General features: G+C 70.0%; 53 protein-coding genes (2 of these 53 cut by a window edge). 22 read left to right on the forward strand and 31 right to left on the reverse strand.

Going from position 1 to position 55,052, the window contains the following annotated elements; translation table 11 throughout:
- Nucleotides 1–40 carry the final stretch of a DUF1272 domain-containing protein gene (locus AC1PZ7_RS00770; protein ID WP_482357617.1) on the forward strand. 212 nt of this gene lie to the left of the window's left edge, so only the last 40 of its 252 coding nucleotides appear in the window; its start codon lies off the left edge, out of view; it ends in the stop codon at nucleotides 38–40.
- Between the two features lie 6 nt (nucleotides 41–46).
- On the opposite strand, the gene AC1PZ7_RS00775 is transcribed toward AC1PZ7_RS00770, so the two are convergent.
- From AC1PZ7_RS00775 to AC1PZ7_RS00785, 3 genes are all read right to left on the reverse strand, one after another.
- Complete coding sequence (locus tag AC1PZ7_RS00775) at nucleotides 47–469, reverse strand: DUF1284 domain-containing protein (RefSeq protein WP_482357618.1); 423 nt, start codon at nucleotides 467–469, stop codon at nucleotides 47–49.
- 27 nt (nucleotides 470–496) lie between these two features.
- Nucleotides 497–742 carry an exodeoxyribonuclease VII small subunit gene (locus tag AC1PZ7_RS00780; protein WP_482357619.1) on the reverse strand — a complete coding sequence of 82 codons (246 nt, stop codon included), beginning with the start codon at nucleotides 740–742 and terminating at the stop codon, nucleotides 497–499.
- A gap of 61 nt (nucleotides 743–803) precedes the next feature.
- Nucleotides 804–1,733 carry a histone deacetylase family protein gene (locus AC1PZ7_RS00785; RefSeq protein WP_482357620.1) on the reverse strand — a complete coding sequence of 310 codons (930 nt, stop codon included), beginning with the start codon at nucleotides 1,731–1,733 and terminating at the stop codon, nucleotides 804–806.
- A 322-nt stretch (nucleotides 1,734–2,055) separates the two neighbouring features.
- Here AC1PZ7_RS00785 and AC1PZ7_RS00790 point away from each other — a divergent pair, with 322 nt between their 5' ends.
- Complete coding sequence (locus AC1PZ7_RS00790) at nucleotides 2,056–3,048, forward strand: L-threonylcarbamoyladenylate synthase (RefSeq protein ID WP_482357621.1); 993 nt, start codon at nucleotides 2,056–2,058, stop codon at nucleotides 3,046–3,048.
- Between the two features lie 207 nt (nucleotides 3,049–3,255).
- On the forward strand, nucleotides 3,256–4,536 hold the full coding sequence (locus tag AC1PZ7_RS00795; RefSeq protein ID WP_482357622.1) for a cell wall hydrolase: 1,281 nt from the start codon (nucleotides 3,256–3,258) through the stop codon (nucleotides 4,534–4,536).
- 101 nt (nucleotides 4,537–4,637) lie between these two features.
- On the opposite strand, the gene AC1PZ7_RS00800 is transcribed toward AC1PZ7_RS00795, so the two are convergent.
- The 7 genes from AC1PZ7_RS00800 to AC1PZ7_RS00830 form a co-directional block, all read right to left on the reverse strand.
- Nucleotides 4,638–4,868, reverse strand: coding sequence for a hypothetical protein (locus AC1PZ7_RS00800; RefSeq protein ID WP_482357623.1), 231 nt, complete (start codon nucleotides 4,866–4,868; stop codon nucleotides 4,638–4,640).
- 150 nt (nucleotides 4,869–5,018) lie between these two features.
- Complete coding sequence (locus AC1PZ7_RS00805) at nucleotides 5,019–5,501, reverse strand: F0F1 ATP synthase subunit B family protein (protein WP_482357624.1); 483 nt, start codon at nucleotides 5,499–5,501, stop codon at nucleotides 5,019–5,021.
- Nucleotides 5,502–5,511: 10 nt separating this feature from the next.
- The gene (locus tag AC1PZ7_RS00810) at nucleotides 5,512–6,120 is read right to left on the reverse strand and encodes a F0F1 ATP synthase subunit B (RefSeq protein ID WP_482357625.1); all 609 of its coding nucleotides are present in this window, start codon (nucleotides 6,118–6,120) and stop codon (nucleotides 5,512–5,514) included.
- An 83-nt stretch (nucleotides 6,121–6,203) separates the two neighbouring features.
- Entirely contained in the window at nucleotides 6,204–6,431 is a 228-nt protein-coding gene (locus AC1PZ7_RS00815; RefSeq protein ID WP_131833791.1) for a F0F1 ATP synthase subunit C, read from the reverse strand.
- A 66-nt stretch (nucleotides 6,432–6,497) separates the two neighbouring features.
- Nucleotides 6,498–7,247 carry a F0F1 ATP synthase subunit A gene (locus AC1PZ7_RS00820; RefSeq protein ID WP_482359535.1) on the reverse strand — a complete coding sequence of 250 codons (750 nt, stop codon included), beginning with the start codon at nucleotides 7,245–7,247 and terminating at the stop codon, nucleotides 6,498–6,500.
- 138 nt (nucleotides 7,248–7,385) lie between these two features.
- Complete coding sequence (locus tag AC1PZ7_RS00825; RefSeq protein ID WP_482357626.1) at nucleotides 7,386–7,769, reverse strand: AtpZ/AtpI family protein; 384 nt, start codon at nucleotides 7,767–7,769, stop codon at nucleotides 7,386–7,388.
- Nucleotides 7,770–8,061: 292 nt separating this feature from the next.
- Nucleotides 8,062–11,514 carry a chromosome segregation SMC family protein gene (locus AC1PZ7_RS00830; protein ID WP_482357627.1) on the reverse strand — a complete coding sequence of 1,151 codons (3,453 nt, stop codon included), beginning with the start codon at nucleotides 11,512–11,514 and terminating at the stop codon, nucleotides 8,062–8,064.
- Nucleotides 11,515–11,815: 301 nt separating this feature from the next.
- Here AC1PZ7_RS00830 and AC1PZ7_RS00835 point away from each other — a divergent pair, with 301 nt between their 5' ends.
- The 7 genes from AC1PZ7_RS00835 (at nucleotide 11,816) to AC1PZ7_RS00865 (ending at nucleotide 21,478) form a co-directional block, all read left to right on the forward strand.
- Complete coding sequence (locus AC1PZ7_RS00835; protein WP_482357628.1) at nucleotides 11,816–12,367, forward strand: Lrp/AsnC family transcriptional regulator; 552 nt, start codon at nucleotides 11,816–11,818, stop codon at nucleotides 12,365–12,367.
- A gap of 128 nt (nucleotides 12,368–12,495) precedes the next feature.
- Entirely contained in the window at nucleotides 12,496–13,488 is a 993-nt protein-coding gene (locus AC1PZ7_RS00840) for a DMT family transporter (protein ID WP_482357629.1), read from the forward strand.
- Nucleotides 13,489–13,666: 178 nt separating this feature from the next.
- Entirely contained in the window at nucleotides 13,667–16,147 is a 2,481-nt protein-coding gene (locus AC1PZ7_RS00845) for a M10 family metallopeptidase C-terminal domain-containing protein (RefSeq protein WP_482357630.1), read from the forward strand.
- Nucleotides 16,148–16,294: 147 nt separating this feature from the next.
- Nucleotides 16,295–18,064 carry a type I secretion system permease/ATPase gene (locus AC1PZ7_RS00850; RefSeq protein WP_482357631.1) on the forward strand — a complete coding sequence of 590 codons (1,770 nt, stop codon included), beginning with the start codon at nucleotides 16,295–16,297 and terminating at the stop codon, nucleotides 18,062–18,064.
- A gap of 26 nt (nucleotides 18,065–18,090) precedes the next feature.
- Nucleotides 18,091–19,437, forward strand: a complete 1,347-nt coding sequence (locus tag AC1PZ7_RS00855; protein WP_482357632.1) for an HlyD family type I secretion periplasmic adaptor subunit — start codon at nucleotides 18,091–18,093, stop codon at nucleotides 19,435–19,437.
- 83 nt (nucleotides 19,438–19,520) lie between these two features.
- Entirely contained in the window at nucleotides 19,521–20,174 is a 654-nt protein-coding gene (locus tag AC1PZ7_RS00860) for a methyltransferase family protein (RefSeq protein WP_482357633.1), read from the forward strand.
- 128 nt (nucleotides 20,175–20,302) lie between these two features.
- Nucleotides 20,303–21,478: a DNA methyltransferase gene (locus AC1PZ7_RS00865; RefSeq protein WP_482357634.1), complete on the forward strand. Its 1,176-nt coding sequence runs from the start codon at nucleotides 20,303–20,305 to the stop codon at nucleotides 21,476–21,478.
- Nucleotides 21,479–21,497: 19 nt separating this feature from the next.
- Here AC1PZ7_RS00865 and mutY read toward each other — a convergent pair whose 3' ends face one another.
- Nucleotides 21,498–22,571 carry an A/G-specific adenine glycosylase gene (gene mutY, locus AC1PZ7_RS00870; RefSeq protein WP_482357635.1) on the reverse strand — a complete coding sequence of 358 codons (1,074 nt, stop codon included), beginning with the start codon at nucleotides 22,569–22,571 and terminating at the stop codon, nucleotides 21,498–21,500.
- A 64-nt stretch (nucleotides 22,572–22,635) separates the two neighbouring features.
- On the opposite strand from mutY, the gene AC1PZ7_RS00875 reads away from it, so the two are divergent.
- Nucleotides 22,636–23,151: a DUF721 domain-containing protein gene (locus AC1PZ7_RS00875; protein WP_482357636.1), complete on the forward strand. Its 516-nt coding sequence runs from the start codon at nucleotides 22,636–22,638 to the stop codon at nucleotides 23,149–23,151.
- Between the two features lie 103 nt (nucleotides 23,152–23,254).
- Nucleotides 23,255–23,914 (forward strand): DsbA family protein, encoded by a 660-nt coding sequence (locus AC1PZ7_RS00880; protein ID WP_482357637.1) that lies wholly within the window; start codon nucleotides 23,255–23,257, stop codon nucleotides 23,912–23,914.
- Between the two features lie 192 nt (nucleotides 23,915–24,106).
- Here AC1PZ7_RS00880 and AC1PZ7_RS00885 read toward each other — a convergent pair whose 3' ends face one another.
- Together AC1PZ7_RS00885 and AC1PZ7_RS00890 are read right to left on the reverse strand one after the other, a co-directional pair.
- Nucleotides 24,107–24,631, reverse strand: coding sequence for a VOC family protein (locus AC1PZ7_RS00885; RefSeq protein WP_482357638.1), 525 nt, complete (start codon nucleotides 24,629–24,631; stop codon nucleotides 24,107–24,109).
- Nucleotides 24,628–25,743: a PA0069 family radical SAM protein gene (locus AC1PZ7_RS00890; RefSeq protein WP_482359536.1), complete on the reverse strand. Its 1,116-nt coding sequence runs from the start codon at nucleotides 25,741–25,743 to the stop codon at nucleotides 24,628–24,630. The genes AC1PZ7_RS00885 and AC1PZ7_RS00890 overlap by 4 nt, the downstream gene beginning before the upstream one ends.
- Nucleotides 25,744–26,039: 296 nt before the next feature.
- Between AC1PZ7_RS00890 and AC1PZ7_RS00895 the strand changes: the two genes are divergently transcribed.
- A complete protein-coding gene (locus AC1PZ7_RS00895; protein WP_482357639.1) occupies nucleotides 26,040–26,636 on the forward strand; it encodes a glycosyltransferase family protein in 597 nt (198 codons plus the stop codon).
- 2 nt (nucleotides 26,637–26,638) lie between these two features.
- On the opposite strand, the gene moaB is transcribed toward AC1PZ7_RS00895, so the two are convergent.
- From moaB to AC1PZ7_RS00915, 4 genes are all read right to left on the reverse strand, one after another.
- Nucleotides 26,639–27,211, reverse strand: coding sequence for a molybdenum cofactor biosynthesis protein B (gene moaB / locus AC1PZ7_RS00900; RefSeq protein WP_482357640.1), 573 nt, complete (start codon nucleotides 27,209–27,211; stop codon nucleotides 26,639–26,641).
- A gap of 36 nt (nucleotides 27,212–27,247) precedes the next feature.
- The gene (gene ypfJ / locus AC1PZ7_RS00905) at nucleotides 27,248–28,171 is read right to left on the reverse strand and encodes a KPN_02809 family neutral zinc metallopeptidase (protein ID WP_482357641.1); all 924 of its coding nucleotides are present in this window, start codon (nucleotides 28,169–28,171) and stop codon (nucleotides 27,248–27,250) included.
- A 95-nt stretch (nucleotides 28,172–28,266) separates the two neighbouring features.
- The gene (locus AC1PZ7_RS00910; RefSeq protein ID WP_482357642.1) at nucleotides 28,267–28,899 is read right to left on the reverse strand and encodes an alpha/beta hydrolase; all 633 of its coding nucleotides are present in this window, start codon (nucleotides 28,897–28,899) and stop codon (nucleotides 28,267–28,269) included.
- Between the two features lie 173 nt (nucleotides 28,900–29,072).
- Nucleotides 29,073–30,005, reverse strand: a complete 933-nt coding sequence (locus tag AC1PZ7_RS00915; RefSeq protein WP_482357643.1) for a ring-cleaving dioxygenase — start codon at nucleotides 30,003–30,005, stop codon at nucleotides 29,073–29,075.
- A 192-nt stretch (nucleotides 30,006–30,197) separates the two neighbouring features.
- Here AC1PZ7_RS00915 and AC1PZ7_RS00920 point away from each other — a divergent pair, with 192 nt between their 5' ends.
- A complete protein-coding gene (locus tag AC1PZ7_RS00920) occupies nucleotides 30,198–31,151 on the forward strand; it encodes a LysR family transcriptional regulator (protein ID WP_482357644.1) in 954 nt (317 codons plus the stop codon).
- On the opposite strand, the gene AC1PZ7_RS00925 is transcribed toward AC1PZ7_RS00920, so the two are convergent.
- Complete coding sequence (locus AC1PZ7_RS00925) at nucleotides 31,141–31,590, reverse strand: MarR family winged helix-turn-helix transcriptional regulator (protein ID WP_482357645.1); 450 nt, start codon at nucleotides 31,588–31,590, stop codon at nucleotides 31,141–31,143. The two genes, AC1PZ7_RS00920 and AC1PZ7_RS00925, sit on opposite strands and share 11 nt — an antisense overlap.
- Before the next feature lie 187 nt (nucleotides 31,591–31,777).
- Here AC1PZ7_RS00925 and AC1PZ7_RS00930 point away from each other — a divergent pair, with 187 nt between their 5' ends.
- Together AC1PZ7_RS00930 and AC1PZ7_RS00935 are read left to right on the forward strand one after the other, a co-directional pair.
- A complete protein-coding gene (locus AC1PZ7_RS00930) occupies nucleotides 31,778–32,800 on the forward strand; it encodes a sugar-binding transcriptional regulator (protein WP_482357646.1) in 1,023 nt (340 codons plus the stop codon).
- A gap of 124 nt (nucleotides 32,801–32,924) precedes the next feature.
- Nucleotides 32,925–34,259: an NAD(P)H-dependent oxidoreductase gene (locus AC1PZ7_RS00935; RefSeq protein WP_482357647.1), complete on the forward strand. Its 1,335-nt coding sequence runs from the start codon at nucleotides 32,925–32,927 to the stop codon at nucleotides 34,257–34,259.
- Nucleotides 34,260–34,388: 129 nt separating this feature from the next.
- Here AC1PZ7_RS00935 and AC1PZ7_RS00940 read toward each other — a convergent pair whose 3' ends face one another.
- The 7 genes from AC1PZ7_RS00940 to AC1PZ7_RS00970 all read right to left on the reverse strand — a co-directional run bounded on the left by AC1PZ7_RS00940 (nucleotide 34,389) and on the right by AC1PZ7_RS00970 (nucleotide 43,968).
- Entirely contained in the window at nucleotides 34,389–34,664 is a 276-nt protein-coding gene (locus AC1PZ7_RS00940) for a hypothetical protein (RefSeq protein ID WP_482357648.1), read from the reverse strand.
- Nucleotides 34,665–34,760: 96 nt separating this feature from the next.
- Nucleotides 34,761–38,114, reverse strand: a complete 3,354-nt coding sequence (locus tag AC1PZ7_RS00945) for an error-prone DNA polymerase (protein WP_482357649.1) — start codon at nucleotides 38,112–38,114, stop codon at nucleotides 34,761–34,763.
- 7 nt (nucleotides 38,115–38,121) lie between these two features.
- A complete protein-coding gene (locus tag AC1PZ7_RS00950) occupies nucleotides 38,122–39,507 on the reverse strand; it encodes a Y-family DNA polymerase (RefSeq protein ID WP_482359537.1) in 1,386 nt (461 codons plus the stop codon).
- Nucleotides 39,508–39,703: 196 nt separating this feature from the next.
- Nucleotides 39,704–40,579 carry an ImuA family protein gene (locus AC1PZ7_RS00955; RefSeq protein ID WP_482359538.1) on the reverse strand — a complete coding sequence of 292 codons (876 nt, stop codon included), beginning with the start codon at nucleotides 40,577–40,579 and terminating at the stop codon, nucleotides 39,704–39,706.
- A 53-nt stretch (nucleotides 40,580–40,632) separates the two neighbouring features.
- A complete protein-coding gene (locus AC1PZ7_RS00960) occupies nucleotides 40,633–41,130 on the reverse strand; it encodes a GtrA family protein (protein WP_482357650.1) in 498 nt (165 codons plus the stop codon).
- A 10-nt stretch (nucleotides 41,131–41,140) separates the two neighbouring features.
- Nucleotides 41,141–42,901, reverse strand: coding sequence for an ArnT family glycosyltransferase (locus AC1PZ7_RS00965; protein ID WP_482357651.1), 1,761 nt, complete (start codon nucleotides 42,899–42,901; stop codon nucleotides 41,141–41,143).
- The gene (locus AC1PZ7_RS00970; protein WP_482357652.1) at nucleotides 42,898–43,968 is read right to left on the reverse strand and encodes a glycosyltransferase family 2 protein; all 1,071 of its coding nucleotides are present in this window, start codon (nucleotides 43,966–43,968) and stop codon (nucleotides 42,898–42,900) included. Before AC1PZ7_RS00970 ends, AC1PZ7_RS00965 begins: the two co-directional genes overlap by 4 nt.
- Nucleotides 43,969–44,162: 194 nt before the next feature.
- Here AC1PZ7_RS00970 and AC1PZ7_RS00975 point away from each other — a divergent pair, with 194 nt between their 5' ends.
- The gene (locus AC1PZ7_RS00975) at nucleotides 44,163–45,002 is read left to right on the forward strand and encodes a ChbG/HpnK family deacetylase (protein ID WP_482357653.1); all 840 of its coding nucleotides are present in this window, start codon (nucleotides 44,163–44,165) and stop codon (nucleotides 45,000–45,002) included.
- Here the strand turns inward: AC1PZ7_RS00975 and AC1PZ7_RS00980 are convergent.
- Nucleotides 44,985–45,437: a DUF983 domain-containing protein gene (locus AC1PZ7_RS00980; protein ID WP_482357654.1), complete on the reverse strand. Its 453-nt coding sequence runs from the start codon at nucleotides 45,435–45,437 to the stop codon at nucleotides 44,985–44,987. The two genes, AC1PZ7_RS00975 and AC1PZ7_RS00980, sit on opposite strands and share 18 nt — an antisense overlap.
- A gap of 245 nt (nucleotides 45,438–45,682) precedes the next feature.
- Here AC1PZ7_RS00980 and AC1PZ7_RS00985 point away from each other — a divergent pair, with 245 nt between their 5' ends.
- Nucleotides 45,683–45,889 carry a hypothetical protein gene (locus AC1PZ7_RS00985; protein WP_482357655.1) on the forward strand — a complete coding sequence of 69 codons (207 nt, stop codon included), beginning with the start codon at nucleotides 45,683–45,685 and terminating at the stop codon, nucleotides 45,887–45,889.
- A 26-nt stretch (nucleotides 45,890–45,915) separates the two neighbouring features.
- Here AC1PZ7_RS00985 and AC1PZ7_RS00990 read toward each other — a convergent pair whose 3' ends face one another.
- Nucleotides 45,916–46,578, reverse strand: coding sequence for an exopolysaccharide biosynthesis protein (locus tag AC1PZ7_RS00990; protein ID WP_482357656.1), 663 nt, complete (start codon nucleotides 46,576–46,578; stop codon nucleotides 45,916–45,918).
- A gap of 391 nt (nucleotides 46,579–46,969) precedes the next feature.
- On the opposite strand from AC1PZ7_RS00990, the gene AC1PZ7_RS00995 reads away from it, so the two are divergent.
- Nucleotides 46,970–48,271 (forward strand): Hsp70 family protein, encoded by a 1,302-nt coding sequence (locus AC1PZ7_RS00995; RefSeq protein ID WP_482357657.1) that lies wholly within the window; start codon nucleotides 46,970–46,972, stop codon nucleotides 48,269–48,271.
- Here AC1PZ7_RS00995 and AC1PZ7_RS01000 read toward each other — a convergent pair.
- A complete protein-coding gene (locus AC1PZ7_RS01000; protein ID WP_482357658.1) occupies nucleotides 48,234–49,619 on the reverse strand; it encodes an aldehyde dehydrogenase family protein in 1,386 nt (461 codons plus the stop codon). The genes AC1PZ7_RS00995 and AC1PZ7_RS01000 overlap by 38 nt on opposite strands.
- Before the next feature lie 264 nt (nucleotides 49,620–49,883).
- Between AC1PZ7_RS01000 and AC1PZ7_RS01005 the strand changes: the two genes are divergently transcribed.
- A complete protein-coding gene (locus AC1PZ7_RS01005) occupies nucleotides 49,884–51,365 on the forward strand; it encodes a sensor domain-containing diguanylate cyclase (RefSeq protein WP_482357659.1) in 1,482 nt (493 codons plus the stop codon).
- A gap of 13 nt (nucleotides 51,366–51,378) precedes the next feature.
- On the opposite strand, the gene AC1PZ7_RS01010 is transcribed toward AC1PZ7_RS01005, so the two are convergent.
- Nucleotides 51,379–51,804, reverse strand: a complete 426-nt coding sequence (locus AC1PZ7_RS01010) for a VOC family protein (RefSeq protein WP_482357660.1) — start codon at nucleotides 51,802–51,804, stop codon at nucleotides 51,379–51,381.
- A gap of 163 nt (nucleotides 51,805–51,967) precedes the next feature.
- Between AC1PZ7_RS01010 and AC1PZ7_RS01015 the strand changes: the two genes are divergently transcribed.
- Nucleotides 51,968–52,741, forward strand: a complete 774-nt coding sequence (locus tag AC1PZ7_RS01015) for a ferredoxin--NADP reductase (RefSeq protein WP_482357661.1) — start codon at nucleotides 51,968–51,970, stop codon at nucleotides 52,739–52,741.
- Nucleotides 52,742–52,757: 16 nt separating this feature from the next.
- Here the strand turns inward: AC1PZ7_RS01015 and AC1PZ7_RS01020 are convergent, their stop codons facing one another.
- Nucleotides 52,758–53,069, reverse strand: coding sequence for a hypothetical protein (locus tag AC1PZ7_RS01020; RefSeq protein ID WP_482357662.1), 312 nt, complete (start codon nucleotides 53,067–53,069; stop codon nucleotides 52,758–52,760).
- Between the two features lie 143 nt (nucleotides 53,070–53,212).
- Here AC1PZ7_RS01020 and AC1PZ7_RS01025 point away from each other — a divergent pair, with 143 nt between their 5' ends.
- Nucleotides 53,213–53,701, forward strand: coding sequence for a GNAT family N-acetyltransferase (locus tag AC1PZ7_RS01025; RefSeq protein WP_482357663.1), 489 nt, complete (start codon nucleotides 53,213–53,215; stop codon nucleotides 53,699–53,701).
- Nucleotides 53,702–53,757: 56 nt separating this feature from the next.
- Here AC1PZ7_RS01025 and ahcY read toward each other — a convergent pair whose 3' ends face one another.
- On the reverse strand, nucleotides 53,758–55,052 hold the 3' portion of the coding sequence (gene ahcY, locus AC1PZ7_RS01030; RefSeq protein ID WP_482357664.1) for an adenosylhomocysteinase. 112 nt of this gene lie beyond the right edge of the window; only the last 1,295 of its 1,407 coding nucleotides appear in the window; the start codon falls outside the window, past its right edge; the stop codon is at nucleotides 53,758–53,760.

Here is a 55,052-nt window from a genome sequence, read left to right on the forward strand (position 1 = left end):
GGTGTTCAATCCGGACTGCCGTGGCCGCCGGGCGGGCTGAGCGCGGCTAGCCGTCGAGCCGCGTCCCGGCGAAGGCACCCGCCGCCACGTCCGAACACAGCCCCGACCACTGGCAGCCTGCGCAGGCGGTGCGCAGGGTCCCCGCGGCGAAGGCCCCGCGCATCTGTGCCACCCGGGCCGAAGACAGGGCGAGGCGGCGACCGGGTCCGACCGGCCGTCCGAGCAGCCGGGCGATGTCGGCGAGCGCCTGCGCGTCGCGCTGCGCGACGCTGGCGTTGAAGCAGTGATGCTCGGCCTCGGCCAGCATGGGGCCGCAAATGTCGTCGGGCCCATCCACCAGCTCGACGTCCTCGCCGGCATTGAGACGGGCCACGATGCGGCGGTAATTGGCGGTGAAGGCGGACGTGTAGCCCTTGCCGACAAAGGTCAGCAGGCACAGCAGATGGTGGCCGCGCAGCCTTATCGTCATGCGGCGCTCGCCGGGCCCGAGAGAGGGCTATTCCGCGTCGAGCGGCTGCGCGCCGGCGGGACGGCCATCGGCGCCGAGGGTGATCTTCTCGACCCGCGCCTCGGCATCGTTCAGCAGCGCGTCGCAGCGGGCCTTCAGCGCCTCGCCGCGCGCATAGAGCGTGATGGACTCTTCCAGCGGAACACTGCCGCCCTCGAGCTTGGAGACGATCGCCTCAAGCTCCGCAAGCGCCTTCTCGAAGCTCAGCGCATTCACGTCCGCCATATCGGTCATCGCGTCCTCCACCATGAATCGCGCTCCTTATACAGCGTGGAGCGGGCGCGCGCTCCCAAGATCAGCCGCGCATCAGCGCCATGACATGGGCGGAGGCCGAACGGGCCAGTCCTTCGAGGTCGTAGCCCCCCTCCAGCACCGAGACGATCTTGCCGCCGCAATGCTTGTCGGCGAGGTCCATGAGCTTCTTGGTCACCCAGGTATAGTCGTCTTCCAGCAGGTTGATGTTGCCGAGCGGGTCGCGCGTATGGGCGTCGAAGCCGGCGGAGATGATCAGCAGTTCCGGCCCGAAGGCCTCCAGGCGCGGCAGGATGCGGCTCTCGAAGGCGGCGCGGAAATGCTCGCCATCGTCGCCCGAGCGCAGCGGCGCGTTGACGATGTTGTCGGTGGTGCCGCGCTCGCCGACCGCGCCGGTGCCGGGAAACAGCGGCATCTGGTGGGTGGAGGCGTACATGACGCTCGGGTCCGAGAAGAAGATCTCCTGCGTGCCGTTGCCGTGATGCACGTCGAAATCGACGATGGCGACGCGGCCGATGCCGTGCACCTTCTGGGCGTGGCGGGCGGCGATGGCGACGTTGTTGAACAGGCAGAAGCCCATCGGCGTGCGGGTCTCGGCATGGTGACCGGGCGGGCGCATGGAGACGAAGGCGTTGTCCACCCTGCCCGCCAGCACCTCGTCGACGCCGAGCACGGCGCCGCCGACGCCGCGCCAGATCGCTTCGCCCGTGCCCGGCGACATCACCGTGTCGCCGTCGATGCGCACCATGCCCTCCTCCGGCATGGCCTCTTCCAGCGCCGCGACGAAATCCTCCGGATGCACCCGCACGATGTCCTCGCGCGCCGCCACCGGCGCCTGCTCGCGCGCCAGCGTGGCGAACTGCTCGCCCTCGAAGACCCGGTTGAGCACCCGCACCCGGTCCGGCCGCTCGGGATGGCCGGCGGGCGTGAGGTGGTCGAGGCAGGCGTCATGGGCGATCAGCAGGGTGGTCATGGCGTTCCTTTGGCGTTCCTTTGGCGACCCTTGGTCGTTCCGATCATTCGTTCTTGCAGCCGGCCGACCTGTCATCCAGGTCTGCCGCGTCGGGTTCCGCCGGCCAGTGGTGGACGATATGCCACGTCGCCGCCAGGGGCCAGCCGGGCGACGGCGGAATTTTCCGGCGCCGCACCCGCCGGCGGAACGGAGCGATCGCGGGCCGCACTAGGGCGCTGCCGTTGACCCACCCGGCGGGACGTCCTATCCGAGCGCGCCTGAGCGCGAGATGCAAGGGCACCAACCAGAGATGAGCGACGCGGTGACACCTCCGCCGGAAGCTATGACGCGAACGACCCGGCTGCGGGCGGCCGATGCCGCCGGCATCGCCGAGGCCGCGCGCGTGCTCATCGGCGGCGGGCTGGTCGCGCTGCCGACCGAGACGGTCTACGGCCTCGGCTGCGACGCCACCGATCCGCGCGCGGTCGCCAGCCTCTACGCGGCCAAGGGCCGGCCGCGCTTCAACCCGCTCATCGCCCATGTGCCCGACATCGCCGCGGCGCGGCGCGTGGGCGTGCTGACGCCGGCAGCCGAGGCGCTGGCCAGCCGTTTCTGGCCGGGACCGCTGACGCTGGTCGTGCCGGCCTTCGCGGACGCCACCTGTGCCCTCGCCCGCGCCGGGCTCGCCAGCGTGGCGATCCGCGTGCCAGCCCATCCCGTGGCGCAGGCGGTGCTGCGCGCGGCCGGACGGCCGATCGCCGCGCCGAGCGCCAACCGCTCCGGCCATGTCTCCCCGACCAGCGCCCAGCATGTACTGGCCGATCTCGACGGGCGCATCGACCTGATCCTCGATGCCGGCCCCTGCGCGGTCGGGGTGGAATCGACCATTCTCGACTGCACCGGCTCCGTGCCGGTGCTGCTGCGGCCGGGCGGCCTGCCGCGCGAGGCGATCGAGGCGGCGCTGGGAGCTCCGCTGGCGGGCCCTGTCGCGCATCCGCTCGGGGAGCCGGCTGCCGAGACCTCCCCGCTGGCGCCCGGCATGCTGGCCTCGCACTACGCCCCTTCAGTGCCGGTGCGGCTCGACGCGCGCGACGTGAAGCCGGGCGAGGCGCTGCTGACCTTCGCCGGCGCGCGGCCGCCCGGCGCCGAACAGGCGGTCGCCACGCGCGATCTCAGCCCGGCCGGCGAACTGGTGGAGGCGGCGGCCACTCTGTTCGCCTGTCTGCGCGAACTCGACCGCGCCGGGGCGCGCGCCATCGCCGTGGTGCCCTTGCCCCGCCACGGGCTGGGCGAGGCCATCGCCGACCGCCTGCGCCGCGCCGCCGCGCCGCGCTGAGCCTTCCGGCGCCGCAATCACGCGCCGCCAGGCCTTTGACGGTACGGCATTAACGCTCGCGCAAGGTTAATGGGCGACAATAGTGGAGCTGGGGCGTGCAGCGTCTTGCCTGTCACCGACAGGCCACGCCGTGGCGAGTGGTGTTGCGTCGTGTTGCGTAGGCGTCGGATCGACATGCGGGTCTCAACGCGCGTTCGAAGCTGGGGGATGAGGGGCGGCCTTCTGCTGGCCATGCTGGCCGGCGGCAGCAGCACCATCGGCTTCCAGGACATTCTCGCCCGCCTGGCACATCAGCCCGGCGTCGCCGAGCGCGCCCGGCTCTCCATTCTCGGCGGCCCGCCGCATCTGCTGAAGGCCTCGACCTTCGCCTGGCCCTCGGCCGCCTCGCTGCTCTCCGGCTCCGCCATCGCCGCCCCGCCGCCCGCCGGGCTCGCCATCGACATCAATCGCGCCGGCAAAGCCGACCGTCTCGCCGGCACGGAGCCGCTCGACGTCGACCCGCTGGCCGCCTCCGGCGTCGCCACGCCGGCGAGCCTTGCCGGCAGCGGCACCGGAACGCCGGCCGGCGGCATGGGAACGGGGACCGGCACCGGGGCGCCGGACGACGTCGCCGGCATCGGCACCGACCCCAATGAGGACGCAGACGAGGACGCGGACGGGGGCGACGACACCGACATGGAGGCCCGCGAGGCGACCGGTCTCTATTCCGTGCCGGCGGGCGACCCGACCGGCGACCCCTCCCAGCTCGAGGACGCCGGCCCGGCGATCGGGCTCGGCGCCGACGAGAACGACATCGTCGTGCCCGGCGACGGCGCGCTGGCGGCGATGAGCGACGACGAGGCGGCACGCCCGGCCTACCAGATCGACGCCAGCCTGCCGCTCTACCGGCAAAGCCTCTTCATCTTCGGGATGGACGAGAGCGCGCTGCCGCCGCAGCCCTTCCTGCATCAGGACAGGTCATCGGCAGGCGCGGCCGGCGACAGCGGCACCACCGACGCCGCCAAATCGGCGGATGGCGCCACGCGCCGCGTGGCGCGCGGGCCGAGCCCGGCCGAGCGGCTGGGCCTTGCCGGCAAGCGGCGCGAGCGGGCCGAGAAGTGCCTCGCCGAGGCGGTCTATTTCGAGAGCCGGGGCGAGCCCGAGCGCGGCCAGATCGCCGTCGCGCAGGTGGTGATGAACCGCGTCTTCTCCGGCTACTACCCCTCCGACATCTGCCGCGCGGTCTATCAGAACGCGCACCGCCGGCTCGCCTGCCAGTTCACCTTCGCCTGCGACAACATCAAGGACGTCGTCACCGAGCCGCGGCTGTGGAAGCAGGCGAAGGAGATCGCCGCCGACATGCTCGACGGGCTGATCTGGGACGACAAGGTCGGCCGGGCGACGCATTACCACGCGCGCTCCGTCCGCCCGAACTGGATCCGCGAGATGCGCAAGCTCGACCGCATCGGCGAGCACACCTTCTACCGCCCCCGCCGCTGGACGAGCTGAGCGGGCGGCCGGGGGTCAGCACCGGTTCCGTGGGGGCCGACCGGCCTTCGCGGCAGGGACCAGCCCCCTTCGCTGCCCCCCTTTCGCATCCTTGAGACCGACTATCGCGACGCGCGCGGGCCCGCGCAAAAGGGGCATTCCCTCGTGTCCGCCTGGCCGAGCCGCCGCGCCAGGGTCAGCGCCTCCGCACGGCTGGCTGCCGCGTGCCACCGGCCGTTGCGCTGCGATGCGCCGGCCTGCGTCCCACGGCCGTCATTGCACATGCCGCAGTCCGCGCGATGCACGCGCGCCCGCTTGTGGGTCCAGTTCTCATACACCCAGAAGTCGGCCATGACGGCTCCAGGAAACCCGGTGCACGAGACCCGGTGCAAGAAACCCGATGCACGAGACCCGGTGCACGAGCCCCGATGACGGGCGTCATCGTCGCAAACGAAAAAGCCCGGCACGAGGCCGGGCTTTCGCAATCCTGAATGCCGAAGGGCTCAGTTGAGCTTGGACTTCACCTCGGCGACCGCCTCGTTCAGCACGCGGTCGGCGGTGTCGCCGACGACATGGGCGGCGAGCAGCACCTCGGAGGCCTTCACCGCCGCGTCGGCGGCGGCGGCCTTCACCTCGGCGAGCGCCTGCGCCTCGGCCTGGGCGATCTTCTGCTCGGCCATCTTGGTGCGGCGGACGATGAGGTCCTCCAGCTTCTGCTTCGCTTCGGCGGCGAGGCGCTCGGCCTCGGCCTTGGCGGTGGTGACGATCGCCTCGGCCTCTTCCTCGGCCTCGCGCTGGCGGCGCTTGTACTCGGCGACGAGCTTCTGCGCCTCTTCCTTCAGCCGGCGGGCCTCTTCCAGCTCCTGACGGATCCGGTCGCCGCGCGCGTCCAGCTTGGAGACGATGCCGGAGAAGGCACCCGCCCTGGCCAGCAGGCCCATGAAGATGACGAAGGCGACGGCGACCCAGAAAGTATCGCTACCCATGGTGCGCTCCTCAGCTCTTGATGGCGGTGTCGACCGCCTCCTCGACCGCCTTCGGGGCGGGCGAAGCGCCAATCAGCGTCTTGACGATGGCGTCGGCCGCCTCGACCGCGATGCCGCGGACGTTGGACATCGCCGCCGTCTTGGTCGCTGCGATCTGCACTTCCGCCGCCGCCAGCTTGACCGAAAGATCGGCCTCGAGCGACTTGCGGCTCGCCTCGGCGCTGGCCGAGAGCTTGTCGCGCGTTTCGGTGGCGATGCCGTGCGCCTTGTTGCGGGCGCTGGCCAGCGCCTTCTCATAGGCGACGGCGGCCGCCTCGCTCTCCGCCTTCAGCTTGCCGGCTTCCTCGATATCGTCGGCGATGCGGTCGTGCCGCTCCTCGAGGATATTGGCGATGCGCGGCAGGGCGATGCGGCTCATCAGCAGGTAGAGCGCCGCGAAGGCGATCACCAGCCAGACGAGCTGCGAGGGATAGGTGTGGACGTCGAAGGGCGGGAAGCCGCCACCATGTGCTTCACCTGGGGGCACGGCGATCTCCACACCGCTTTCGGCCGGCAGGGTAGCAGGCGCCTCCGCCTGGGCGATGACGATGATACCGGCCGGACCTTGGGTCTCGGGCATGGTTCAGGCTTCCTCGATCGATGTGGACGTCAGCACAATACGGCACCGGGCGCCCCACTGAGGCGCGCCCGGCCCGAAAAGCGTCAGACCACGAAGAGCAGAACGAGGGCGACGACGAGCGAGAAGATGCCGAGACCTTCCGCGAGCGCCGCACCGATGAAGGCGCGGGCGAACTGGCCGTCGGCCGCCGACGGGTTGCGCAGGGCGCCCGAGAGGAAGTTGCCGAAAATGGTGCCCACGCCGATGGCGGCGAGGCCCATGCCGAGCGTGGCGAGACCGGCGCCGAGGAACTTGGCGGCTTCCGCTTCCATGATCTTCTCCTATTGGATTCGTCAGATTGGTTGGATTGGCTGGATGAGAGTCCCGCGACGCGCCGATCAGTGGCCCGGATGCAGCGCGTCGTTGAGATAGATGCAGGTCAGCACCGCGAAGACGTAAGCCTGCAGAGCGGCGACCAGGAATTCGAGCGCGGTGAGCGCCACCACCATCGTCAGCGGCAGCACGGCACCAAACCAGCCGACGACGCCCGAGGCGGTCATCATCACGATGAAGCCGGCGAACACCTTCATGGCGATGTGGCCCGCCAGCATGTTGGCGAACAGACGCAGCGAAAGGCTGATGGGGCGCGAGAGGAAGGAGATGACCTCGATCACGACCATGAAGGGAAGCAGGAAGACCGGCACGCCCGACGGCACGAACAGGTGCAGGAAGTGGGTGCCGTGGCGCACGAAGCCGTAGATGATGACCGTCAGGATGACCAGCAGCGCCAGCGCCGCGGTGACGATCAGGTGGCTGGTGACCGTGAAGGCGTAGGGGATCATGCCCACGAAGTTGGCGGTCAGCACGAAGATGAACAGCGAGAAGACGAGGGGGAAGAACTTCATCCCCTCATTGCCCGCCGAACCGCGCACCGTCGAGGCGACGAATTCGTAGGAAAGTTCCGCCATCGACTGCAGGCGGCCGGGCACCAGGGTGCGGCCGCGCGTGGCGAAGGTGAGGAAGAAGAACACCAGCGCCACGACGCCGAACATGAAGGCGGCGGAATTGGTGAAGGCGAACTCGATGCCGCCGGGCTTCCCCAGCTCCACGATCTTGATGATCTGGAACTGATGGATCGGATCGATCACGCTGCCGCTGGCCATCGCCGGTCGCTGCCCTCAACACGCGGCGCCCGAGAGCGCCCGTCCCCATCTCAAGGCGCCATGCCGAAGCACGGCGCCGCCAAACCCGTCAGGCGCCCGCCGGAAGGCCGGCGCCGAAATCCGTCATGCCCCGCCCTTGGGCGGACTCTTGCGGCCGGTTTCCCCTGCCGCGCGCATCATGTTCGCGATGCCGGCACCGAAGCCGAGCAGCATGAACACGATCATTCCCCACGGCGCGATGCCGAAGAAACGATCAATGGCCCAGCCGAGGCCGGCGCCGACCAGCACACCCGCGACAAACTCGCTTCCCAGCCGGAAAGCGAGCGTCATGCCGGCCGAAGACGACGTCCGATCCTGAACGGAGGACGCCTTTTCCTCGGCCCGCCGCTCGGCCTGCACCTTGTCCAGCGCACTGCCCAGCCCGCGAAGCCTGCCCGAAAGCTCCGAATCGGACACTTCCGGCTGACCCGAGTCCTTCTGGCCGTCCGTCTTGTCTCGGTCGTCCATGAACCGCACTCAGGCCTCACCAGAGAAGGATTTCTCCACCCCGAAGCCGGGCGCACCATAGTGTTCGCCCCTAGGGGTGTCAAGGATGTGAACACATCTTTTAAGTCATTGTAATAACAAGACAAAATCGTCAGGTGGACGCTCTGTCGCAGGCAGTTCGAGCCGGTTTCGCACCAAGGGAAGCTTTCGGCGTGGTTTTGGCATGCCAGAGCACCGGCCGAAATACGGCAAACGCCCCATGGGCGCGGCATTGCGCCTCACGCGATCGCGCATCCGGGCCCGGGAAAGCCCGTCAGCTCGCCTCGCGCCAGCTCTCGGCGGTGGCGAGATCGACGGAAACCAGCTTCGACACGCCGCGCTCGGCCATGGTGACGCCGAACAGGCGGTTCATCCGGCTCATGGTGATCGGGTTGTGGGTGATGGTGACGAAACGGGTCTCGGTGAGCCGGCGCATCTCGTCGAGCAGGTTGCAGAATCGCTCGACATTGGCGTCGTCGAGCGGCGCGTCGACCTCGTCGAGCACGCAGATCGGCGCCGGATTGGTGAGGAACACCGCGAAGATCAGCGCCATCGCCGTCAGCGCCTGCTCGCCGCCCGACAGCAGCGAGAGCGATTGCGGCTTCTTGCCCGGCGGCTTGGCGATGATGTCGAGGCCGGCTTCCAGCGGATCGTCCGAATCGGTCAGCACGAGCTGCGCCTCGCCGCCGCCGAACAGCGTGGTGAAGAGCTGGCGGAAATGGCCGTCGACGACGTTGAAGCTCACCTGCAGCCGCTCGCGCGCCTCGCGGTTGAGGCTGTAGATGCCCTGGCGCAGGCGCTTGATCGCCTCGGTCAGGTCGTCGCGCTCGGCGGCGAGCCCCTGCTGCTGGGTCTCGATCTCGATGAGTTCTTCCTCGGCGCGCAGGTTCACCGCGCCGAGCCGCTCGCGGTCGGCCTTGAGGCGGGCGAGTTCCACCTCCACCTCGGCCAGCGCGGGGAGCGGCGCATCGGCGGCGAAGCCGGCGATCTCGCGCGCGCTCTCGGGCGGCCCGTCCAGCACCTCGCCGACCTCGCGCACCAGAGCGCCGCGACGCTCGCGGGCGGCCTCCACCCGGGCCTCGGCGCGGGCGCTCTCCTCGCGCGCGGCGGCGAGCGCGTCGAGCGTGGCGCGGGCGAGCCTGTCGCCCTCGGCCTGCAGGGCTTCGGCGCCGGCGAGCCGGTCGGCGGCCTCGTGCCGGGCGGCCTCGGCCCTGGCGGTCTCGTCGAGCAGCGCGCGGCGGCGGGCGGCGAACCGTACCGGCGCGTCGTCGAGGCTCTCGCGCTCGGCGGCGGCCTCGGCGACGCGCGCCTCCAGCGCCGCCACGCGCTCGCCGGTGCCGCCGGCGCGCGCTTCCCACGAGGCGCGCTCGGCGGCGATGGCGGAAAGCCGGCGCAGACGCTGCTCGCGCTCGCGCACCAGCGCCTCCGCCCGGGCCCGCGCTTCCGCGAGGACCGCGCGGTCCTGCGCGACGCGGGCGCGAATCTCGGCGAGCCGCGCCTCGCCCTCGGCGGCGGCCGGCAGCGACGCGACGGCGGCGCGCGCCTCCTCCAGCACCCGGGCCGCCTGCTCGCGCTCGGCCTGCAGCCGGGCCAGATTGGCGCCGAGCGCGGCGAGGCGGGCGGCCTGCTCGGCGGCGGCGCGCTCGGCGCGGCCGAGCTCGTCGCGCGCCGCCTCCATGGTGCGCAGCGCGGCACGGCGGGCCTCGCGCGCGGCGTTCTCGCGGGCCGCCGCCGCGCGCAGCGCCGCCTCGGCGATTTCCAGCGCGGCGCGATGGACGGCGACCTCGGCGCGCGCGCCTTCCAGCTCGGCCTCGATGTCGGCGAGCCGGTTGCGCTCGGCCAGGCGGCGGGCGGCGGCGGTCGGCGCATCGGCGGCGGCGGTGAGGCCGTCCCAGCGCCACAGATCGCCCTCGCGCGAGACGAGGCGCTGGCCGGGCAGCAGCGCGGCGGACAGGCGCGGGCCGTCGGCGCGGGCCACCACGCCGATCTGCGCGAGGCGGCGGGCCAGCACCGGCGGCGCCTCGACATGGGCGCCCAGCGGATCGGCGCCGGCGGGCAGCGGCGCGTCGCCCGCTCCGTCGGACAGCGCCCAGTGCACCGGCGCGGCGGCATCGGCCGGCGCGTCGAGATCGTCGCCCAAGGCGGCGCCCAGCGCGGTCTCATAGCCGCGCTCGACGCGGATCGAATCGAGCACCGCCGGCCACTGGCGCGACGTGCCGACGTCGAGCAGCTTGGCGAGGGTGCGCGCCTCGGTGTCGAGCCGCTGGGCGGCGCGCTCCGCCTCGCCGAGCGGGCGGCGCGCGTGATCGAGCCCGGCACGTGCGGCGACATGGGCCTCCTCGGCCTCGTCCGCGGCGATCTCGGCACCGGCGAAGGCATCCTGCGCGGCCTCCGCCGCCTCCCGGCGCTCGTCCAGCCGCGCGGCGCCGACGCCGGCCTCGAGCTGGCGCTGCTGGCCGGCGAGCAGGTCGATCTCACGGTCGATCCGCGACAGCCGCTCGGCTTCCTCGCGCAGCGCGCGCTCCTGCGCACCGCGCCGGGCGGTGCGCTCGGCATTGACGGCGGTCGCCTCGGCGAAGTCGCGCTCGGATTCGGCCAGCATCGCCGCCGCTTCCTCGCGCATGGCGAGCGCCTCGTCCTCGAGCTGCGCCGCCTGCTCCTGCGCGAGCGCCAGTTCCTCGGCCTCATCAGTGAGGCGGGCCAGCATCTGGCCGGCATCGGCGGCAAGCGCGCGCTCGCGCTCCATGTCGCCGCCGAGCTGGGCCAGCCGGCGGACGAGTTCCTCGCGGCGGGCGCCGGCGCGGGCCTCGTCGCGGTCAAGTTCGCCGCGCGCCAAAGTGAGACGCTGCAACGCGGCGGCGCTCGCGGCATCGGCCTCGCGCAGGGCGGGAAGGCCATGCGCGGCGACGGCTGCCGCGCGTGCCGCCTCGCCCTGCTGCAGGGTGCGGGCGGCGACCTCGCGCACGGCGAGGTCCAGTGCCCGGCTCGCCTCGCTCAGCCCGCCCTCCGCCTCCAGCCAGCGCAGCCAGAGCAGCGCCGCCTCGGCCTTGCGGATGTCGCCCGACAGCACCCGGTAGCGCGAGGCCTGGCGCGACTGGCGGCGCAGCGCGTCGAGCTGCCCGGTGATCTGGCCGATGACGTCTTCCAGGCGGGTGAGGTTGGTCTCGGCGGCGCGCAGGCGCATCTCCGCCTCGTGCCGGCGCGCGTGCAGGCCGGCGACTCCGGCCGCCTCCTCCAGAAGCCGGCGGCGGGCGGCGGGCTTGGCACCGACGATCTCGCCGATCTGCCCCTGCCGCACCATGGAGGGCGAGCGCGAACCGGAGGAGGCGTCGGCGAACAGGATCTGCACGTCGCGCGCGCGCACCTCGCGCCCGTTGATGCGGTAGGACGAGCCGGCCTCGCGCTCGATGCGCCGGGAGATCTCCAGCAGGTCGGCATCGTTGAAGATGGCCGGGGCCGAGCGGTCGGCATTGTCGACGACGAGCACCACCTCGGCGGTGTTGCGCGCCGGGCGGGTGGTGGAGCCGCCGAAGATGACGTCGTCCATGCCTTCGGCGCGCATCGCCTTGTAGGAGCTTTCACCCATCACCCAGCGCATCGCCTCGACAAGGTTCGACTTGCCGCAGCCATTCGGGCCCACGACGCCGGTGAGGCCGGGCTCGATCAGCATTTCGGTCGGCTCGACGAACGTCTTGAAGCCGGTGAGACGCAGGCGGGTGAATTTCATACCCCTAGGGTGCAGCCCGGCAACCACAAGTTCAAGTGGCCACGCGCCTCCGATCCACGAGATGTTGAGGATTCCGGCCGCTGGCCACCGCGCCATCTTCCCGATCGAAGGCGAAGCCGCCGCTCCGGGATCGCCCGCCAGCGCCGACGCGATCCCGGAGCGGCCTGTGGCCGTCCGGGAGGACGGACGGCGAGAAGGACAGCCCCCTTGACCAAAGACTTATTGCCGATCGCCACCTTCTGCCGACAAACTGCGACTTGACGGCCGATCCTGCTGCCAGATCCGCACATGGAGGCAGACCATGCACCCACCTGCCCTCGACATGTTCGACCTGCGCATCCTGCGCGAGCTGCAGGATGATGGGCGGCTCACCAATGCCGAGCTTTCCGAGCGCATCGGCCTGTCGCCCTCGCCGTGCCTGCGGCGGACGCGGCGGCTGGAGGAGGAGGGGCTGATCGCCTCCTACCAGGCGCGGCTGGAGGCCGGCCGGCTCGGCCTCGGCGTGCTCGCCTTCATCCATGTGCATCTGGAACGGCAGGTGGAGGAGGCGGCGCGCGAATTCGAGGCGGCGGTGCTGGCACTGCCGCAGGTGGTGGCCTGCTACAGCGTGACCGGCGACAGCGACTACCTCTTGCATGTGGTGTGCGAGGACCTCGACGGCTTCGCCCATTTCGCCCATGACCGGCTGATGGGCCTGCCCGGCGTGCGCGGCGTGCGCTCCTCGCTGGCGCTGAAGCGGGTGAAGGAGAGCGGAAGGCTGCCCCTCGACCATCTGCGCGCCGTGCCCGCCTCCCCCGATTCGACTGCTGGAAAAATGGGCACCGAAACGGATCGCCCCAAAAAGCGGCTCTGACCCGCAGATTCTGCCACGACGCCGGACGACAGACGCTCAGAACGCAAGGACATGCCGAACTAGGACAACTACACTGACCTAGTCCGGTGGAGCCCCCCTCCGCCGCCGCAAGGATCCGGAGGCGCGTCATGGCATTCGTCGCAGACACGTTGACTCCCCTGGTCTCGCGCACCGCCGTCAGCATGCGCCCGGTCGCCCTCGCCACACCGGCGCGCCTCGCGGCGCTGGCGCTGGCCGGCGCCGCGCTGCTGTGGTCCGGCAATTTCCTCGCCGGGCGCCTCGCCGCCGACATCGTGCCGCCGGCCACCTTCTCCGCCGCCCGCTGGATGCTGGCCTTCGCCCTGCTCCTGCCCTTCACCGGCCGGGAAATTCTCGCCCGGCGCGCCGAGGTCGCGCGCCGCTGGCCGCTCTGGCTCGCCTGCGGCGCGCTCAACATCGCCGTGTTCACCGTGCTGATCTATGCCGGCCTCGCCCATACCAGCCTGGTCAACGGCTCGATCATCGGCGCGGCGGCGCCGATCCTGGTCGGCCTGTTCGGCTGGCTCCTCCTCGCCGAGCGCACCAGCGCCCGCTCGCGCCTCGCGCTCGCCGTCTCCACCGCCGGGGTCGGGCTGATCGTGCTGCGCGGCGACCTCGGCACGCTGCTCCGGCTCGACCTGCACGGCGGCGACGTCCTGCTGTTCCTCGGCATCGCCGCCTTCGCGCTCTATGCCGTGCTGCTGAAGCGCTTCCCCTCGCCGCTGTCTCCCGCCGCGGCGCTGACGGTGAGCATTCCCTTCGGCCTCATGGCGCTGGCCCCGGTCGCCGCATGGGAGATCGCCACGCTGGAGGCGGGCACGCGCGCCGGCCAGATCGGCGGCGAGATCGGCGGCCTGGCGCTGCTGGTGCTTTACGTCGGCAGCCTGCCGACGCTGGGCTTCGTGCTGTGGGCGCGCGGCGCGGGCACGCTGGGGCCGACGCGCGCGGGCCAGTTCCTGCAGCTCATGCCGGTCTTCGGCGCGGGGCTCGGGGTCGGCCTCATCGGCGAGAGCCTGCACCCCTACCACGCGCTCGGCTTCGCCCTGGTGCTCGCCGGCCTCGCCCTGCGCGACCGGCGCCTGCCGCAGGGCGCAACGGCCTGACGGGACGATGCAGCCCCTCGCGCGAGGGGAAGCCGACAATATCAAAACACCTCGATCCGTGCCAACGGACGCACTCTACGCTTGCGTACGATGCAACCATCGATAAAGCTTCCCCAACGCGAATGACCGTCCTGTGCCATTCAGCGACAGGCTCGGGTCTGGATCGGGGGCACGATCGATGACGTACAGCTACGCAGGCAGTGCGTTTGCCGTCCCGGTGCGGAATGGCTCGGCGACCTCGACGGTCAGCGTCCTGGCCACCGGCAATCAGGATGTCGACGGACTTCTCATCGGCACGGCGTGGGCAACGACCTCGCTGAGCTTCTCGTTTCCCACCAGCGGAAGCCAGTACGGGTCCTATGGCGCCGAAACCTCGACGTTCCAGTCGCTGACGCCACAGATGCAGACGGCCGTGCGAGCGGCGCTGGCACAATATGCGGCCGTCTCCAATCTTTCCTTCACGGAAAACGCCGCCAGTCCGGGGAGCGCGACGCTGCGCTTCGGCATGTCGAACGAGGCCCAGCCCACCGCCTATGCCTATTACCCGAGCGCCCACTATACCGGCGGTGACGTGTGGTTCGGCACGCAGACCGGGTCGAGCGAGATGCGCTTCCCGACCAAGGGCAACTACGCCTACCACTCGACCCTGCACGAGATCGGCCATGCGCTCGGCCTCAAGCACGGCCAGGAGTCGGGTGGTCCCGGCAACACGGCGATGACCTACGCTCATGACAGCATGGAATTCTCCATCATGACGTACAAGTCATATGTCGGGAGTCCGGGCACTGGCTACAGCAACGGTTCGTGGGACTTCGCCCAGACGCTGATGATGTACGACATCGCGGCGATCCAGGAGATGTATGGCGCCGACTTCACGACCAATGCGGGCAACTCGGTCTATAAGTTCTCGTCCTCGACCGGCGAGATGTTCATCAACGGCGTCGGCCAGGGCGCGCCGGGCGGCAACCGCGTGTTCCTGACGGTCTGGGACGGCGGCGGCACCGACACCTACGATTTTTCCAACTACACCTCCGGCCAGTCGATCAGCCTCGCCCCCGGCGGATGGTCGCTGATGTCGAGCGCGCAGCAGGCCTATCTCGGAGACGGCAACTACGCCCGCGGCAACCTGTTCAACGCGCTGCAGTATAACGGCGATACCCGCTCGCTGATCGAGAATGCCATCGGCGGCTCGGGCAATGATTCGATGGTCGGCAACGCTGCCATCAACACGCTCAACGGCAGGGCCGGCACCGACCACATGTATGGCGTCGGCGGCAACGACGTCTACATCGTCGACAATGCCGGCGACATCGTCGACGAGAGCCTCGCCGGCTCGAATGGCAGCGACCGGATCTATGCCTCGGTCAGCTTCAGCCTGTCGGACACCGTCCATATCAAGGGCAGCGTCGAGCACCTCATGCTCACCGGCAGCGCGGCGATCAACGCCACCGGCAATGCCGTTGCCAATCGGCTGGTCGGCAACACCGCCATCAACGTCCTCGACGGCAGGGCCGGCATCGACCACATGTCCGGCGTCGGCGGCAACGACGTCTACATCGTCGACAATGCCGGCGACATCGTCGACGAGAGCACCGCCGGCTCGAATGGCAGCGACCGGATCTATGCCTCGGTCAGCTTCAGCCTGTCGGACACCGTCCATATCAAGGGCAGCGTCGAGCACCTCATGCTCACCGGCAGCGCGGCGATCAACGCCACCGGCAATGCCGTTGCCAACCGGCTGGTCGGCAACGCCGCCATCAACGTCCTCGACGGCAGGGCCGGCATCGACCACATGTCCGGCGTCGGTGGCAACGATGTCTACATCGTCGACAATGCCGGCGACATCGTCGACGAGAGCACCGCCGGCTCGAACGGCAGCGACCGGATCTATGCCTCGGTCAGCTTCAGCCTGTCGGACACCGCCCATATCAAGGGCAGCGTCGAGCACCTCATGCTCACCGGCAGCGCGGCGATCAACGCCACCGGCAATGCCGTTGCCAACCGGCTGGTCGGCAACGCCGCCATCAACGTCCTCGACGGCAGGGCCGGCGTCGACCACATGTCCGGCGTCGGCGGCAACGACATCTATGTCGTCGACAATGCCGGCGACATCGTCGACGAAAGCATCGCCGGCTCGGGCGGCAGCGACCGGATCAGTTCCTCGGTCAGCTTCAGCCTGTCGGACACCGCCCATATCAAGGGCAGCGTCGAGCATCTCGTGCTCATCGGCAGCGCGGCGATCAATGCCACCGGCAATGCGCTCGCCAATACGCTGATCGGCAACGCCGCCGCCAACGTCCTCAACGGAAGAGCTGGCAACGATGCAATGACCGGCGGCGCCGGCAGAGACATATTCGCCTTCAACACGGCCCTGAACGCGACAAGCAATGTCGACGCGATCAAGGACTTCGCGGCAGTCGACGACACGATCTGGCTGGACGATGCCATCTTCACCGCCGCCGGAGCGATCGGGGCGCTGGCAACGAACGCGTTCTACATCGGTGCCGCCGCGCACGATGCGAACGACCGGATCATCTACAATTCCTCAACGGGCGCCCTGATGTACGACTTCAACGGCTCCGGCTCCGGCGGGGCGATCCGCTTCGCCCAGCTCGGCACCGGCCTCGCGCTGACCGCCGGCGACTTTCAGATCGGCTAGCGGTCCGCGAATCCCACGCGATGCATCGGCGCGCGGAAGGCATTTCTGCGCTATGCTGCCGGGCCGATATTGGCCGGGAGACCTCGTCGCCGTCGATGCGGTTCACGTCCTGATTGCCGACCTCGCCATTTGAAGTATCGCCGCGCCATGAACGCCCTGCACCCGGCCAGTTCGGACTCGCACTCCACGGTGCTTCGGAGAGCCTTCGCCAGCTGCCGGGCGGCCTTTGTCGGCGTCGGGCTGTTCTCCTGCCTGATCAACATCCTCGGCATGACCGGCCCGCTCTACATGCTGCAGATCTACGACCGGGTGCTGCCTTCCGGCAGCATACCGACGCTCATCGGCCTGACGATCCTGATGGTCGGGCTCTATGTGGCGCTGGGACTGCTCGAATTCATCCGCTCCCGGCTGCTGATCCGCATCGCCAACCGGCTCGACCGTCTGCTCCAGCGCGACGCGTTCGCCGCTTCGCTGGCGGTGCCGTTGCAGGCGGGCCCGGAGGGCCAGCGCATACAGCCGATACGCGATCTCGACCAGATCCGGGGCTTCCTGTCGGGCACCGGACCCGGCGCCTTCTTCGACCTGCCGTGGCTGCCCTTCTATCTCGCGCTCATCTATGTCCTGCACCCGCTCCTCGGAGTGCTGGCAACGGCGGCGGCGGTGCTGAGCGTGGCGCTCACCCTCGTCGCCGACCGCCTCGCGCGCAACCCGACCAAGCGCGCCACGGCGTCGCTGGTCTCGCGGCAGCAGGATGCGGAAGCGGCGCGGCGCAATGCCGAAGTGGTCCGCGCCATGGGGCTCGTCGACCGTTTCGGCCGGCGCTGGAGCCGGCGCAGCCAGCAATTCCTGCGCGACCAGCAGAGCGTCTCCGACGCGATCGGCGCGACCGGCGCGGTGTCACGCACGCTCCGCATGATCTTCCAGTCGCTGATCCTCGGCGTCGGCGCCTATCTGGTGGTGACGGGCCAGGCTACCGGCGGCGTGATCATCGCCTCCTCGATCGCCCTGAGCCGCGCCCTGGCGCCGGTGGACCTCGCCATCGGCAACTGGCGCGGCTTCATCAGCGCGCGGCAGAGCTACGCGCTTCTGTCCAGATCGCTCGAGACCTTCGCCCGCTGGCGGGAGACCATGTTGCTGCCCCGCCCCAGGACGAGCCTCGAGGTCCAGGGGCTGAGCGTCGCCGCTCCGGGTACGCAGAAGGCGATCATCGCCAATGTCAGCTTCTCGCTGACGGCCGGGGCGGGGCTCGGCATCATCGGCCCGAGCGCCGCCGGCAAGTCGACCCTGCTGCGGGCTCTGGTCGGCATATGGACCGCCCAGCGCGGCTCCGTGCGCCTCGACCATGCCAGCCTCGACCAGTGGAACGCGGAGATCCTCGGGCGCGACATCGGCTATCTCCCGCAGGACATCGAGCTGTTCGAGGGCACGATCGCCCAGAACATCGCGCGCTTCCAGGAGGATGCCGATCCCCGCGCCATTCTGGCGGCCGCCGATGCCGCGGGCGTGGATTCGATGGTGCGCCGGCTTCCCGACGGCTTCGACACGCAGATCGGTCCGAACGGCCTGGCGCTCTCGGCCGGCCAGCGCCAGCGCATCGGCCTCGCCCGGGCGCTGTATGGCGAGCCGTTCCTCGTCGCGCTGGACGAGCCCAACTCGAATCTCGACGCGGATGGCGAGGTGGCGCTGGCCGCCGCCGTGCTCTCCGTGCGCCGGCGCGGCGGCATCGTCATCGTCGTCGCGCACCGGCCGTCCGCCCTGGCACATCTCGACCAGCTGCTCTTCATGAACCAGGGCATGGCCCAGGCCTTTGGCCCGAAGGCCGAGGTGCTGGCCAGGGTGACGCAGCCGGATGCCGCCGACGCACCCGCGGCCCAGGCCGCCGCCGAGGAGAGGATGAATGGCGTACAGCCCGCCTAGGCGCTCCCCCGGACCACGGTCGTCCCATGCTTGACATGACGGGAAAGCTCCCGCCCGACCCTGCCCATCGCGACGTGGCGGAGGCGTCCGAGGAGGATGGAATCCGCAGCACGCTGCTGATCGGGCTGGGCATCACCCTGCTGCTCGTGGCGGGACTTGGCGGATGGGCGGCCCTCACCACCCTGTCGGGCGCGGTGATCGTGCCGGGTACGGTCGTGGTGCAGAGCAACGTCAAGCCGGTGCGCCATCAGATCGGCGGCATCGTCGACGCGATCAAGGTCCGCGACGGCGACCTCGTGGCCGCCGACGACTTGCTGATCCATCTCGACGAGACGCTGACGCAGGCCAATCTGCAGATCATCAAGCAACAGCTCGACAGCGCCGTCGCCCGCGAAGCCCGCCTGAACGCGGAACAGCTCGGACGGGCGGAGGTGGCGCTGCCGGACGCCTTCGCCGGCCGCGGCGACGATGCCGACGTCGTCGCCGCCATGACCGGCGAGCGCATCTTCTTCGAAAGCCGCCGCAAGGGACTGGCCGGGCAGAAGGCGCAGCTGCGCGAGCGCGCGGGACAGCTCGATCGGCAGATCGAGGGGCTCGAGGCCCAGCAGCGCGCCATCACCGAGGCCGAGGGCGTCATGCGCCGGGAACTGGCCGGCGTCGAGAAGCTCTACGCGCAGAACCTCGTCTCCATCGACCGGCTCAGCGCGCTGCAGCGCGAGGCCGCCAGACTGCACGGCGAGGCCGGCCGGCTGATCGCGGCGGTGGCGGAGACCGAGGGCCGGATCACGGAGACCGAACTGCAGATCCTCCAGCTCGAGGAGGCCATGCGCACGGAGGTGATCCGGGATCTGCGCGAGACCGAAGGGCGCCGCGCCGAGCTGACCGAACGCAAGCTCGCGGCCGAGGACCAGCTCGCGCGCACCGACATCCGCGCGCCGCAGGCGGGTATCGTGCAGGAACTCGCCGTGCATGCGCGCGGCGCGGTCATCGCGCCCGGCGAAGTCGTCATGCAGATCGTGCCGGACAACGACACGCTGGTGGTGGAAGCGCGCATTCCCCCCCATGAGATCGACGACCTCAGCCTGAGCCAGCCGGTCCTCATCCGCTTCTCCGCCTTCGACATGGCCTCGACGCCGGAGTGCAGGGGCTCGATCCAGCGCATCTCCGCCGATCTGGTGCGCGACGCGCGAATCCAGATGCCGTTCTATGTCGCCCGGATCGGCCTCGATCCCGAGGACACATGCCTTGTCGGCTCCAAGACGCTGCTGCCCGGCATGCCGGCGGAGGTTCACATCAAGACCGGCGACCGGAGCGTGTGGTCCTACATGATGAAGCCGCTGCTCGATCAGCTGGCCCGGGCCTTCAAGGCCTGAGGCGGGGGCTCGACCGGCGGCGCCTGAAAAAAGCCGCGACGCGCGCGTTGATGGCCTGTTTCATCCCTCACGGAATCGCCTGCATGACCGATACACCGCGCACGCCGCCGGCCACGCCGAGCTTCGACATCGCCGCCGTCCAGAGCGTCCGCAAGCTGGTGCTCTACGCGCTCGGCACGGTCGCTGTCGGCGTCCTGCTCTTCGGCCATTCGGTATGGCCGGACGGCGACGAGTTCGGCCTCCACGAGATCATCGAACATTCCGGCCGCGCCCTGATGGCGGTCGCCATCGTCGGGCGCACCTGGTGCTCGCTCTACATAGGCGGGCGCAAGAAGGCGACGCTGGTCGATGTCGGCCCCTATTCGATGTGCCGCAACCCGCTCTACTTCTTCTCGTTCATTGGCGCGGCGGGCGCCGGCGCACAGTTCGGCAGCATCACCGCCGCCGTGGCGGCGACGCTCATCACCCTGCTGGTCTTCACCATCGTGGTGCGCAAGGAAGAGCGCTTCCTCTCCGAGAGGTTCGGCGAGCCCTATCTCGCCTACAAGGCACGGGTGCCGCGCTTCCTGCCGAACGTCTGGCTGTGGCGCAATGTCGATACGCTGGAGATCCGGCCGCAGCTGGTGGTGCGCACCTTCGTCGATGCCTGCGTCTTCCTCGCCGCCATCCCGCTGGCCGAGGGCATCGAGTTCGCCCAGGCGGAGGGCCTGCTGCCGATCCTGTGGACGGTGCCCTGAGCGGGACCGCTCCCGCGCGCATATCGCGACAAAGGTACGATACCCCTTTACCCGGTGTTTACCCTGCTCGACGGACATTGTGGACACACGAGTTCCGTTGCGTCCTGTACGAGTAGGGTTGAGCGTCCATGAAGGTGGTTCGTAGCGGGGAGGCCCACCGGGCTTCCCGATCCGGTGTCGCTCGCCCAGTCGGCCTGTCCTCCGAGCTTCCCCTCGACACCATTCTGCGCGGCGACTGCATCGCCGCGCTGTCGCGGCTGCCGGCCGCCTCGGTCGATCTCGTCTTCGCCGATCCGCCCTATAATCTCCAGCTCCAGGGCGAATTGAAGCGGCCCGACGACAGCCGGGTCGACGCGGTGGACGACGCCTGGGACAAGTTCGACAGCTTCGAGGCCTATGACGCCTTCAGCCGCGCCTGGCTGCTCGCCGTGCGCCGGGTGCTCAAGCCGAGCGGCACGCTGTGGGTGATCGGCTCCTACCACAACATCTTCCGCGTCGGCGCCATGCTGCAGGATCTCGACTTCTGGATCCTCAACGACATCGTCTGGCGCAAGACCAACCCGATGCCGAATTTTCGCGGCCGGCGCTTCACCAATGCGCATGAGACGCTGATCTGGGCGGCGCGCGAGCCGGGCGCCAAGGGCTACACCTTCAATTACGAGGCGATGAAGGCGGCCAATGAGGATGTGCAGATGCGCTCCGACTGGCTGTTCCCGATCTGCTCCGGACATGAGCGGCTGAAGGGCGAGGACGGCCACAAGGTGCACCCGACGCAGAAGCCCGAGGCGCTGCTGGCGCGCATCATCCTCTCCGCCTCGAAGCCCGGCGACGTGGTGCTCGACCCCTTCCTCGGCTCCGGCACCACGGCGGCGGTGGCCAAGCGGCTCGGCCGGCATTTCGTCGGCATCGAGCGCGACGCCACCTATGCCGACGCCGCGCAGGCGCGCATCGACGCCGTCGAGCCGCTGCCCGACCTCGCCCTCGCCACCGCGCCGACCGCCCGCGAGGCGCCGCGCGTCGCCTTCAATTCGCTGGTCGAGCGCGGCCTGGTGGCACCCGGCACCCTGCTCACCGATGCCCGCTTGCGGGTCCGCGCGCTGGTGCGGGCCGACGGCACGCTGTCGCTGGAGACCGCGCCGGGCCTCGGCCAGATCGGCTCGATCCACCGCGCCGGCGCCATGGCGCAGGGCATCGAAGCCTGCAATGGCTGGACCTACTGGCACATCCAGACCCGCGAGGGGCTCAAGCCGATCGACACGCTGCGCGCCGTGGTGCGCTCGGAAATGGCGATAGCGGCGGAATAGCACCGCGGACGGCGCGGCGTCACCGTCGCGCCAGGACCTTGCGCATGACGCTCGGGAAGGCCTCGGCGTCGAATCCCTCCGGCCGCACCCAGCGGTGCCCGGCGGGAGCGGCGACGGTTGCGGCAACATCCGCCCGCCAGAGCTGCAGCTCCAGCGCGAAATGGCTGAAGATGTGGGTCACGGACGTGTTGAGCGCCGTCCACGACGCTTTGAGCGGGGCGTGCGCCGCCGGGTTGGCCACCCCGCCCGGCTCCCACGGCGTCGAGGGCACCTCGCTCATGCCGCCGAGCAGCCCCTTGGCGGCGCGCGAGCGCACCAGCACCGCGCCGTCCGCCCGCACGGCGAGGAAGGCGATGCCCTGCCGCGTCGGCCGGGCCGCCTTGGCTGCCTTCACCGGATAGCGTTCCGGCTCGCCCTCGGCCCGCCCAAGACAGTCCCCCATCCACGGGCACAGCCCGCAGGCGGGCTTGCGCGGCGTGCAGATGGTCGCGCCGAGATCCATCATCGCCTGCGCGAAATCGCCGTGGCGCGCCTGCGGCAGCAAGGTGAGCGCCAGCGCCCTCAGCCGGCCGCGCGCCTTCGGCAGCGGTTCCTCGACGGCGAACAGCCGGGCGACCACGCGCTCCCAATTGCCGTCGACCGGCGCGGCGCGGCGGTCGAAGGCGATGGAGGCGATCGCCGCCGCCGTGTAGGGGCCGATGCCGGGCAGGGCGAGCAGCGCCTCCTCCTCGGCGGGGAAGCGGCCGCCATGGCGCGCGACCACCGCCCGGGCGCAGGCGTGCAGGTTGCGCGCCCGGGCGTAATAGCCGAGCCCCGCCCAGGCGGAGAGCACCTCCTCCAGCGGCGCGCCCGCCAGCGCCTCGACGCTCGGCCAGCGCGCGAGGAAGGCGTCGTAATAGGGCGTAACCGTCACCACGGTGGTCTGCTGCAGCATGATCTCGGAGAGGAAGACGCGGTAGGGCTCCTGCCTCCGGCCCGGCGCGGCACGCCAGGGCAGCTGGCGGCGGTGGCGGTCGTACCAGGCGAGCAGCGCCGCCGGATCGTGGCGCGCGGGAACGGCGACGGGAGGAACTGGATTGGCGGCGGCGGGCATGCGATCCTCTGGCTGACGCCCGCAAGGTGGCCGCATCGGCCGCCATGGGCAAGATGAGTTGCCGATGGCCCGACGCTCCACCCCGCGCCCGCTCGCCGACCTGATCGACGCGACCATCGCCGAGAGCTGCCGCCAGCGCGGCCTCGCCTCGGTCGAGATCGTCACCCGCTGGGCGGAGATCGTCGGCGAGGCGCTGGCGGCGCGCGCGCTGCCGATTAAGCTCGCCTGGCCGTCCCGCGCCGAGAGCGCCGAGCCCGGCGTGCTGCACATCCGCGTCGAGGGCGGCTTCGCCATCGAGCTGCAGCACGACGCCCCGGTCGTGATCGAGCGGGTGAACCGCTATTTCGGCTGGCGCTGCATCGGCCGGCTGGCGCTGCGCCAGGGGCCGGTGCCGCGCCCGCGCGCGCGCCGCGCCTTCGTCGAGCCGGATGCGGCCGAGCGCGGCGAGATCGAGCGCCGGCTCGACCGCGCGGTCGGCCCGTTCGAGGACCCCGCGCTCGCCGCCTCGCTCGCCCGGCTCGGCGCGCTGGTCGTACGCGACAAGCGCAGGCGCGCCGCCCCCGTTTTCACGCAGCGGTGACGTTGCGTTGCGCGCCGCACCGTTGCCATGTTCGCGCGCTGCCTGTAGGCGCTAGGCCTTACGAAGCCGGCGACGACGTCCGGCCGTCTTCTGGAGACCGACCATGATCGACCGCCGTCGCTTCCTCGAAGGTATCGGCACCCTCGCCCTCTCCGTCGCCGCCCTCTCCAGCTTCGGTGCCGGCTTCCTCGGTCGCGCGCAGGCGCAGAGCGTGGACACCGCCAAGCTGATGGCGCCGGGCGCGCTGCCCGACCAGGTGCTCGGCAAGGCCGACGCGCCGGTCACCATCGTCGAATACGCCTCGCTGACCTGCGGCCACTGCGCGCATTTCCACGAGACCACCTTCCCGGTGCTGAAGGAGAAGTACATCGACACCGGCAAGGTGCGCTTCATCCTGCGCGAATTCCCGCTCGACATCGTCGCCAAGGCCGCCTTCATGCTGGCGCGCTGCGCGGGCGAGGGCAAATACTACCCGATGACCGGCACGCTGTTCGAGACGCAGAAGAACTGGGCCTTCGGCAACAACCCGGCCCAGGCCCTGCTCGCCATCGCCAAGCAGAGTGGCATGACCGAGGACCAGTTCAACGCCTGCCTCAACAACACCAAGCTGGCCGGCGAGATCGACGAGGTCGCCAAGCGCGGCGCGACCGAATTCGGCATCGATTCGACGCCGACCTTCTTCATCAACGGCAAGAAGGTCGCCGGCGCCATGAGCCCGGAAGCCCTCGACAAGGAACTGGCGCCGCTGCTCGGCGGCAATTGATCGGCGCTTGGCGGGACCCGCGCGGGCGTCGCTCCCGCCGGCCATCGTCCCGCCGACCTCCGGCGCGCCCCGTCATAGCCCCGCACGGGCTGGCACGCTCGCCGCACCCGGCCAGACCTGACGACCCGAAAGCCCGGCCCCGAGCCGGGCTTTCCTTTTTGCCGGCGCACCACCGGCCGCCGCCCCGCCCGCTCATTCCGGCAGGACGATGCGCCCCGCCTCGTCGAACGGGAAGCCGGGATTGTGCGCGATCTCCCAGGGATGGCCGTCCGGATCGGCGACATAGCCGGAATAGCCGCCCCAGAAGGTCGGCTGCGCCGGCCTGAGCGCCCGTCCGCCGGCGGCAACGGCGCGGATCAGCGTCGTGTCGACCTCGGCCCGGCTCACCCGGTTGCAGGCGAGCGCGATGCCGCCGAACTGCCCGGTGCGGCCCGGCAGCACCCCGGCATCGGCGGCCAGTTCGTGGCGCGGATAGAGCGACAGCACCACGCCGCCGGCATCGAAGAAGGCGGCGCCCTCGGCCGCCTTCACCTGCCGCCGCAGGCCCAGCGCCTCGTAGAAGGCGACCGCGCGCGCCAGATCGGCGACGCCCAGCGTGACCAGCGACAGGCGCAGCGGCGGCCCGGCGCGGCGGAACGGCGCGGTGCCCGGCGGGCTCTCCGCCTCCTTCTCCATCCTTCCCTCCCTCGGTCGGTCGTCCATGATCCCGGCGCTCATGCCTCTTCCCCGAACAGCGACAATTGCTCGCCCGCCTTTGGCGGACGGTTGAAATGGCGGGTGGTCAGGCGCGTGTGGCGCCGATTGAGGCCCAGCCGTTCCGCCGCGATCTCGAAGCGCCGCGCCACGGTCCAGGCATAGGGCCCCGAGCCGGTCATGCGCTGGCCGAAGGTCGAATCATATTCGCGCCCGCCATGCAGCTCCTTCAGCAGCGAGAGCACATGGCGGTAGCGGTCGGGGAAATGCGCCAGCAGCCATTCCTTGAACAGGTCGCGGATCTCCAGCGGCACGCGCAGCATGACATAGCCGGCCTCGCCGGCGCCAGCGGCCACGGCGGCGTCGAGGATGCGCTCCAACTCCGCGTCGGTGACGGCGGGAATGACCGGCGCCACCAGCACCGCCGTCGGCACGCCGGCCTCGGAGAGCCGGCGGATGGCCTCGAGCCGGCGCGGCGGCGTGGCGGCGCGCGGCTCCATGATGCGGGCGAGCTTGTGGTCGAGCGAGGTGATGGAAAGCGCCACCTTCACCAGGCCCCGCTCGGCCATGGGCGCGAGGATGTCGAGGTCGCGCAGCACCAGCGCCGATTTGGTGACGATGCCGACCGGATGGCCGAAATCACGCAGCACTTCGAGAATGCGCCGCGTCAGCCGCCATTCGCGCTCGATCGGCTGGTAGGCATCGGTATTGATGCCGAGCGCGATGGTGCGCGGCTCGTAGCCGGGCCGGGAGAGTTCCTTCGCCAGCAGCTCCGGCGCGTCCGGCTTGGCGAATAGCTTCGTCTCGAAGTCGAGCCCGGCGGACAGGCCCTGATAGGCATGGGTCGGCCGCGCGAAGCAGTAGACGCAGCCATGCTCGCAGCCGCGATAGGGGTTGATCGAGCGGTCGAAGCCGACATCAGGCGAATCGTTGCGGTTGATGATGGTGCGCGCCCGCTCCACCGTGACGCTGGTGCGGAAGGGCGGCAGGTCGTCCAGCCCCAGCCAGCCATCGTCGAAACGCTCGCGGCTGTGCGGCTCGAAGCGCCCCGCGGCGTTGGAGAGCGCGCCGCGCCCGCGCCGGCGCTCGGCGTCGACCATCCAGTCGGGCGTGGGCGGCGGCGGCGCGGCGTCCATCTCCGACAGGGTGGAGACATCGCGACCGGCGGCGCTGCGCTCCTCCTCCCGCCGGGCGCGCCTCTCCTGCGCCAGCCGGCCCACATGCCGGGGGGCGGGAGGGGAGCCGGGGGCACCGGCGCGGGTCTCGGGAGGGCGGCGTTCCATGATGGATTCTCTAGCGCACTTATGAGAACATATCAAGAACATTGACTGAATTGCGACGGCCGGGCTGTACGCGCGCGGATGGGTGCTATAGGCAGGAAAATGCTTGCTCCATAAGGCCGCCGGCCAATTCCAAGGCAAGATCGTCGAGGGTGGCTGGACGCGTGATCTCGGTCGTCATTCCCACAGGTGAGACAGCCAAGCTGCTGATTCCGACCCTGGCGGCGCTGGTTCCGGGCGCCGCCGCCGGCATCGTGCGCGAGGTGCTGCTGGTCGATTTCACCGGATCGCCCGACGTCGCCGAGATCGCCGATGCGGCGGGCTGCGAGTATGTCGCCGGCACCGCCGACCCCGGCGCCCGGCTGCGCCAAGGCGCGGCGGCGGCGCGGAGCCACTGGCTGATGTTCCTGGAGCCGCAGGGCCTGCTGCAGGACGGCTGGACGCGCGAGGTGCGCAGCTTCACCGATCAGGTCGAGCGCACCGGTGCCACCGACCGGCGGGCGGCGACCTTCCGCCTGGCGCTGGACGGTTTCGGCGTCGCCCCGCGGATGAAGGAAACCGCCGCCATGGTGCGCCATGCGCTCATCGGGCGGCCGCGCCCCGAGCAGGGCCTGCTGATCCACCGCCGCTTCTACGAGGCGCTGGGCGGCCACCCGCCCGGCCCGCACGCGACGCGCCGGCTGATCGCCCGCATCGGCCGCGCAAGGCTGGCGCTGCTGCGCTCGCAGATGCTGCTGCCGGAGAGCTGACCTCAGGCGCCGCCGGCCGGCGCGCGCAGCTTGCCGCGCTTGAGGTGCTCGTCCAGCCGGGGCAGGATCTCGACGAAATTGCAGGGCTTGTGACGGATATCGAGCTGGTGCGCGAGAATCTCGTCCCAGCCGTCGCGGCAGGCGCCGGGCGAGCCCGGCAGGCAGAAGACATAGGTCGCATTGGCGACCCCGGCGGTGGCGCGGCTCTGCAGCGTCGAGGTGCCGATCTTCTGGAACGACACCATGTGGAACACGGTCGAGAAGCCTTCCATGCGCTTCTCGAACAGCGGCTCGATCGCCTCCGGGGTGACGTCGCGGCCGGTGAAGCCGGTGCCGCCGGTGGTGATGACGACGTCGATCGCCGGGTCGGCGATCCAGCCCGAGACCTGCGCGCGGATCGCCTCGACATCGTCGGGCACGATGGCGCGCGCGGCGAGGCGGTGGCCGGCCTTTTCAATCCGCTCGGCCAGCGTGGAACCGGAGCGGTCGTCCTCGAAGGTGCGGCTGTCGGAGATCGTCAGCACCGCGATCGAAAGCGGCACGAAGGGCGTTTCGGCAGGCGTCTGGGAAGTCATGTCGGCCTCTCGGCGGTCAATCGTCGCGGGCAGATGTCAGATGCTGCCCTGGAAGGTGTTGCAGCGCTGCAGCGAGCCCGCTTCCAGCCCCTGGCGGAACCATTTCACCCGCTGGGCGGAAGTGCCGTGGGTGAAGCTGTCGGGCACCACATAGCCCTGCGCCTGCTTCTGCAGACGGTCGTCGCCGATGGCGGAAGCCGCGTTCATCGCCTCCTCGATATCGCCGTCCTCGAGGATGCGCCACTGCGCGTTGGCATGGTGCGCCCACACGCCGGCGAGGCAGTCGGCCATCAGCTCGACCCGCACGGAGAGCGCATTGGCCTCGGCCTGCGAGACCTGGCGCTGGCGCGCCTGCACCTTCTGCAGCAGGCCGATCTGGTTCTCGACATGGTGGCCGACCTCGTGCGCGATGACATAGGCGGCGGCGAAGTCGCCCGGCGCGCGGAAGCGCTGGCTCAGCTCCTTGAAGAAGGAGGTGTCGAGATAGACCTTCTGGTCGCGCGGGCAATAGAACGGCCCAACCGCCGAATCGGCCATGCCGCAGGCCGAGCGGGTCGCGCCCGAGAACAGCACCAGCCCGGGCTCCTGATAGGTGCTGCCCTCGGCCTTGAAGACCGGCGTCCAGACATCTTCGGTCTGGGCGAGGACGACGGCGGCGAAATCGCCGAGCTTCTGGTCCTCGGCGCTCAGCGAGCGCTTGGAAGGCGCCGGTTGCTGCTGCTGGCTGTAACCGCTGCTCTCGCCGTCGCCGAGCAGGATCTCCGCGCCGCCGATCAGCACCGCCGGATTGATGCCGGTCGCCCAGGCGATGAGGCCGATGACGATCAGCCCGCCGATGCCGAGACCGCCGCGCCCGCCGATACGCGGGCCGCGTCCGCCGCCGAAGCCGCCGCCAGAGCCGCCGCCGTCTCCGCGCCGGTCCTCGACATTCTCGCTACGCCGGAAATCCCCCCAACGCATGTTTTCCTCCGCCGCACGGCACGCCACCACGGTGCGATTGTGATGCACCCGCACCGTGGCGGCAATGCGCCGGAAGGCATCCGGTTCCCTCGCCGTCAGGCGGCGACCGGCTGCGGCGCGGCGAGCCACTGCCGCGCGAGGGTGAGATCGGCCTGCGAAAGGCCGTGGCCGACCGGCAGGGTGCGATGGTCGAGCCTCGCCCCGGCGGCGCGCAACTGCGCCGCGAGGCGCCCGGCATTGGCCTCCGGCACGATGGGATCGACCGCGCCGGAGAGCAGCAGCACGGGACGTCCGCCGAGATCCGCCGGCGGCGGATCGGCCAGCGGCACCATGGCGCGCAGCAGCACGGCGCCGGCCAGCGCCTCGGGCTGCGTCAGCAGCAGCGCGGCGGCGATGTTGGCGCCGTTGGAGAAGCCCACCGCCACCGGCGCGGCAAGGCCATGGGCCGCGCGCGCCTCGGCGATGAAGCCGGCCAGTTCGGCGGCACGAAAGCGCACGTCGTCCTCGTCGAACACGCCCTCGCGCAGGCGGCGGAAGAAGCGCGGCATGCCCCCTTCCAGCACTTTTCCGCGCGGCGACAGCAGGGCCGAGCCCGGCGAGAGCATGCGGCCGAGCTGGATCAGGTCGTTCTCGTCGCCGCCGGTGCCGTGCAGCAGCAGCAGCGGGGGAGCGCCCGCCTCGGTGGCGGGCTCGAAGCGATGCACGAAGGACAGTGCGGTATCGGTCATCACGGCCTCCTGAGAGTTCAGTTCCCGAATCCACCTTTCCCTCATCCCCGGGCCTGACCCGGGGATCCGGCGTCCCGTCGGTGCGGGAGGCGTCTCTGGGTGGCCGGGTCAAGCCCGGCCATGAGGGAAGAGCGGGGTGGGGGCGCCGCCCTGTCACGGGCGGCGCCGGATGTTCACGCGATCTCGGGCAGCACGGCCTCGATCTGGCTGCGCCGGCCTTCGAGGAAGTCCGGCAGCTTCAGCGCCTCGCCGAGGCTCGCCGGCGCCTCGTCCGCGGCGAAGCCGGGGATGTCGGTGGCGATCTCGAACAGGACGTGGCCCGGCTCGCGGAAATAGACCGACCGGAAGTAGTTGCGGTCCTTCTGCTCCGTGGTGGCGATGCCGTGGTTCTCCACCAGCTTCCTCACCATTTCCTCCTGCCCGGCGTCGTCCGCCGCGCGGAAGGCGATGTGGTGCACCGAGCCGCCACCCATGCGGGCGGGCAGGAAGCCGCCGGCCTCATGGATGTCGACGATGCCGCCGATGTCCGTGCCCTCGGCCTTGAAGCGCACCAGCGAGCCCTCGCGGCCGATTTCACGAAAGCCGAACACGTCGGTGAGGATGGCGCCGGTCGGCGCCGCCTCGGCCAGCAGCAGGTTCACGCTGTGGAAGCCGCGAATGGCCGCCTCAGCGGGCACCTCGCCATTGTTCCACGCCGGCTCGTTCTCGATGCCGGGAATCCCGACCAGCGACAGGCGCGTGCCATGCGGATCCTTGAAGGTCAGCACGCTCTCGCCGAAGCGCTTCACCGGTGCGCTGTGCGCCACGCCCTTCTCGACGAAGCGGTGCGCCCAGTAGCCGAGCGCGCCTTCCGGCACGCGGAACGCGGTTTCCTGCGTCTCGCCGATGCCGAGCCGGCCCGGGGCGACGTGGTCCCACGGGAAGAAGGTGAGGATGGTGCCCGGGGCGCCCGCCTCGTCGCCATAGTAGAAGTGATAGGTGCCGGGATCGTCGAAGTTCACGGTCTTCTTGACCAGCCGCAGGCCGAGCGTGCGGGTGTAGAACTCGACGTTGCGGCGCGCATTGCCGGCAATCGCCGTCACATGATGGATGCCATTGCGGTTCATGATCTTGCCCTCTTGCGAGCGCGACCGGCGCTCTTGCTGGGACAAGAGATAACCCGGCATCGACGCAATGCCATGACTTCTTAATTGCGTTGACGCAATGTCACTTCTGCTGTTATCCTCTGCTCGCTTCGCACCGGACTAATTCGTTTATTTCGCAACACGTTGAGCATTTGCGGCGACTCGGGGAGCAGCATGGCCGAGCCTTTCAAGAATCTCGCCTGGGACGACTTCCGGCTGATCAAGGCGGTGGCCGACGCCAAGGGGCTGCCATCGGCGGCGGTGGCGATGGGGGTGAACCACTCCACCGTGTTCCGCCGGCTCAAGCAGATCGAGGAGCAGCTCGGCACGCTGCTGTTCGAGCGCCACCGCACCGGCTACGCGCTCACCCCCGCCGGCGAGGAGATGGTCGCGCTCGCCAACCGGCTCGACGAGGAGATCACCGCCGTCGGCCGCAAGCTCGCCGGCCGCGAGCCCGCGCCCTCGGGCGAACTCAGGGTGACGACGCCGGATTCGCTGCTCATCCACCTGCTGATGCCGATGCTGGCGACCTTCCGCGAGCGCTACCCGGAGGTGCGGCTCGACATCGTGCTGAGCAACCAGCCGCTGAACCTGTCGAAGCGCGACGCCGACGTCGCGGTGCGCGCCACCGACAATCCGCCGGAAAATCTCGTCGGAAGACGCGTCGCCCGCATCGCCTGGGCGCTCTACGGGCGCGCCGTCGACTTCCCCGAGCCCGGCGCCGTCTCGCCCGAGCAGCTCGACGCCTGCAACTGGGTCTCGCTCGGCGACAGCCTGGGCGCGCTGAAGACGGTCAAGTTCGTGCAGGAGAACGTGCCGGCGGAGAAGGTCGCCTACAAGATCAACAGCGTCCTCGGCATTGCCGAGGCGGTGGAGGCCGGCATCGGCATCGGCCATCTGCCGTGCCTGATCGGCGATGCCCGGCCCTCACTGGTGCGCCTTGGCCCGCCGGACGACGACTATGCCGCCGATCTGTGGCTGCTGACCCATCCGGACCTGCGCCATTCGCCGCGCGTGCGCGCCTTTCTCGACTTCCTGGCCGGCGAGATCGCCCGGCACCGCCGCTTCATCGAGGGACAGATCGGGCTGCAGGAGGAGGCGGCGGCGGGCAGCGAGGCTACGGCTTGAGGCGCGAGAGCAGCTTGTCGCGCAGCTTGGTGAGTTCGCAGGTCAGCGCGCCCAGCGACTCGGCGTCGCGGTCGAGGCACATGCCCATCTCGCGCGGCACGCACTGGGCCTCCTGGCGCAGCGCCCGGCCCTTCTCGGTCAGGTGGATGCGCACCTGGCGCTCGTCGGCGACGTCGCGCACCCGGCGCACCAGCCCGGCGCTCTCGAGGCGCTTGAGCAGCGGCGTGAGCGTGTTGGTCTCGAGCAGCACCCGGTCGCCGATCTGGCCGACGGTCAGCCCGTCCTCGACCCACAGCGTGACCATGGCCACATATTGCGGATAGGTCAGCCCAAGCCGGTCCAGCATCGGCTTGTAGACGCGGTTGAAGGCGTGGTTGGCCGAATAGACCGCGAAGCAGAGAAATTCTTCGAGCTTCAGTTTATCTTCAGTGCTGGACATGCCGGGACCACGAGTGCCTTAGGCCGGGCACCGTGCCCCGTGCGCGCCGCCGGGACAAGCGGGTTTTTGCGTAAAGCCGGGCGGCCACGCCCCGCCCGGCGCCATTTGCCGCCCCCGGCGCTATTTGAAGATGCGGCCGCGCTCCTCTATAGCAGCGCGAAAGCGTCATTCGGGGGGAAGGGTGCCTATGTCGGGAGGAGCCGCGACGACCAGGCCGGGCGGCCTGAGCGAGCCGCAATCGCTCACCGATCTCAGCCCGACGGGCCGGCGCTCGGCGCGGCTGCGCCTGCGCGCGGCCTGGATGTACTATGTCGAGGGCATGACGCAGAGCGCCATCGCCGACGCGCTGGATATCGGCCGCGTCACCGTGGTGCGCCTGCTTGCCGACGCCCGCCAGCTCAACGAGGTCAAGATCTCGCTGAGCCGCGAGATCGCCGAGCTGCCGCGGCTGGAGATGGGGCTGCAGAAGACGTTCGGCCTGCGCGAGGCGGTCGTGGCGCCGCTGTCGGGCCCGCTCGCCGACCCGACCAGCGCCATCGGCGCGGCGACCGGCCAGTTCATCTCCGACTTCATCCGCTCCGACATGAAGATCGGCTTCGGCTGGGGCCGCACGCTGATGCGCGCGCTCGGCTTCATCGACGAGAAGGCGGTGACCAACCTCTCCGTCATCTCGCTGCTCGGCGGCATCACCAAGGCCAAGCAGTACAACCCGTCGGAATTCGCCTGGCAGCTCTCGCGCCTGTTCCAGGCCGACTGCCACCTCATCGCCGCCCCCGCCATCGTCGACAGCATCGAGACCAAGAAGGCGCTGATCGAGCGCTGCGGCCTCGGCACGGTCTACAACCTCGCCCGCGAGATGGACGCGGTGGTGCTGAGCGTCGGCGAGATGGATTCGGAGAGCACCTCGCTGCGCTTCGGCTTCTTCTCCGATGCCGACTGGGCCTCGCTGGTGGCGGCCGGCGCGGTGGGCGACGTCGTCTACAACTTCATCGACATAGAGGGGCGGCCGATCGACCACCCGATCAACACCCGCGTCATGTCGATCCCGATCGAGACGCTGCAGGCGACGCCGGAGCGCATCCTCACCTCCGGCGGGCCGGGCAAGGCGCGGGCGGTGATCGCCGCGCTGCGCATGCTGCAGCCGACCGTGTTCATCACCGACGAGGTCACCGCCGCCGCGGTACTGGAAGAGGTCGGCGCCGTTTATTGAATGCGCAATGGCGGTACGGACCGAATCGGCGCTATTTGCCTCGGAACAAATGTCGAGTACCGAAGACAAGGTGACGCTTTCGCCACAAGGCGCGGGCGCGGGGCCTTAGGGAAGGGTTGAGCGTATGCTCGGTGCAAGCGGGATCGTGCGGTCGGGTTTCGCCGCCGAACTGGAACAATGGACCGCAACGCACGGGCCGGTGACGATCGGTCTGGCCGGCGCCGGCCAGATGGGCACCGACCTCATCGTGCAGGCCGCGCTGATGCCGGGCGTGCGCATCGGCGCCGTGACCGAGCTGAACCCGCAGGCCGCCATCGACGCCGCGCTGATGGCCGGCCACCGCCGCGAGGACATCGTCACCGCCTCGACGAGCGACACGATCGACCGGGCCATCGAGGCCGGGCATTTCGTCATCACCGACGACTACCGCGCCATGTGCGCGAGCGGGCGCATCGACGTGGTGATCGACGCCACCGGTAGCCCGAACATCGGCACGCTGGTCTCGCTGGAGGCGATCCGCAACGGCAAGCATGTCGTGCTGCTGAGCGTGGAGGCCGACATCACCATCGGCCGCTACCTGAAACAGCAGGCCCGCCAGGCCGGCGTGGTGCTGACCGGCGCCGCCGGCGACGAGCCCGCCGCCACCATCGAGCTGATCGGCTTCGCCCAGTCGCTCGGCTTCGAGATCGTCTGCGCCGGCAAGGCGAAGAACAACGCCTTCAAGCCGGACGCCGTGCCCGACGAGTTCGCCGAGGAGGCGAAGGCGCGCAACATGAATCCGCGCATGCTGGTCGAGTTCATCGACGGCTCGAAGACCATGGTGGAGATGACGGCGCTCGCCAACGCCACCGGCCTGGTGCCGGACGTGCCGGGCATGCACGGGCCGGCGGCCGACAAGGACGAGCTGGCGCAGGTGCTCTGCACGAAGGAGGATGGCGGCATCCTCTCGCGCTCCGGCGTGGTCGACTACACGCTGGGCAAGGGCGTGGCGCCGGGCGTGTTCTGCATCGTCAAGCCGCGCCATCCGCGGGTGATCGAGCGCATGGCCGACCTCAAGGTGGGACCGGGGCCCTGCTTCGCGCTGATCCGCCCCTATCACCTCACCAGCCTGGAAGTGCCGCTCTCGGCGGTGCGCGCGGTGATGCACGGCACCCGCGACATGGAGGTGCTCGACCACCCGGTGGCGGAATGCACGGCGGTGGCCAAGCGCAACCTCAATCCCGGCGACGTGCTCGGCAAGATCGGCGAGTACGACTATCGCGGCTATGCCATGGGCTGGCGCGACGCGCGCGACAGCTTCGCCCTGCCGCTCGGCCTCGCCGAGCGCGCCCGGGTGCTGAAGCCGATCAAGGCCGGCGAGCGGCTGACCTATGAGAACTGCCTGCCGGACGAACAGCTCATCGTCACGCAGATCCGGCGCCGGCTCGACCAGGCCGACGCGCAGTTCCTGGCGGCGTAAGGCGGCGCCTCGCGCGAACACGCGTCATCCCGGACGGTCCGCCGGACCGAGCCGGGATCGACCCGAATGACGGGTGGAGAGAAGGCGCAGGGCTTCTGCGAGCCTCGAAGAATGCCCCGCTCCCGCCCCTCAGGCGTTGCCGGGGCGCGTCAGCGTGGTGAAATGCGCGTCGGCGAGGCGCGCCTCGGCCTCGGCCAGCGCCTCGGCGAGCTGGCGCACCTGGGAAGGATCGAGCACCAGCTGGAGCGCCGGCACCGGCTCGCCGGGCTTGGGCTGCTGCGCGCCGATCTCGATGCGCAGGCCGACCCTCTCGGCGCCGAACAGGGCGGTGGTGAAGGCCAGCATCGGCCACACCTTGAGATGGCCCTTCTCGTCTTTCTCCCAATCGTCGAACCGGCCGACCATGGCGGGTGTCTCCTCATCTTTCCTGCGGGGCGCGCCGCGCGCCGTGTCGCGCCGGTCTAGCATCAATCGCGCCGCGCGCGACAGGGCACGCGCGGCTCAATGGAAGTCGCGCGATTTCGGCAGGATGCGCACCTGCCGGGGATGGCGGTGGCCGGGGCCGCGTTCGCTCATCCCGTGATCGGCGGAGGACGGCGCGCGCGCCCGCCCGTCGCGGCCCGGATCGACCGGCGGCGGGGGCAGGCGGACGGGCAGGCCGGCGGGCAGGCCGGGGGGAGCGTCGAACAGGCGGGCGAGTTCGGCGGAACGGTCGAACACCCGCTCGCCCATCACATGGACGACGCCTTCCTTGCTCTTCTGCACCCGCCCCTCCACCACGACGAGGCGCGCGCCCATCACCTGCGCCCGGTAGCGCTCGAACTGCCGGGTCCACAGCAGCACGTTGACGATGCCGCTCTCGTCCTCCAGCGTCATGAACACGGCGTTGCCCTTGCCCGGCCGCTGGCGCACCAGCACGACGCCGGCGGCGCGGACATAAGCGCCGTCGCGCAGGCCCGCCACCTCGGCGCTCGACGCGATGCCCTCGGCGGCGAAGACCGCGCGCAGCATGCCCATGGGATGGCCCTTCAGCGACAGCCGCGTCGTCTGGTAGTCGACCGCGATCTGCTCGGGCAGCGGCATGAGCGGGAGATGCGCATCGGGGTCCTCGCCGAGCTCGCGCGCCTGCGCGGCGGCGAAGAGCGGCAGCGGCGCGTCGTCCGGCAGGCGGCGCACGGCCCAGGCCGCCGCGCGCCGGTCGAGCCCCATCGAGCGGAAGGCGTCGGCATCCGCCAGCCTGGCGAGCGCCGCCACTGGCAGGCGCGAGCGGCGGGCGAGCGTCTCGACGTCGCAGATGAAGCCCCCAGCCCGTGCCTGCGCAAGCTGCCGGCTCCACGCCGCGCCGAACCCGTCGATCTGCCGCAGGCCGAGGCGCAAAGCGAGCGGCGCGCCGCGCCCGTCGCGCTCCAGCGTGTTGTCGTGGAAGCTGTAATTGACGTCGGCGGCGCGTATCTCGACCCCGTGCTCGCGCGCGTCGCGCACGATCTGCGCCGGGGCGTAGAAGCCCATGGGCTGGGAGTTGAGCAGCGCGCAGGCGAAGATCGCGGGGTAGCGGCATTTGATGAAGGAGGAGATGTAGACCAGCTTGGCGAAGGAGGCCGCGTGGCTCTCCGGAAAGCCATATTCGCCGAAGCCCTTGATCTGCTCGAAGCAGCGCTCGGCGAAGGCGCGCTCATAGCCGCGCCTCACCATGCCGTCGATCAGCTTGTCGCGGAACGCGCCGATGATGCCGAGATGGCGGAACGTCGCCATGGCGCGGCGCAGCTGGTTGGCCTCCACATCGGTGAATTCCGCGGCCGTCATGGCCAGCTGCATCGCCTGCTCCTGGAACAGCGGCACGCCGAGGGTGCGCGCGAGCACGCCCTTGAGCTCGTCGCGCGGATGCGGCGGCTTCGGCGAGGGATAGGTGACGGGCTCGGTCCCGTCCCGCCGGCGCAGATAGGGATGCACCATGTTGCCCTGGATCGGGCCGGGACGGACGATGGCGACCTGGATGACGAGGTCGTAGAGGCTCCTGGGCCTGAGGCGCGGCAGCATGTTGATCTGCGCCCGGCTCTCCACCTGGAACACGCCGATGGAATCGCCCCGGCACAGCATGTCGTAGACGTCCGTCTGCTCCTTCGGAACCTCGGCAAGTCCCCAGTCGACCCCCTCGTGCTCCTCCATCAGGTCGAGCGACTTGCGGATGCAGGTGAGCATGCCGAGCGCCAGCACGTCGACCTTGAGCAGGCCGAGCGTGTCGATGTCGTCCTTGTCCCATTCGATGAAGGTGCGCTTCTCCATCGCCGCATTGCCGATCGGCACCGTCTCGTCGAGCCGGTTTTGGCTTAGGACGAAGCCCCCGACATGCTGGGAGAGATGACGTGGAAAGCCGATGAGGCGCGCGGCGAAGGCGATGGCGCGCGCCACCGTGGGATTGCCGGGGTCGAGCCCGGCCTCGCGCGCCTGGCCGTCCTCGATGTCGCGGCCCCAGCTTCCCCATATCGTGCCGGCGAGGCGGGAGGTGACATCCTCGGTGAGGCCGAGCGCCTTGCCGACGTCGCGGATGGCGCTGCGCGGCCGATAGGAGATGACGGTCGCGACGATGCCGGCACGCGCGCGGCCATAGCGTTCATAGATGTACTGGATCACCTCCTCGCGCCGCTCGTGCTCGAAGTCGACGTCGATATCCGGGGGCTCATTGCGCTCGCGGGCGATGAAGCGGGAAAAGAGCAGATTGCTGGTTGCCGGATCGACGGCGGTGATGCCGAGCACGTAGCAGACGGCGGAATTCGCCGCCGAGCCGCGCCCCTGACAGAGGATGCGATGACGCTCGGCGAAATCGACGATGTCGCGAATGGTGAGGAAATAGGGCGCATAGCCAAGCTCGTCGATGAGATCGAGTTCCGTCCTCAGCTGGCGCGCCACCTTGTCGGGAATGCCGTCCGGATAGCGGATGGCCGCACGCTGCCAGGTCAGCTCCTCCAGCCGGCCCTGCGGCGTGTAGCCGGGCGGCACGGGCTCCTCGGGGTACTCGTATTTCAGCTCGCCCAGCGAGAAGTCGATGCGGGCGAGATAGGCGCCTGTCTCCTCCAGCGCCTGCGGCGCGTCGCGGAACAGGCGCGCCATCTCGCCCGGCGGCTTCAGGTGCCGCTCGGCATTGGCCTGCAGAAGCCGGCCCGCCGCCTCGATGCTCACGCCCTCGCGGATGCAGCTGAGCACGTCCTGCAGGTCGCGGGCCTCCGGGTGGTGGTAGAGCACGTCATTGGTGGCCAGCAACGGCACGCCGGTCTTGGCGGCGAGCGCCCCCAGGGCCGCGAGGCGGCGGCGGTCGTCGCCGCGCCGCCGCATCGCCGCGCCGAGCCAGAGCGAGCCGGGCGCCGCCTCGTCGAGCCTCGCCAGCGTCTCGCCGAGACTTGCCAATCGCTTAGCCGGCAATTCATCCGGCGGCATGAGAATGAGCGAGAGCCCGCGCGCATCGGCGAGCAGGTCGTCGAGACGCAGGAGGCACGCGCCCTTGGCGGCGCGCAGATTGCCGGCGGTGAGCAGGCGGCACAGCCGGCCCCACCCCGCGCGCGTCTGCGCATGGGCGACGACGTCCGGCGTGCCGTCCGCGAAGGCCAGCCGGGCACCGACCGCGAGGGTGAAGGGGAGCCGCGCGCCGGGATCGCCGCTATCGGCGCGAAGGGCTTCCTCGACCTCCTTCACCGCCGCATAGACCCGCACCACGCCGGCCACCGTGTTGCGGTCGGCGATGCCGAGGCCGGCATGACCCAGCGCGATCGCCCGTGCCACCAGCTCCGCCGCCGTCGAGGCGCCGCGCAGGAAGGAGAAGTTCGAGGCGGCGACGAGTTCCGCGAAGAAAGGCGCGCTCATGACCGCCTCACGGGAACAGGCCGTGCAGGAACCAGCGCGGCGCGGCGCATTCGCGCCCCGGCTCCCGCTCGTAGAGGCCGGCGCGAAACAGCCAGAAGCGCCGCCCCTGGCGGTTCTCCACCCGGTAATAGTCGCGCGTCGGCGTGCCTTCGGGCACACGCCACCATTCCGGGGCGATGCGCTCGGGCCCCTCGGCGCGGGCGACCTCGTGCACCACGCGCCGCCAGCGGAAGCGCAGCGGCGGACCGTCCGGCACCTCGGCCAGCGCCTCGATGGGCTGGGGCGGATCGAACAGGGTGAGCGGCCGGGGCCGCCCTTCCGGCAGCGCGTCGGCGGGGAGCAGGTTGGAGGACGGCAGGTTGGGAGACGGCACTTCGGCCGCCGGGACCAGCGCGCTGGCGCGGTCGGGGTCGTGGGTGTCGCGCAGGAGGAAGCGCAGCACCCGCTCGCGCCCGAGCCGCACGGCGAGCCGGTCGATCAGCGCCGCGACCTCCTCCTCCTCCACGGCGCGACCGTCGAGGCTCACCTGCGCCGGGTTCAGCGGCTCGGCGCGCAGGACGCACAGGCGCACCAGATCGAAGCCGAAGCCCGGATCGAGGGGATCGGCCAGCGTCTCGATCCGCTCGCGATAGAGCCGGCGCAGCACGGGCGCGCCGCGCAGGGGCCGCGCGGTCTCGACCCGCAGGCGCCGCACCGCGCCGTCCGTGCGGAAGAAGCAGGCCTCGAAGGCCCGCCCGCCCTCGCCCCGTGCCTCCAGCATCAAGGCGAGATCGTCAATCAGCAGGCCGAGCGTCGCCTCGATGTCCTCAGTGCGGGCGATGGGTTCGGCGAAGCGCCGCTCGGCGATGCAGGCCGGCAGCGGCCGGCGCGGCACGATGCGCACATCCTCGTGCCCCAGCGTCCGCCGCAGGCGCACCAGCAGCTCCATGCCGAAGCGGGCGGCGAGCGGCGTGCCGGGACGCGCGGCGAGATCGCCGATGGTCTTCAGCCCGGCGCGGGAAAGGCCCGTCACCGTCTCCTCGTCCACCCCGAGCCGGGCGATGGGCAGCCCGGCGACCGCCGCCGCCTCGCCGCCCGGCGCGACCACTCCGCCCAGGCCCGCGCGCGCCAGCGCCCGCGCGGCGTCCGGCGTGCCGGCGATGACGGCGCAGGCGCCGAGGCCGTGCCGCCCCAGATGCGCGAGCAGGCGGGCGCGCATCGCCGCCTCGCCGCCGAACAGATGCGCGCAGCCGGTGATGTCGAGGGTGAGCCCGTCCGGCGCGTCGAGCGCGACCAGCGGCGTCCAGCGGTCGCAATCATCCGCCACGCTCTCAAGGAAAGCCGCGTCGGCGACGGGGTCATGGTCGACGACGGCGAGATCGGGAAAGCGGGCGCGGGCATCCGCCAGCGTCAGGCCGGGGGCGAGGCCGGCGCGGCGCGCGACGCGGTCGATGGCGGCCAGGCGCAGCGCGCTGCCCGCCTTCTCGACGAAGGCGAGCGGCGCCGGCGCAAACGGATCGGGGGCAAGCGGATCGCGCGCAAGCGGATCGGACGCGCATGCGTCGCCCGGATGCGCCTCGCCTGCCCGTGTCCCCGCCCTCCACGCGGCGTCAGCCGGCGCGGCGGAACGCGACGAGCTCTCCGCGTTCCGCCCCGGCAGGCCCGCGTGCCGCCGCAGCCGTTCCAGCCGGTCGGCCGGCAGGAACGGGAACCACAGCGCGAGGTAGCGGGGCGAGGTCGCGGAAGGAACATGTCTCATGGTCCCACTCCAGATTCCAGGTGCCGCCCTCCACCGGCCGGGCCCCCTCGCCGCCGCGATGGCGCAGCAGCGTCACCGCGAAGGCCGGTCCGCCCGGCGCGTTGGCCTCCCGCTCCGCCCCGAGCGGCACCGAGGCAGCGGGCGCCACCCGCCAGCGCGTCGCCACCGCCGTGGGCGTGGGCCGCGCGACGGCACGCAGCAGGAAGCTGGTGACGCCGGAGGACGCCGCGCGCAGCGACAGCCGCCGCGTGGCAGTGAGGTCGAGCGCCTTCGGCTCGCCCCAGGGCTCGACCAGCAGGGCGCCGAGGCCCGGGCAGCGCACCGCGTCTCCCGCCGCGCGCAGCACGTCGGCCGCGTCCCGTGCCCGCACGAGGATCAGCCGGGCCGGATCGAGCCCGAGCGCGGCAAGGCCGGGCGCGTCGAGGCGGCCGAGCTCGACATCGACGAGGTCCTGCCGCACCCAGAGGATCGGCCGGGCCTGCGCGCCCGTCGCCGCGACGGCCCGCAGCGCCAGCGCCAGGGCGAAGCCGGTGGCGGCCGGCAGGTCGGCGCCATGGGCGGCCTGCACCTCGTGCAGCGCGCCCATGGCGAGGCTCGCGCCGTCCGCCTGCGGCCCGGCGGCGCCGAGGCCGAAGCTGGAAGCGGCGCCGGGCAGGCGCTCCGCCTCCAGCCCGGCGAGCATCTGCCTCAGCGCGTCGATATCGCGGATCGTGTCCATGAGAAGCACGCTCAAAATCGTTCCTGTTTTGTTCTATAAGACGACTCGTTCCGGCGCGCGAGTCAAGCCGCGTCTCGGGAACTCTCAGCCGCGCGCCCCGGGATTCGCGGCGGGGGCGGGCGCCGGGTCTCGCGAAACGTCCACAGGGCGTTGCCGGCATAGTGCCAGAGCACGAGCAGTCCGGTGACGAGGAGCTGGGCCGGCAGATAAGGCGCACCCAGCATCCCGGTCAGCAGCGCCATCAGCAGGGCGTTCATCGCCAGCCCGATGCCGGCGACCGCGAAGAAGCGCGCCAGCGCCTCGCGATGCGGCCGGCCGGAGCGGAAGACGAAGCGGCGGCCGAGCTGGTAGTTCACCAACCCGCCGACGAGGAAGCCGGCGGTCGACCCCGCCACCGGCCCGGCGGCGCCGGCCTGCACCAGGCCGATCAGCACGGTATAATGGGCGAGCGTGCCGACCCCGCCGAGAGCAGCGAAGAGCAGGACATGGCGCGCTCGCACGAGGAGCTGCGTCCTGAGCGCCGCGGCCCTTCCCTCCCGCCTCATCGACGCACCGCTCATGCGCCTTCCCTCACGGCTTCGCCTTGGCGACCTGCGGCCCGGCATCCTTCAGCGAGACCGCCGGGGGAGCGAGATCGAGCCCCTTATTGTCCTTGTCCGGCAACGGCGCCTCCACCGGCGGGTGCCGCAGGCGCTGGTCCATCACCGAGGCGAGGGCAATGCCCATCCGGCTCACCGTCGCATAGGGCAGGCCCGGCGCCTCGTCGCAGCCCACATTGCGGGCGGCGAGCAGGAAGTCGGCATCGTCCCAATCCTCGACCGCGCTGAAATTCGGGCCGAGATAGGTCAGGGCCTGAACGTCCTCGGCACAGACCGCGACCTTGTAGCGCCGGCCGGGCAGGTTCTCCCGTTCGGTGCCCTGCCGCAGCGCCAGCGCCGCCTCGCGCAGGCTCGTCGACCAGTAGTCGCCCTCGAAGCGTCCCCAGGCGCCGGCGGTGCCGCCGACGAGCTGGTTGTAGGCGACATACTCGTAAGGATGCAGGCGCAGGAAGGTGGAGACGTTGAACAGCAGCAGCGCCAGCGCGGCCACCGCAAAGCCGCCGCCCGCCAGAGGTGACCGGCGCCACAGCCCGCGCCACGCCGCCTGCAGCCCGAGCGCGGCCAGCACCGTCACCGGCGGCAGCACGAACAGGAAGTGCCGGATGCCGTTATAGAGCGGCGGGTCGGCGAGCAGGGTGAAGACCACCGGCACGGCGACCGCCAGCAGCAGCGGCAGGAAGCCGAGAATGCGGCGCGGATGAACGAGCGCCGCCGCCGCTACGCGGTGTTCGCGCACCAGCCGCAGCGCCGCCAGCAGGGCCGCCGCCAGCCCGGCGAGCAGGCCGAGCAGCGTCACCTCCGGCAGCTTGATGAGCAGGTATTCCGGCATGTAGGTCGAGGGGATGCTGTCGATCGGCAGGAGCTGGCCGTTGAACAGCGTCTCCAGCTCGAAGGTGAAGTTGCTGAACGCCCCCATCGCCTTGAACAGGTTGGTCGGCGGCAGCACCGACCAGGGCCAGGTCGCCGCCATGAGGGTGAGCGCCACGAGGCCCGCGACGACGAGGCGCGGCAGCAGGCGCAGCGGCAGGCGCAGCGGCAGGCCGATGTCGCGCAGCAGCACCGTCGCCGCGCCGAGGGTGAGCACGAGGTAGAACACCGCGAACACCCCGCCGACCCTGAGGCCGAGCGCGCAGCCGATGGCGAGCCCGAGCCCGAACGCGGTGCGCCAGCGCGGCAGGGCCGGCATTTCCACCGCGAACAGGGTCGTGAAATAGAGGCTCCACACCATCGCCGCCGCGAACGGCACGTCCTTGGTGTGGGTGAACATCGCCCCGCCATACATGCCGGTGAAGGCGAGCAAGCACGCGGCGAGAAGGCCCGCCTTCTCGCCGCCGAGCAGCTTGCCGAGGCGCCACGTCCCGATCAGGCCGAGGAAGCCGAAACCGGCGGAGAGCAGATGGCGCCACGCGTAGAGCGGCAGCGGCACATAGGGATCGAGGCCGGCGGCGATCAGGTCGAACAGCCCGCCATAAAGATAGAGGTTGATGTAGTGGAAGGCCCGGTCGTCGGCGAAGCCGCTCGCATACCAGGCGAGGAGGAGCTGGCCATAGGTGTGCTGCACCGGCTCGTCATTGCTGATGCCGTAATCGCGGAAGGTGAGGACGATCCACGCCGCCACGACGGCGAAGAAGGCGAGGCTTGCCAGTCGCGCAGGCGACACCGGGCGCCAGCCGCGCGCCAGCGGGGGAACCGGGCCGGCGGCGGTGAAATGCTCCGAACTCCGCAGGCTCACGAGGCGATCCCGTCCGGCACGAGCGCGGGGACATGCCGGTGGTCGGCACGCGATGAATCCGGGGATGACGGGAGATGCGGCGACAGGGGCGGCGCCGCCGTCGCGGCCGGCGCGGCGAAGCCGATCTCGTCGGCGACGAGATAGAGCGGGCGGCGCTTCACCTCGGTGAAGATCCGCCCGACATACTCGCCGATCACCCCGAGGCTGATGAGCTGGACGCCGGAGACGAACAGCATGCTCACCATGATGGTGGGAAAGCCCGGCGTGCGCACGCCGAACAGCAGCACCTCGCCGATGAGATAGAGCCCGTAGAGGCCGGACAGCCCGGCGAGCGCCACGCCGATCAGCGACCAGACGCGCAGCGGCACCATCGAGAAGGACGACAGCCCGTCGATGGCGTAGCGCAGCAGCCGCAACGTGCTGAAGGAGCTGACGCCGCCGGCCCGCTCGGCCACCTCGAACGCGACCTCCTCCTGCCGGAAGCCGACCCAGCTGGTCATGCCCTTCATGAAGCGGTTGCGCTCGGGCAGGGTGTTGATCGCGTCGACGACGCGGCGGTCGAACAGGCGGAAATCGCCGGCCCCTTCCGGAATCTCCACCTCGCACAGGGCGCGGAAGAAGCGGTAGAAGCCACGGGTGAACAGCCGCCGCCCGAGCCCGTCGGTCTGGCGCGAGCGGCGCACGGCGACGACCATCTGCGCGCCGTTGCGCCAGCTGCGGATCATGTCGGCTATGACCTCCGGCGGATGCTGCAGGTCGGCGTCCATCAGCACGACGACATCGCCCGTTGCGGCCCGCAGGCCGGCGGCCATCGCCGATTCCTTGCCGAAATTGCGCGCGAAGCGCAGCGCCTTCACCGCCGGATCGCGCCAGCCGAGCGTGGTCAGCAGCTCGAAGCTGCCGTCACCGCTGCCGTCATCGACAAAGATGAACTCGCGCCGCATGTCCGGATAGGCGTCGAGCACGGCGCATAGCCGCGCGTGCAGCGCCTCCAGGCAGCGCGCCTCGTTATAGACGGGCACGACGATCGAGATCAGGACGGGCGACGTAAGGTAAGTTTTCGCCATGGATGGAGGCTGTTTTTACTTGATACCTGCCGTGGCGGCAGGCGGCCATCAAATCTTCACTTCGCTTCCAGCCTTCGAGAAGCTTGCGATGACGTATGATCGGATTGTGATATTTGTTTGTTCGGGTGAGATCAGGAGATGATGACCTGAAAGCCATAGTAATCTGCGCCGACGACTACGGCCTGAGCGGCGGCGTGTGCGACGCCATCGAGACCTTGATCGAGCGCGGCCGGCTCTCGGCCACCGGCGCCATGACGGGGCTCGCCGCATGGAGGCGGCGGGCCGAGGGGCTGCGCGCGCTCACTCGCGCGCACCCCGCCGATATCGGCCTGCACCTCACCCTCACCGGGCAGCGGGCGCTCTCGCCGGCGCGCGGCCTGGCGCGGGACGGGCGGCTGCCGGAGATCGGCACGCTGGTCCTGCGCGCGCTCGCCGGCGCCCTGCCGCGCGCGGCGCTGCGCGACGAGCTGCGCGCGCAGCTCGATGCCTTCGAGGACGCATGGGGCGCCCCGCCCGATTTCCTCGACGGCCACCAGCACGCGCATGCGCTGCCCGGCATACGCGGCATCGTCATCGAGGAAATGGCGGCACGCTATCCCGGCCGGCCGCCCTGGCTGCGCAACTGCACCGAGCCCGCCGCCTGGGCGCGCCGGCGCGGGGTGGGCTTGCGCAAGGCGATGATCATCGGCCGGCTCGGCGCCGGCAGCGCGGCGGCGGCCGGCCGTGCCGGCATCGCCACGAATGACAGCTTTCGCGGCCTCTACGGCTTCACCCCGGACCCACCCTATCGCGCGGTGTTCCGGGCCAGCCTCGCCGGGCCGGGGGAGCGCATCCTCGTGCACTGCCATCCCGGCACCGTCGACGAGGAACTGCGCCGCCTCGACCCGCTGCTGGAGCCGCGCGAGCGGGAACTCGCCTATCTGGCCTCTAAGGCCTGCGGCGAGGACCTGCGCGCCGCGGGCCTGCACCCGGCGCGCTTTCGCGACACGGGGCCGGGATCCGGGGCGCCCGATCGGTCAGCCGGGCCGGACTGAGCCGGGGGCGTCGTCCGGCACGTCCGCGACGGCGGAGACGAGACGCCCCTCCTCGGCCTTGTAGTAGTACTGGCTGGCCACCAGCCAGCCCTTGAGCGGGCGCAGCGGCGGGATGCAGGTGAGCAGCATCACCGGCAGCGTGGTGACGAGGTGCACCCAATAGGGCGCCTGGAAGGCCACTTCCAGCCACAGCCCGAAGAGCACCGCCGGCACGCAGACGAAGCAGATGACGAAGAAGGCCGGGCCGTCCGCCGGATCGGCGAAGGAATAGTCGAGCCCGCAGGCCTCGCAGCGCGGCGCCAGCTTCAGGAAGCCGTCGAACAGCTTGCCCTGGCCGCAGCGCGGGCAGCAGCCGCGCATGCCGCATTCGAAGGGCGACAGGCGGGGATAGGTCCGGTCGGCGCTGGCCGGATCTGTGGGGGAACGGGCGAGCATGACGGCATCTCCTCTCCGCACCGGGACGCGTCGTCGCCGGCACGATACGATCAATAGCTAGTAATGACGGCATTCAATGTCAATACAATCATGTATTGACTGTATATTGACCGTATACCCTCCGATGACCCGCGCCGTTTCCGTCGGCGGCCGCACCACGGTAACGGGAGGGGGTCATTAACCAATTCAGGTCATCGTCACGAAAAGCACGCCAAGGCGATTCGCCCAACACGAGTCTCAGTCGCATGAGTAACGTAATACCGTTTCCTGTCCGCCTCGCCGAGCCCGAGTCAGAGCTCGACATCGACATCCTCACCGCCGTGGATGTCGCGATCCGCGATCTTCGCGATCTCGCCACGCGGCTGCACGGCGACACGACCGGCCAGGAGCAGGCGCAGGAGTGCCTGGACATGCTCACCCGCGCGCTGGAGAATTACCGCCTGCACGGCTGAACCCGCCGCGACCGGCGCGCCGGGGATCAGCCGAGAAGGCTCCTGAGCAGGAACAGGCCGGCCTTCACGAAGGCCCAGACCACGCCCGAGACGATGCCGAGCGACGCCACCGCGAGGGCCATGCCGACGACGACCCAGACGCCGTCGCGCTCGAGGATGCCCAGCGCCAGAATGCAGATGGCCAGCGCCGGCAGCATGTTGCCGAGCGGAATCGGCAGCACCAGCACCACCGCCAGCACGAAGCACATCAGCCCGACGATATTCTCCGCCGGCGGGTGCGCCAGCACGCCCAGGCGCGGGCGCAGCAGGCCCTCCGCCCTGGCGAGCCAGGGCGTCGCCTTGGCGACGAAGGCGGCGAAATCCTTGCGGGCGATCGACCGCCTCGAAATGATCGGCGGCAGCCAGGGCGAACGTCCGAGGGCGAGCTGCGCGGTGAGGAACACCAGCGGCGCGCCCAGCACGGAGGAGGTGCCCGGCGGCGTCGGCAGCGCGTTGGGCAGGGCGAAGATCAGCATCAGCGGCCCGAAGGCGCGCTCCTGCATCGCCTTCAGCAGGTCGCCGACCGCGATGCGCTCGCGCGTCGTGTCGCTGGCGATCCGGATCAGAACTTCGGACAGCCGCAACGTGTCGTCCAGCCGGTCAGCCGGGCCGGCATCGGCACTCTCGTCGGTCGGCGGTTGGGAAAGCACGGCGGGCGACACTCCTCCCGGGCAGCATCCGGCTGCGTGCCCCGCCGCAGGACGTGCCGCGAGAGCCGCCGCACCGGAACCTGCTTCAGATAGGGGCTGAGTGTGACAATGGCCAGAAGCGCGGCGCGTGTGCCGCCGCTCAGGTCCAGCTGAACAGGAAGGCGCCGACGGCCAGGAGCGTGATCACCACGACGGCGATCGAGTGCTTCATCGTCCAGTTATGCAAGGTCACGGCGCAATTCCTCTCTGCTTTACGCTCAAGCTGTGGCGCCTCCGGCACGCGCCGTCAACAGCATGTCAGTTGAACCTGCGACCTGAAGCCTTTAGGAAGGCGCCCCTTTCGGCGCGCGGTTCAGCGTTTCATCCGGTGCCTTTCCGGCGGGAGTTCGACATGGCGTTCTGCGGCCTCGATTTCGGCACCTCCAACACCACCTTCGCCCTCTGGCGTGGCGGCGGGCCGGTGCTGGCCGCGCTGGAGGACGGCAAGGTCACGGTGCCGAGCGCGGTGTTCTACGACCGGCACGGCACGCTCTCCATCGGCCGCGCGGCGATGGCGCGCTATGTCGACGGCGAGGACGGGCGGCTGATGCGCAGCCTCAAGGCGGTGCTCGGCAGCGCGCTGATCGACGAGAAGACGCAGATCGGCCGGCGCGCCATCGGCTTTCGCGAGGTTATCGCCGACTTTCTGCGCACGGTGAAAGCGCGTGCCGAGGAAGAGGCCGGCGCGGCACCGGCCCCGGCCGTGCTCGATCAGGTGGTGCTCGGCCGGCCGGTGTTCTTCGTCGACGACGACGAGGCCGCCAACCGCAAGGCCGAGGACGCGCTGCGCGCCATCGCCGCTAGCATCGGCTTCCGCGAGGTCTCCACCCAGTTCGAGCCGATCGCCGCCGCGCGCGACTACGAGCAGCAGGTCGGCGGCGAGGAGATCGCGCTGATCGCCGACATCGGCGGCGGCACCTCGGATTTCTCCATCGTCCGGCTCGGCCCGGCCCGCCGCGCCCGCGCCGACCGCGCCGGCGACATTCTCGCCAATGACGGCGTGCGCATCGGCGGCACCGATTTCGACCGTCATCTCAGCCTCGGCGCGCTGATGCCGCTGCTCGGTTTCCGCAGCCCGATGAAGCGGCCGGGGCGCGACGTGCCGAGCGGCTATTTCCACGAGCTGTCGACGTGGTCGAGCATCAACCGGCTCTACGGCGCCCGCACCGTGCGCGAACTGCACGAGGTGCGGCGCGAGGCGGCGCGCCCGGAGCTGGTCGAGCGGCTGATCCGGGTGATCGAGGAGCAGCGCGGCCACACGCTGGCCATGGAGGCGGAGGCCGCCAAGATCGCGCTCGCCGAGGCGGCGCGGGCCGAGGTCGATCTGGGCTGGCTGGAAGCCGGGCTGTCGGTCGGGCTGACCCCGGAGGAACTGGTCGCACACACCGCCGCCCTCGCCGAGCGCATCGCCCGGCGCGTGGCGATCTGCCTCGCCCAGGCGGGGCTGAAGACCGGCGACATCGACGCGCTGTTCCTCACCGGCGGCTCGACCCGGCTCGCCCATGTGCGCGCGGCGATCCTGGCGAGCGTGCCGCAGGCGCGCGTCGTCGAGGGCGATACGTTCGGCTCGGTCGGCACCGGCCTCGCCATCGAGGCCGCCCACCGCTACGGCATTCTCAGCCGTGGCGCAGATGGAAGGATTTCGGCCGCGTGAGCATCTCGAAGCCGATGCGCGAGAGCGAGGCGCCGCGCCCGGTATCCTTCACCCCTGTCCAGGCGAGGCCGGGATCGAGATAGTCGCAGCGGTTCATGAAGACGGTGCCGGTCTCGATCTCCTCCCCGAGCCGTTCGGCGGCGGCGAGATCGGCGGTCCAGATCGAGGCGGTGAGGCCATAGACGCTGTCGTTCATCAGCATCAGCGCCTCGTCATCGTCCTTCACCTTCATGATGCCGACCACGGGACCGAAGCTCTCGTCCCGCATCACCGACATGGAATGGTCGACGCCGGTGAGCACCTGCGGCGCGAGATAGGGCGTGCCCGCGCGATTGGCCGGGAAGGCGGCGGGGTCGATATGCGCCCGCGCGCCCTTGCCCACGGCCTCGGCGATCTGCCCGCGGATGAGATCGGCGAAGCGGCCCTGCGCCATCGGGCCGAGCGTCGTCGCCTCGTCCAGCGGATTGCCGAGCACATAGCGGGAGGTGAGAGCGACGAAGCCCTCGACGAAGCGGTCATAGAGGCTTTCGTGCACATAGAGGCGCTCGATGCCGCAGCAGCACTGGCCGGAATTGTAGAAGGCGCCGTCGACGAGATTCTCCACCGCGAAGTCGAGATCGGCGTCGGCCCGCACATAGGCCGGATCCTTGCCGCCGAGTTCCAGCCCCAGCGGCGTGAAGGTGCCGGCCGCCGCCCGCTCGATGGCGCGCCCGCCCTCCACCGAGCCGGTGAAGTTGACGAAGTCGACCGCACCGGAGCCGATGAGGCGCGAGGTCTGGTCATGGGTCAGGACAAGGTTGGTGAACAGCCCCTTGGGCAGTCCGGCACGGTCCATCGCCATCTGGAAGCGCTCGCCCACCAGAATGGTCTGCGCGGCGTGCTTGAGCAGCACCGCATTGCCGGCGATCAGCGCCGGGGCGATGGTGTTCACCGCCGTGAGATAGGGGTAGTTCCATGGCGCCACGACCAGCACGAGGCCGAGCGGGTCGCGCTTGACGTAGCGGGTGAATCCCGGACGCACGTCGTGGGGAATGACCGGCGCGAGCGCATCCTGCGCCATCTCGGCCACGTAGCGCACGCGCTCCTCGAAGCCGCCGAACTCGCCGCCATAGCGCACCGGCCGGCCCATCTGCTGGGCGAGTTCGGGCACGATCTCCTGGTTCATCGCCAGCATGGCGTCGAGAAAGCGCAGCACCTGGGCCGAGCGTTCGGCGATCGGCACCCGCCGCCAGTCGCGCTGCGCCGCGCGGGCATCCGTCACGGCCTGAACGAGCGCGACTTCCGAAGCCGCCGGGCGACGGGCGAGTTCGGAGCCGTCGATGGGAGAGATACAGACGATGTCACTCATGTCGCACCCGGATCGGCCCCTTGATGGATCGCGCAATTGATCCGCAGGTATAATACAATAGCAAGTCCGCGTCGGACGACCTGCGATCGGAACGCCCACGCCGCATTGCGGCGGCCACGAATCTCCCGTAAGTTATATCGGAATTCGGACTAAATGGTCCCATTCTACCTTGGTTTCGAGCCGCTGCAGACGCTGCCTTCTCCAGGTCGCGGTCAATTCCCGAAACAGCCAATCCGTTCATGAGCATGGTCGGTGTGCTCCGCGATGAAGCCGAATAAGTCGAGCGTGGTATCGCTGGAAGCCAGCACGGTCGACCTGCCGTCGGCCGACGAACATGTCGACATGTTCGAGCTGGCGCCGATTTCTCTCTGGCTGGAAGACTTCAGCGCCGTCAAGGAGCTGTTCGACCGCTGGCGCGCCGAGGGCGTCACCTCGCTGCGCGAGCATCTGCGCGGGCGTCCCGAGCGGGTCGCCGAGTGCTCGAAGCGCATCAGGGTGCTGAAGGTCAACCGGCGCACGCTGACCCTGTTCGAGGCGTCGAGCCTGCAGCATCTCGTCGGCAACCTCGACAAGGTGTTTCGCGGCGACATGCTGATGACGCATATCGAGGAGCTGTCCCAGCTCTGGGACGGCCACACCAGCTTCGCCAGCCAGGCGGTCAACTACACGCTGACCGGCCAGCGGCTCGACATCCAGCTCAAGGGCGTCGTCCTGCCGGGCCACGAAGAGACGCTCGACCGCGTGCTGCTCTCCGCCGAGGACGTCACCGAACGCGAAGCGGCGCGGCGCCAGGCCACCAGCGCGGGACGCTACGCGGAGGGACTGTTCGAGCATTCGCCGGTGTCGCTCTGGGTGGAGGATTTCTCCACCATCAAGCAGTTGATGGACGATATCCGCCTGCGCGGCATCGAGGACTTCCGGGTGTTCACCGACGTGCACCCGGAATTCGTCCAGCGCTGCATCAGCGAGATCCGCATCATCGACGTCAACCGGCACACGCTGGAGATGTTCGGCGCGGCGAACACGGCGGAGCTAGTGGCCAACGCCGCGCACGTCTTCCGCGAGGACATGCAGCGGCATTTCCGCGAGCAGCTCATCGACCTGTGGAACGGCAAGATCTTCCACACCCGCGAGGTGGTGAACTACACGCTGGGCGGCGACATGCTGCACGTTCACCTGCAGTTCTCCGTGCTGCCGGGGCATGAGGAGGACTGGGCGCTGGTGCAGGTCGCGCTGACCGACATCACCGCGCGCAAGAAGGCCGAGGCCTATCTCGAATATCTCGGCAAGCACGACGTGCTGACCAAGCTCTACAACCGCTCCTTCTATGTCGACGAATTGAACCGCCTTGAGCGCCGCGGGCCGTTCCCGGTCACCATCATCATGGTCGACCTGAACGACCTCAAGCAGGTCAACGACCAGCTCGGCCACGCCGCCGGCGACACGCTGCTGCGGCGGGCCGGCGAGATACTGGCCAAGGCGGTCGACCACCCCAATTGCGCCGCCCGCATCGGCGGCGACGAGTTCGCCGTGCTGCTCCCCGGCCTCGACGCGGAGGGCGGCCTCGCGGTGATGGAGAACATCCGCGAGCTGGTGGCGCTCAACAACCAGTTCTATTCCGCCAGCGTGCTCGGCCTGTCGATCGGCATGGCCACCAGCGCGCCCGGCGAGCGGCTGGAAGGCGTGGTCAAGCGGGCGGACGCGATGATGTACGAGGCCAAGCGGCAGAACGACGCGGGACGGTGACGGGAGCCGATCCTCAGCCCCCCGGCCGAACGGTCAGATCCTCCAGCTCGGCCAGGTGCACGAAGCACAGCTTGTTGCCTTCCGGATCGCGGCCATAGGCGCCGTAATAGTCCGGCGCGTAGCTCGGCCGCAGCCCCGGCGCCCCCTCGTCCCTGCCGCCATGCGCGACAAGCGCGCGCCAGGCTTCGTCGACCGCCGCCGGCGAGGGCGCGGCGAAACTCACCTGCGTGCCGTTGCCCCATGTCGCCGGCAGGCCGTTGAACGGCAATTGCACGAAGAATTGCGGCCAGCGGCGTCCCGGCATCACCCACATCGAGCCGGGCGGCCCGCCATCATCGGGCTCGTCGATGCGCAGGAGGCCGAGCGGCGCGAGCACCGCGTCGTAGAAGGCAGTCAGCCGCTCGAGATCGCGCGCGCCCAGAATGATGTGACTGAACATTGATCCTCCTCATGGTCGGATGGCCCCGACCGCGCATGTTCCATCGACACGCCCGAAACGCGCAAGCAAGGGTCGACAGCGACACAAATGCGCAGTAAACCGGGCGCCAAGAATTACATGCACTTCCAGTTTGTTTGGAAGTTTTCACATATACGGATTGTAAATGAGCAATCTCCACCACGAGCGCGTCCTTTCGGTGCACCACTGGACCGACAACCTGTTCACCTTCACCACGACGCGCGACCCGGCGCTGCGGTTCAAGAACGGCCAGTTCGTGATGATCGGCCTGCAGGTGGAGGGCAAGCCGCTGCTGCGCGCCTATTCCATCGCCAGCGCCAATTACGAGGAGACGCTGGAGTTCTTCTCGATCAAGGTGGCGAACGGCCCGCTGACCTCGCGCCTGCAGCACCTCAAGGTCGGCGACGAGGTGATCGTCGGGCGCAAGCCGACCGGCACGCTGCTGGTCGACTATCTGGTGCCCGGCCGCCGGCTCTATCTGCTCTCCACCGGCACCGGCCTCGCGCCCTTCATGAGCCTGATCAAGGACCCGGAGACCTACGAGGCTTACGAGAAGGTCATCCTCGTCCATGGCGTGCGCACCGTCGCCGAGCTCGCCTATCAGGACTTCATCACCGAGGAATTGCCGGATAACGAGTATTTCGGCGAGCTGGTGCGGGAGAAGCTGGTCTACTACCCCACCGTGACGCGCGAGCCCTACCGCAACCAGGGCCGCATCACCGACCTGATCACCTCGGGCAAGCTGTTCGCCGATCTCGGCCTGCCCCCCCTCGACAAGGAGGACGACCGCGTCATGCTGTGCGGCAGCCCGCAGCTGCTCGACGACATGCGCGTCATTCTCAGGGACAAGGGCTTCGAGGAAGGCTCCACCACGGAGCCGGGCGACTTCGTGATCGAGAAGGCCTTCGTCGAGAAGTGACGGCGGTGCCGGCGCCTCAGCGCAGGCGCCGGTCGGAATCCCAGCGCTCCTCCTCGGAGCGCGCCGCCTCTTCCGGCGTCAGCACGCGGTATTCCGCCTCGATGATGGTCGGGTCGCCGGCATTCCTGGCGCGCCTGGCGCCGCCGAACAGGCGGTAGGCGAGGCCGGCGATGACGATGATCGGAAAGACGACGAGGAACACGCTGGCCGCCACCAGCGCCAGCGCGGTGCCGAGCGCCAGAGCCACGGCGACGACGATCGCCACCTGCCACCAGCTCACCTTCCTGACGGTGAAACGCATTCGATCGAACGGATCGGTCGAGCTCATTCCTGGGTCTTTCCTCCTCGGCGGTCGCCCCGCTTTTATGGCATATGGGAGCGCGCCGCACACATTCCAGCGGCCGTGACGCAAATTCGAAGCGGGCGAAGGGACGCAGGCGCGGACCGCAATTACCCACCGGAGACCCAACGATGACCCTGCGTGAGGCGCACGAAGACGACCTTCCCGGCATTGTCGCCATCTATAACGATGCCGCGCTCAACACCACGGCGATCTGGAACGAAACCCCGGTCGATCTCGCCAACCGCCGCGCCTGGCTGAAGGATCGCCGCGACCGGGGCTTTCCCGTCCTCGTCGCCAGCGAGGGCGCCGAGGTGCTCGGCTATGCCAGCTTCGGCGACTTCCGCCCGTTCGAGGGTTATCGCATCAGCGTCGAGCACTCGGTCTATGTGGCGGAGGCGGCGCGCGGACGCGGGCTGGGCCGGCGCCTCGTGGAGGCGCTGTTCGCGCCGGCACGCGCGCTCGGCAAGCAGGTGATGATCGGCGGCATCACCGGCGGCAACACCGCTTCCATCGCCCTGCACCAGCGGCTCGGCTTCCAGGAGACCGGCCGCCTGCTCGGCATCGGCACCAAGTTCGGCCAGCGCCTCGACCTCGTCTTCATGCAGAAGGACCTCTGACATGAAAAAGGGGCGCCGCACGGCGCCCCTTTCCATGGATCGGCCGGAAACGGCGATCAGTAGCGGTAGTGTTCCGGCTTGAACGGGCCTTCCACCGGCACGCCGATATAGTCCGCCTGCTCGGGCCGCAGCTTGGTCAGCTTGACGCCGAGCTTGTCGAGATGCAGCGCCGCCACCTTCTCGTCGAGCACCTTCGGCAGGGTGTAGACCTTCTTGTCGTACTTGCCGGCATGCGCCCACAGCTCGATCTGGGCGAGCGTCTGGTTGGAGAAGGAGGACGACATCACGAAGGACGGGTGGCCCATGGCGTTGCCAAGGTTCACCAGCCGGCCTTCCGACAGCAGGATGATGCGGTTGCCCGACGGGAACTCGATCTCGTCGACCTGCGGCTTGATGTTGTTCCACTTGAAGTTCTTCAGGCCGGCGACCTGGATCTCGTTGTCGAAGTGGCCGATGTTGCAGACGATGGCGCGATCCTTCATCTGCCGCATGTGCTCGACGGTGATGATGTCGCGGTTGCCGGTGCAGGTGACATAGATGTCGGCGCGCGAGAACGCGTCCTCGATCGTGGCCACCTCATAGCCTTCCATCGACGCCTGCAGCGCGCAGATCGGATCGACTTCCGAGACGATGACGCGCGCGCCGGCCTGGCGCAGCGAGGCCGCCGAGCCCTTGCCGACATCGCCGAAGCCGGCGACGAAGGCGACCTTGCCGGCCAGCATCACGTCGGTGCCGCGACGGATGGCGTCGACCAGCGATTCACGGCAGCCATAGAGATTGTCGAACTTCGACTTCGTCACCGAGTCGTTGACGTTGATCGCCGGGAACAGCAGCTTGCCCTGCTCGGCGAGCTTGTAGAGGCGGTGCACGCCCGTGGTGGTCTCTTCCGAGACGCCCTTGATCGAGGCGGCCACCTCGGCGAACCAGCCCTTCGGCTTCTCGGCCAGCAGCTTCTTGATCAGGGCGAAGAAGATCTCCTCTTCCTCGGAGCCGGGGCTGTCGAGGAAGGCGGTATCGCCGTTCTCCGCCCGCAGGCCGTAATGCACCAGCATGGTGGCATCGCCGCCGTCGTCGAGGATCATGTTCGGCACGCCGCCGCCATGCCAGTCGAACAGCTTGGCGGTGAAGTCCCAGTACTCGGCCAGCGTCTCGCCCTTGAAGGCGAAGACCGGCGTGCCGCCGGCGGCGATGGCGGCCGCCGCGTGGTCCTGCGTCGAGAAGATGTTGCACGACACCCAGCGCACGTCGGCGCCGAGCGCCTTCAGCGTCTCGATCAGCACCGCGGTCTGGATGGTCATGTGCAGCGAGCCGGCGATGCGCGCGCCCTTGAGCGGCTGCGCGGGGCCGTATT

Source organism: Ancylobacter sp. TW_SC_1, assembly GCF_056836805.1.

Bases quoted from the DNA above. Each gene is read 5' to 3' on its own strand.
- AC1PZ7_RS00935 (WP_482357647.1), top strand. From the start codon at position 32,925: ATGCTCGGTGCAAGCGGGATCGTGCGGTCGGGTTTCGCCGCCGAACTG.
- AC1PZ7_RS00995 (WP_482357657.1), top strand. From the start codon at position 46,970: ATGGCGTTCTGCGGCCTCGATTTCGGCACCTCCAACACCACCTTCGCC.
- AC1PZ7_RS00845 (WP_482357630.1), top strand. From the start codon at position 13,667: ATGACGTACAGCTACGCAGGCAGTGCGTTTGCCGTCCCGGTGCGGAAT.
- AC1PZ7_RS00800 (WP_482357623.1), bottom strand. From the start codon at position 4,868: ATGGCCGACTTCTGGGTGTATGAGAACTGGACCCACAAGCGGGCGCGC.
- AC1PZ7_RS01005 (WP_482357659.1), top strand. From the start codon at position 49,884: ATGAAGCCGAATAAGTCGAGCGTGGTATCGCTGGAAGCCAGCACGGTC.
- AC1PZ7_RS00830 (WP_482357627.1), bottom strand. From the start codon at position 11,514: ATGAAATTCACCCGCCTGCGTCTCACCGGCTTCAAGACGTTCGTCGAG.
- AC1PZ7_RS00980 (WP_482357654.1), bottom strand. From the start codon at position 45,437: ATGCTCGCCCGTTCCCCCACAGATCCGGCCAGCGCCGACCGGACCTAT.
- AC1PZ7_RS00930 (WP_482357646.1), top strand. From the start codon at position 31,778: ATGTCGGGAGGAGCCGCGACGACCAGGCCGGGCGGCCTGAGCGAGCCG.
- AC1PZ7_RS00835 (WP_482357628.1), top strand. From the start codon at position 11,816: ATGCACCCACCTGCCCTCGACATGTTCGACCTGCGCATCCTGCGCGAG.
- AC1PZ7_RS00970 (WP_482357652.1), bottom strand. From the start codon at position 43,968: ATGGCGAAAACTTACCTTACGTCGCCCGTCCTGATCTCGATCGTCGTG.
- moaB (WP_482357640.1), bottom strand. From the start codon at position 27,211: ATGACTTCCCAGACGCCTGCCGAAACGCCCTTCGTGCCGCTTTCGATC.
- AC1PZ7_RS00790 (WP_482357621.1), top strand. From the start codon at position 2,056: ATGACGCGAACGACCCGGCTGCGGGCGGCCGATGCCGCCGGCATCGCC.
- AC1PZ7_RS00805 (WP_482357624.1), bottom strand. From the start codon at position 5,501: ATGGGTAGCGATACTTTCTGGGTCGCCGTCGCCTTCGTCATCTTCATG.
- AC1PZ7_RS00875 (WP_482357636.1), top strand. From the start codon at position 22,636: ATGGCCCGACGCTCCACCCCGCGCCCGCTCGCCGACCTGATCGACGCG.
- AC1PZ7_RS00795 (WP_482357622.1), top strand. From the start codon at position 3,256: ATGAGGGGCGGCCTTCTGCTGGCCATGCTGGCCGGCGGCAGCAGCACC.
- AC1PZ7_RS00860 (WP_482357633.1), top strand. From the start codon at position 19,521: ATGACCGATACACCGCGCACGCCGCCGGCCACGCCGAGCTTCGACATC.
- ypfJ (WP_482357641.1), bottom strand. From the start codon at position 28,171: ATGCGTTGGGGGGATTTCCGGCGTAGCGAGAATGTCGAGGACCGGCGC.
- AC1PZ7_RS00915 (WP_482357643.1), bottom strand. From the start codon at position 30,005: ATGAACCGCAATGGCATCCATCATGTGACGGCGATTGCCGGCAATGCG.
- AC1PZ7_RS00920 (WP_482357644.1), top strand. From the start codon at position 30,198: ATGGCCGAGCCTTTCAAGAATCTCGCCTGGGACGACTTCCGGCTGATC.
- AC1PZ7_RS00840 (WP_482357629.1), top strand. From the start codon at position 12,496: ATGGCATTCGTCGCAGACACGTTGACTCCCCTGGTCTCGCGCACCGCC.
- AC1PZ7_RS00785 (WP_482357620.1), bottom strand. From the start codon at position 1,733: ATGACCACCCTGCTGATCGCCCATGACGCCTGCCTCGACCACCTCACG.
- AC1PZ7_RS00925 (WP_482357645.1), bottom strand. From the start codon at position 31,590: ATGTCCAGCACTGAAGATAAACTGAAGCTCGAAGAATTTCTCTGCTTC.
- AC1PZ7_RS00945 (WP_482357649.1), bottom strand. From the start codon at position 38,114: ATGAGCGCGCCTTTCTTCGCGGAACTCGTCGCCGCCTCGAACTTCTCC.
- AC1PZ7_RS00855 (WP_482357632.1), top strand. From the start codon at position 18,091: ATGCTTGACATGACGGGAAAGCTCCCGCCCGACCCTGCCCATCGCGAC.
- AC1PZ7_RS01010 (WP_482357660.1), bottom strand. From the start codon at position 51,804: ATGTTCAGTCACATCATTCTGGGCGCGCGCGATCTCGAGCGGCTGACT.
- AC1PZ7_RS00960 (WP_482357650.1), bottom strand. From the start codon at position 41,130: ATGAGCGGTGCGTCGATGAGGCGGGAGGGAAGGGCCGCGGCGCTCAGG.
- AC1PZ7_RS00880 (WP_482357637.1), top strand. From the start codon at position 23,255: ATGATCGACCGCCGTCGCTTCCTCGAAGGTATCGGCACCCTCGCCCTC.
- AC1PZ7_RS00885 (WP_482357638.1), bottom strand. From the start codon at position 24,631: ATGAGCGCCGGGATCATGGACGACCGACCGAGGGAGGGAAGGATGGAG.
- AC1PZ7_RS01025 (WP_482357663.1), top strand. From the start codon at position 53,213: ATGACCCTGCGTGAGGCGCACGAAGACGACCTTCCCGGCATTGTCGCC.
- AC1PZ7_RS00865 (WP_482357634.1), top strand. From the start codon at position 20,303: ATGAAGGTGGTTCGTAGCGGGGAGGCCCACCGGGCTTCCCGATCCGGT.
- AC1PZ7_RS00815 (WP_131833791.1), bottom strand. From the start codon at position 6,431: ATGGAAGCGGAAGCCGCCAAGTTCCTCGGCGCCGGTCTCGCCACGCTC.
- AC1PZ7_RS00940 (WP_482357648.1), bottom strand. From the start codon at position 34,664: ATGGTCGGCCGGTTCGACGATTGGGAGAAAGACGAGAAGGGCCATCTC.
- AC1PZ7_RS00775 (WP_482357618.1), bottom strand. From the start codon at position 469: ATGACGATAAGGCTGCGCGGCCACCATCTGCTGTGCCTGCTGACCTTT.
- mutY (WP_482357635.1), bottom strand. From the start codon at position 22,571: ATGCCCGCCGCCGCCAATCCAGTTCCTCCCGTCGCCGTTCCCGCGCGC.
- AC1PZ7_RS00890 (WP_482359536.1), bottom strand. From the start codon at position 25,743: ATGGACGCCGCGCCGCCGCCGCCCACGCCCGACTGGATGGTCGACGCC.
- AC1PZ7_RS01000 (WP_482357658.1), bottom strand. From the start codon at position 49,619: ATGAGTGACATCGTCTGTATCTCTCCCATCGACGGCTCCGAACTCGCC.
- AC1PZ7_RS00985 (WP_482357655.1), top strand. From the start codon at position 45,683: ATGAGTAACGTAATACCGTTTCCTGTCCGCCTCGCCGAGCCCGAGTCA.
- AC1PZ7_RS00910 (WP_482357642.1), bottom strand. From the start codon at position 28,899: ATGACCGATACCGCACTGTCCTTCGTGCATCGCTTCGAGCCCGCCACC.
- AC1PZ7_RS00780 (WP_482357619.1), bottom strand. From the start codon at position 742: ATGACCGATATGGCGGACGTGAATGCGCTGAGCTTCGAGAAGGCGCTT.
- AC1PZ7_RS01020 (WP_482357662.1), bottom strand. From the start codon at position 53,069: ATGAGCTCGACCGATCCGTTCGATCGAATGCGTTTCACCGTCAGGAAG.
- AC1PZ7_RS00810 (WP_482357625.1), bottom strand. From the start codon at position 6,120: ATGCCCGAGACCCAAGGTCCGGCCGGTATCATCGTCATCGCCCAGGCG.
- AC1PZ7_RS01015 (WP_482357661.1), top strand. From the start codon at position 51,968: ATGAGCAATCTCCACCACGAGCGCGTCCTTTCGGTGCACCACTGGACC.
- AC1PZ7_RS00850 (WP_482357631.1), top strand. From the start codon at position 16,295: ATGAACGCCCTGCACCCGGCCAGTTCGGACTCGCACTCCACGGTGCTT.
- AC1PZ7_RS00825 (WP_482357626.1), bottom strand. From the start codon at position 7,769: ATGGACGACCGAGACAAGACGGACGGCCAGAAGGACTCGGGTCAGCCG.